41 protein-coding genes (2 of these 41 cut by a window edge) are annotated in these 57,671 nt (G+C 73.8%); 15 read left to right on the forward strand and 26 right to left on the reverse strand.

From position 1 onward, the window contains the following. Window positions 1-654 carry the 5' portion of a bifunctional methylenetetrahydrofolate dehydrogenase/methenyltetrahydrofolate cyclohydrolase gene (locus tag PZB77_RS11420; RefSeq protein ID WP_275492470.1) on the reverse strand. It extends 225 nt beyond the left edge of the window, so 654 of the gene's 879 nt are visible here — the first part of the coding sequence; its start codon is at window positions 652-654; the stop codon falls past the left edge of the window. A 239-nt stretch (window positions 655-893) separates the two neighbouring features. Here PZB77_RS11420 and PZB77_RS11425 point away from each other — a divergent pair, with 239 nt between their 5' ends. Further along, entirely contained in the window at window positions 894-1,484 is a 591-nt protein-coding gene (locus PZB77_RS11425) for a proline-rich domain-containing protein (protein WP_275492471.1), read from the forward strand. A gap of 145 nt (window positions 1,485-1,629) precedes the next feature. Here the strand turns inward: PZB77_RS11425 and PZB77_RS11430 are convergent, their stop codons facing one another. The 3 genes from PZB77_RS11430 to purN all read right to left on the reverse strand — a co-directional run bounded on the left by PZB77_RS11430 (window position 1,630) and on the right by purN (window position 5,659). Continuing rightward, window positions 1,630-3,177 (reverse strand): DUF2079 domain-containing protein, encoded by a 1,548-nt coding sequence (locus tag PZB77_RS11430; protein WP_275492472.1) that lies wholly within the window; start codon window positions 3,175-3,177, stop codon window positions 1,630-1,632. Between the two features lie 270 nt (window positions 3,178-3,447). Next, complete coding sequence (purH, locus tag PZB77_RS11435; RefSeq protein ID WP_275492474.1) at window positions 3,448-5,001, reverse strand: bifunctional phosphoribosylaminoimidazolecarboxamide formyltransferase/IMP cyclohydrolase; 1,554 nt, start codon at window positions 4,999-5,001, stop codon at window positions 3,448-3,450. Continuing rightward, entirely contained in the window at window positions 4,988-5,659 is a 672-nt protein-coding gene (gene purN / locus PZB77_RS11440; RefSeq protein ID WP_275492475.1) for a phosphoribosylglycinamide formyltransferase, read from the reverse strand. Before purN ends, purH begins: the two co-directional genes overlap by 14 nt. A gap of 255 nt (window positions 5,660-5,914) precedes the next feature. Between purN and PZB77_RS11445 the strand changes: the two genes are divergently transcribed. The 3 genes from PZB77_RS11445 to PZB77_RS11455 all read left to right on the forward strand — a co-directional run bounded on the left by PZB77_RS11445 (window position 5,915) and on the right by PZB77_RS11455 (window position 9,182). After that, window positions 5,915-6,958, forward strand: a complete 1,044-nt coding sequence (locus PZB77_RS11445) for a hypothetical protein (protein WP_275492476.1) — start codon at window positions 5,915-5,917, stop codon at window positions 6,956-6,958. A 192-nt stretch (window positions 6,959-7,150) separates the two neighbouring features. Beyond that, on the forward strand, window positions 7,151-7,588 hold the full coding sequence (locus PZB77_RS11450) for a GNAT family N-acetyltransferase (protein ID WP_275492477.1): 438 nt from the start codon (window positions 7,151-7,153) through the stop codon (window positions 7,586-7,588). A gap of 580 nt (window positions 7,589-8,168) precedes the next feature. Next, entirely contained in the window at window positions 8,169-9,182 is a 1,014-nt protein-coding gene (locus PZB77_RS11455; protein ID WP_275492478.1) for a glycoside hydrolase family 11 protein, read from the forward strand. A gap of 102 nt (window positions 9,183-9,284) precedes the next feature. On the opposite strand, the gene PZB77_RS11460 is transcribed toward PZB77_RS11455, so the two are convergent. Next, window positions 9,285-11,204, reverse strand: coding sequence for a DUF6350 family protein (locus PZB77_RS11460; protein ID WP_275492479.1), 1,920 nt, complete (start codon window positions 11,202-11,204; stop codon window positions 9,285-9,287). A 113-nt stretch (window positions 11,205-11,317) separates the two neighbouring features. Here PZB77_RS11460 and PZB77_RS11465 point away from each other — a divergent pair, with 113 nt between their 5' ends. Further along, window positions 11,318-12,802: a transcriptional regulator gene (locus PZB77_RS11465; protein ID WP_275492481.1), complete on the forward strand. Its 1,485-nt coding sequence runs from the start codon at window positions 11,318-11,320 to the stop codon at window positions 12,800-12,802. 142 nt (window positions 12,803-12,944) lie between these two features. Here PZB77_RS11465 and sucD read toward each other — a convergent pair whose 3' ends face one another. From sucD to PZB77_RS11490, 5 genes are all read right to left on the reverse strand, one after another. Then, a complete protein-coding gene (gene sucD, locus PZB77_RS11470; protein WP_266708217.1) occupies window positions 12,945-13,829 on the reverse strand; it encodes a succinate--CoA ligase subunit alpha in 885 nt (294 codons plus the stop codon). A gap of 21 nt (window positions 13,830-13,850) precedes the next feature. Next, the gene (gene sucC, locus PZB77_RS11475) at window positions 13,851-15,032 is read right to left on the reverse strand and encodes an ADP-forming succinate--CoA ligase subunit beta (RefSeq protein ID WP_275492483.1); all 1,182 of its coding nucleotides are present in this window, start codon (window positions 15,030-15,032) and stop codon (window positions 13,851-13,853) included. Between the two features lie 404 nt (window positions 15,033-15,436). Continuing rightward, window positions 15,437-16,567 (reverse strand): VWA domain-containing protein, encoded by a 1,131-nt coding sequence (locus PZB77_RS11480; protein WP_275496019.1) that lies wholly within the window; start codon window positions 16,565-16,567, stop codon window positions 15,437-15,439. Window positions 16,568-16,659: 92 nt separating this feature from the next. Beyond that, a complete protein-coding gene (locus PZB77_RS11485) occupies window positions 16,660-19,161 on the reverse strand; it encodes a DUF5682 family protein (protein ID WP_275492484.1) in 2,502 nt (833 codons plus the stop codon). Continuing rightward, window positions 19,158-20,387, reverse strand: a complete 1,230-nt coding sequence (locus tag PZB77_RS11490) for an AAA family ATPase (protein ID WP_275492485.1) — start codon at window positions 20,385-20,387, stop codon at window positions 19,158-19,160. The genes PZB77_RS11485 and PZB77_RS11490 overlap by 4 nt, the downstream gene beginning before the upstream one ends. A 125-nt stretch (window positions 20,388-20,512) precedes the next feature. On the opposite strand from PZB77_RS11490, the gene PZB77_RS11495 reads away from it, so the two are divergent. Together PZB77_RS11495 and PZB77_RS11500 are read left to right on the forward strand one after the other, a co-directional pair. Further along, a complete protein-coding gene (locus PZB77_RS11495) occupies window positions 20,513-21,544 on the forward strand; it encodes an SWIM zinc finger family protein (RefSeq protein WP_275492486.1) in 1,032 nt (343 codons plus the stop codon). A gap of 133 nt (window positions 21,545-21,677) precedes the next feature. Further along, window positions 21,678-23,516 (forward strand): DUF5691 domain-containing protein, encoded by a 1,839-nt coding sequence (locus tag PZB77_RS11500; protein WP_275492487.1) that lies wholly within the window; start codon window positions 21,678-21,680, stop codon window positions 23,514-23,516. A gap of 274 nt (window positions 23,517-23,790) precedes the next feature. Here PZB77_RS11500 and PZB77_RS11505 read toward each other — a convergent pair whose 3' ends face one another. Continuing rightward, window positions 23,791-24,210: a cobalamin B12-binding domain-containing protein gene (locus PZB77_RS11505; protein WP_275492488.1), complete on the reverse strand. Its 420-nt coding sequence runs from the start codon at window positions 24,208-24,210 to the stop codon at window positions 23,791-23,793. 492 nt (window positions 24,211-24,702) lie between these two features. Between PZB77_RS11505 and PZB77_RS11510 the strand changes: the two genes are divergently transcribed. Further along, window positions 24,703-25,593 (forward strand): alpha/beta fold hydrolase, encoded by an 891-nt coding sequence (locus tag PZB77_RS11510; protein WP_275492489.1) that lies wholly within the window; start codon window positions 24,703-24,705, stop codon window positions 25,591-25,593. A gap of 428 nt (window positions 25,594-26,021) precedes the next feature. After that, window positions 26,022-27,887: a peptidoglycan DD-metalloendopeptidase family protein gene (locus PZB77_RS11515; protein WP_275492490.1), complete on the forward strand. Its 1,866-nt coding sequence runs from the start codon at window positions 26,022-26,024 to the stop codon at window positions 27,885-27,887. A gap of 107 nt (window positions 27,888-27,994) precedes the next feature. Here the strand turns inward: PZB77_RS11515 and PZB77_RS11520 are convergent, their stop codons facing one another. Further along, entirely contained in the window at window positions 27,995-30,523 is a 2,529-nt protein-coding gene (locus tag PZB77_RS11520; RefSeq protein WP_275492491.1) for an ATP-dependent DNA helicase, read from the reverse strand. A 273-nt stretch (window positions 30,524-30,796) separates the two neighbouring features. Here PZB77_RS11520 and PZB77_RS11525 point away from each other — a divergent pair, with 273 nt between their 5' ends. Next, a complete protein-coding gene (locus tag PZB77_RS11525; protein WP_275492492.1) occupies window positions 30,797-31,984 on the forward strand; it encodes an NlpC/P60 family protein in 1,188 nt (395 codons plus the stop codon). A 63-nt stretch (window positions 31,985-32,047) separates the two neighbouring features. On the opposite strand, the gene PZB77_RS11530 is transcribed toward PZB77_RS11525, so the two are convergent. Continuing rightward, window positions 32,048-32,401, reverse strand: coding sequence for a hypothetical protein (locus PZB77_RS11530; protein WP_275492493.1), 354 nt, complete (start codon window positions 32,399-32,401; stop codon window positions 32,048-32,050). 406 nt (window positions 32,402-32,807) lie between these two features. Here PZB77_RS11530 and PZB77_RS11535 point away from each other — a divergent pair, with 406 nt between their 5' ends. After that, window positions 32,808-33,917, forward strand: a complete 1,110-nt coding sequence (locus PZB77_RS11535) for a C40 family peptidase (RefSeq protein WP_275492494.1) — start codon at window positions 32,808-32,810, stop codon at window positions 33,915-33,917. Window positions 33,918-33,987: 70 nt separating this feature from the next. Here the strand turns inward: PZB77_RS11535 and PZB77_RS11540 are convergent, their stop codons facing one another. Then, window positions 33,988-34,686 (reverse strand): response regulator transcription factor, encoded by a 699-nt coding sequence (locus PZB77_RS11540; protein WP_275492495.1) that lies wholly within the window; start codon window positions 34,684-34,686, stop codon window positions 33,988-33,990. Next, the gene (locus PZB77_RS11545) at window positions 34,683-35,969 is read right to left on the reverse strand and encodes an ATP-binding protein (RefSeq protein WP_275492496.1); all 1,287 of its coding nucleotides are present in this window, start codon (window positions 35,967-35,969) and stop codon (window positions 34,683-34,685) included. Before PZB77_RS11545 ends, PZB77_RS11540 begins: the two co-directional genes overlap by 4 nt. A gap of 121 nt (window positions 35,970-36,090) precedes the next feature. Here PZB77_RS11545 and PZB77_RS11550 point away from each other — a divergent pair, with 121 nt between their 5' ends. After that, window positions 36,091-37,467 (forward strand): PspC domain-containing protein, encoded by a 1,377-nt coding sequence (locus PZB77_RS11550; RefSeq protein WP_275492497.1) that lies wholly within the window; start codon window positions 36,091-36,093, stop codon window positions 37,465-37,467. After that, window positions 37,454-37,717 carry a hypothetical protein gene (locus tag PZB77_RS11555; RefSeq protein WP_275492498.1) on the forward strand — a complete coding sequence of 88 codons (264 nt, stop codon included), beginning with the start codon at window positions 37,454-37,456 and terminating at the stop codon, window positions 37,715-37,717. The genes PZB77_RS11550 and PZB77_RS11555 overlap by 14 nt, the downstream gene beginning before the upstream one ends. On the opposite strand, the gene PZB77_RS11560 is transcribed toward PZB77_RS11555, so the two are convergent. The 5 genes from PZB77_RS11560 to guaA all read right to left on the reverse strand — a co-directional run bounded on the left by PZB77_RS11560 (window position 37,624) and on the right by guaA (window position 42,224). Beyond that, on the reverse strand, window positions 37,624-38,139 hold the full coding sequence (locus tag PZB77_RS11560; protein WP_275492499.1) for a DoxX family protein: 516 nt from the start codon (window positions 38,137-38,139) through the stop codon (window positions 37,624-37,626). The genes PZB77_RS11555 and PZB77_RS11560 overlap by 94 nt on opposite strands. Window positions 38,140-38,323: 184 nt before the next feature. Beyond that, window positions 38,324-38,704 carry a hypothetical protein gene (locus PZB77_RS11565; RefSeq protein WP_275492500.1) on the reverse strand — a complete coding sequence of 127 codons (381 nt, stop codon included), beginning with the start codon at window positions 38,702-38,704 and terminating at the stop codon, window positions 38,324-38,326. After that, window positions 38,701-38,958 (reverse strand): hypothetical protein, encoded by a 258-nt coding sequence (locus tag PZB77_RS11570; protein WP_275492501.1) that lies wholly within the window; start codon window positions 38,956-38,958, stop codon window positions 38,701-38,703. The genes PZB77_RS11565 and PZB77_RS11570 overlap by 4 nt, the downstream gene beginning before the upstream one ends. Before the next feature lie 199 nt (window positions 38,959-39,157). Next, window positions 39,158-40,426 (reverse strand): hypothetical protein, encoded by a 1,269-nt coding sequence (locus PZB77_RS11575; protein ID WP_275492502.1) that lies wholly within the window; start codon window positions 40,424-40,426, stop codon window positions 39,158-39,160. Window positions 40,427-40,628: 202 nt separating this feature from the next. Beyond that, window positions 40,629-42,224, reverse strand: a complete 1,596-nt coding sequence (gene guaA / locus PZB77_RS11580) for a glutamine-hydrolyzing GMP synthase (RefSeq protein WP_275492503.1) — start codon at window positions 42,222-42,224, stop codon at window positions 40,629-40,631. Window positions 42,225-42,545: 321 nt separating this feature from the next. Between guaA and PZB77_RS11585 the strand changes: the two genes are divergently transcribed. Beyond that, entirely contained in the window at window positions 42,546-42,881 is a 336-nt protein-coding gene (locus tag PZB77_RS11585; protein WP_275492505.1) for a chorismate mutase, read from the forward strand. Between the two features lie 348 nt (window positions 42,882-43,229). On the opposite strand, the gene PZB77_RS11590 is transcribed toward PZB77_RS11585, so the two are convergent. From PZB77_RS11590 to PZB77_RS11615, 6 genes are all read right to left on the reverse strand, one after another. Beyond that, a complete protein-coding gene (locus PZB77_RS11590) occupies window positions 43,230-45,122 on the reverse strand; it encodes a GMC family oxidoreductase (protein ID WP_275492506.1) in 1,893 nt (630 codons plus the stop codon). Window positions 45,123-45,234: 112 nt separating this feature from the next. After that, window positions 45,235-46,872, reverse strand: a complete 1,638-nt coding sequence (locus tag PZB77_RS11595; protein ID WP_275492507.1) for a succinic semialdehyde dehydrogenase — start codon at window positions 46,870-46,872, stop codon at window positions 45,235-45,237. 192 nt (window positions 46,873-47,064) lie between these two features. Then, window positions 47,065-48,903, reverse strand: a complete 1,839-nt coding sequence (locus tag PZB77_RS11600; protein WP_275496020.1) for a protein kinase — start codon at window positions 48,901-48,903, stop codon at window positions 47,065-47,067. A gap of 202 nt (window positions 48,904-49,105) precedes the next feature. Beyond that, window positions 49,106-52,174, reverse strand: coding sequence for a protein kinase (locus PZB77_RS11605; RefSeq protein ID WP_275492508.1), 3,069 nt, complete (start codon window positions 52,172-52,174; stop codon window positions 49,106-49,108). Between the two features lie 235 nt (window positions 52,175-52,409). After that, complete coding sequence (locus PZB77_RS11610) at window positions 52,410-54,383, reverse strand: serine/threonine protein kinase (RefSeq protein WP_275492509.1); 1,974 nt, start codon at window positions 54,381-54,383, stop codon at window positions 52,410-52,412. A gap of 438 nt (window positions 54,384-54,821) precedes the next feature. Beyond that, entirely contained in the window at window positions 54,822-56,528 is a 1,707-nt protein-coding gene (locus tag PZB77_RS11615) for a glycerol-3-phosphate dehydrogenase/oxidase (protein WP_275492510.1), read from the reverse strand. 275 nt (window positions 56,529-56,803) lie between these two features. On the opposite strand from PZB77_RS11615, the gene PZB77_RS11620 reads away from it, so the two are divergent. After that, window positions 56,804-57,671 carry the 5' portion of a nucleotide sugar dehydrogenase gene (locus tag PZB77_RS11620; RefSeq protein WP_275492511.1) on the forward strand. 389 nt of this gene lie beyond the right edge of the window, so only the first 868 of its 1,257 coding nucleotides appear in the window; the start codon lies at window positions 56,804-56,806; its stop codon lies off the right edge, out of view.

Genomic DNA, 57,671 nt, shown 5'->3' on the forward strand with positions numbered 1-57,671 from the left:
CTTGATGATGTGCGGCACCCCGGCGGCGGCGACGATGATGTCGGCCTCCCTGAGGTGGGCGGAGAGGTCGCGGGTGCCGGTGTGGCACTGGGTGACCGTGGCGTTCTCGGACTTACGGGTCAGCAGCAGCGGGATCGAGCGGCCGATCGTCACACCGCGGCCGACGACCACGACGTGCGCGCCGTTGATCTCCACGCCGTGGTGGCGGAGGAGCTCGACGACGCCCTGCGGGGTGCAGGGCAGCGGGCCGGTCTCGTTGAGGACGAGGCGGCCGAGGCTCATCGGGTGGAGCCCGTCGGCGTCCTTGGCCGGATCCATCAGCTCCAGCACCCGGTTGGTGTCGATGCCCTTCGGGAGCGGGAGCTGCACGATGTAACCGGTGCACTCCGGGTTGGCGTTGAGCTCGCGGACGACGTCCTCGATCTCCTCCTGGGTGGCGGTGTCGGGGAGTTCGCGCTGGAGGGAGGCGATGCCGACCTGGGCACAGTCGCGGTGCTTGCCGTTGACGTACCACCGGCTCCCCGGGTCGTCCCCGACGAGGAGGGTTCCCAGGCCGGGCGTGACGCCCCGCTCCTTGAGAGCCGCCACGCGGACGGTCAGTTCGGACTTGATCGCGGCTGCGGTGGCCTTGCCATCGAGAATCTGGGCAGTCATGCCCCCATCCTCGCGGATGAACGCACCCGGGTACCAATTCGGGTCCGGTGGGCGGACGCGGAAGATTGCACTTGCACAACTACTACGCCGATCGGGTGGACAGGAACCGGCCATCGGCACGACGATGAAGCGCGCAGCAACGCGGACAGTGCCGGGGGGAACGAACCGTTCATTTGCGCAGCGAATTCCTCCGCGCGGGCCGCGCCGTCCCCGCACCATCGCAACGGAGGAACCTCGCCATGAGCTTCGGCGAACCCAACAGCCCCTACGGCACACCGCCGTCCGGCGGTCAGCAGCCGGGATACGGCTACCCCCAGGCCCCGCAGGGTGTCCCCCAGCAGGGGTACGGCTACCCGCAGGCCCCGTACGGCCAGGGTGACTTCAACGGCGCACCGAGCGTGATGCCGGGCGGGGTGAAGGCCTCCCGCGTCCTGCTCTACGTCATGGGCGGACTCAGCCTGATCGGCGCGGTCATCTTCGCCATCGGCGCCGCCGCCGTCAGCGCCGCCAAGAACGACGCCTCCCTCGAGGAGGACGTGCAGTTCCAGCAGCTCGCCGACTACTCGGGCGGCGTGCTGTGGGCCCTCACCGCCTTCGCCGTGCTGTGGGGCGTGTTCGCCATCGTCCTCGCGGTGAAGTTCGGCAGCGGCGGCAACGGCCTGCGCATCACCACGATCGTCTTCGCCGTGGTGACGGCGATCCTCGGCATCTACCCGTTCCTCGGGGTCGGCCTCGTCTACACGGTGCTCGCCATCCTGGTCACCGTCTTCGTGGCCAACGCCGACGGCAGAGCCTGGTTCAACCGCCGGACGCAGCCGCAGCAGTACTGAGGCCGTGGGGTGGTGCCCGGCCGGTTCCGGTACGGTCCGGCCCGCCCCGCGCCCGCTTCGCACGAAGGCCGTGCGCCACGATCCGTGGCGCACGGCCTTCGTCGTGCCGGGGGTCCACGCCCCCGGCCGGGGACACCGGCCCCGGTCAGCCCGTCGTCGGCGGGATCCGTTCCACCACGACGTAGCTCCCGGTGCGGAGCTTGAGGCGGTAGGTGGCCTCCGGGTGGAGCTGCGTCGCGTACACCGCCGGGTCCTGGATCGACCGGGCCCAGTCGGCGTCCATGCTGAAGGCGACGATGTCCGGGGCGGTCCCGGGCGCTCCGCCGATCCAGTAGACCGTCCGGTCGGCGGTGAGGTGGGCCATCAGCGCGATGTCGGTCTCGACGCGGGCGCCCACCGGAATCGCCTCCATCGCCTCGCGTGCCGCGTACGTCCGGGCGTCGGCACGGTAGGTCTCCGGGCGCAGGAGTTCGCGCAGCGGCAGGTGCTGGGTCATCGCGAAGGCGATGCCCACGGTCACCGGCACGGCGACGTGGGCGAAGGAGACGAGCCAGGGCCTCCGTGACGTACGGCTGCGGCGGATGCCGTCCGCCATGGCGAGGAAGACCATCGGCATGAGGACGGCGCTGTAGTGCCAGACCATGCCCCAGTGGTTCTCGTCCTGGGAGAGCAGCCGCCAGCCGAGAGTGGGCAGGACGAGCAGCACCAGCGGTGAGCGCAACGCCATGAAGGCGGTGATGCCGAAGAGGAAGACCAGCATCTCGATCTTGACCGGCGAGCCGAACGCGCCGAGCGCCGCGTCGAGGGTGGAGACGTGCTGCCGGCCGTCGGTGTCGATCTTCTTCCAGTAGTCGTAGCCGCCCGCGCTGCTGGCCGCCGGTATGAGGACGAAGACGGTGAGCACGAAGGCGCAGCAGCCGGTCACGGCGAGCAGCGTGCCCCGGAACCGCTGTCCGAGGACGAAGAGGACCAGCCCGACGGCGGCCACCGTGAGGCCGAGGTCCTCCTTGACCAGGACCAGCGGCAGGGCCCAGAGGACGGCGGCCGACCAGCGTTCGGTGAGCAGCGCCCGGCAGACCAGGGCGATCAGCGGGACGGCGAGGGCGATCTCGTGGAAGTCGGCCTTCACCGCCTCCTGAATTCCCCAGGAGAGGCCGTACGCGACCGTGACCCAGGGCCCGTACCGGCCGCCGAGGACCTGCTGGACGGTGCGTCCCACGAGGACGGCGGAGAGCGCGAACAGGGCGGCCTGGGCGAAGAGCAGGGCGACGGCGGACGGCCAGATCCAGTAGAGCGGGACGAGCAGCGCCACCGCCGGGGAGAAGTGGTCACCGAGGATCAGGTAGCCGGGGCCCTTGATGTCGACGACCGGGGCGTGGAAGCCGGCGTACGCCCGTACCTCCTGCTCGAAGATGCCGAGGTCCCAGGAGGGCGAGTCGAAGCGGGCGTACTGGAAGGAGGCGTAGAGGAAGTACACGGCGCAGAGGGCCGCACCGATGATCAGGTACGGGCGCAGCGGGATCCGGTCGGGGCGCGCCGCGGAGCCGGTCTCCCCGGCCGGTGCGGGCTCCGCCTGCGCGGGCTCCGCCTGCGCGGTCCCCTCCGAAGGCGGGCGCGCCGTCTCCTGGGCCGGGACGGGACTGCCTGAGCGGCTTCGCGCCCCGTCGTCCGGGCCGAGCGCGGTTTTCCCCATCCGCAATGGATTCACCCACCGGTTCGCATCGAGTCGTGCACGCCGATCGGACAGCCCCGTGGGCGCGCGGCCGGCCACGCGCACCCCTTCGGACGAGCGATCCATTAGAACAGAGAGGCGATCTGCGGGGTACGCCTCGTGCCGGGGCCGTCCGTCCGGGGCCGTTCGTCCGGAGCCGGCGCCGGGGGCGAGGACCGGGCCGGTACGCGCACGGCCCGCCGGGAAGTCCCGGCGGGCCGTGCGGTGGTCGTGCCGACGACCGGGTGGGACTCAGTGGAAGAAGTGGCGCGTACCGGTGAAGTACATGGTCACGCCGGCCTTCTTCGCGGCCTCGATCACCAGCTCGTCGCGGACCGATCCGCCCGGCTGGGCCACGGCCTTGATCCCCGCGGCGGTCAGGATCTCCAGCCCGTCGGGGAAGGGGAAGAAGGCGTCGGAGGCGGCGTACGCGCCCCGCGCCCGCTCGGCTCCCGCGCGCTCGACGGCGAGCTTGGCCGAGTCGACGCGGTTGACCTGGCCCATGCCGACGCCGACCGAGGCGCCGTCCTTGGCGAGCAGGATCGCGTTGGACTTGACCGCGCGGCTCGCCTTCCACGCGAAGGCGAGGTCCTTCAGCTCGTCGGCGGAGAGCGCCTCACCGGTGGCGAGGGTCCAGTTGGCCGGGTCGTCGCCGTCGGCCTGGAGCCGGTCGGTGACCTGGAGCAGCGCGCCGCCGTCGATCGGCTTGACCTCGACCGGGGCGGTCGGGGCGCCCTCGCAGCGCAGCACGCGGAGGTTCTTCTTGCGGGCGAGCACCTCGACCGCGCCGTCCTCGTACGCCGGGGCGACGATGACCTCGGTGAAGATCTCCGCGACCTGCTCGGCCATCGCGACGGTCACCGGGCGGTTGACGGCGATGACGCCGCCGAAGGCGGAGAGCGGGTCGCAGGCGTGCGCCTTGCGGTGCGCCTCGGCGACGTCGTCGGCGATGGCGATGCCGCACGGGTTGGCGTGCTTGATGATCGCGACGCACGGCTCGGCGTGGTCGTACGCGGCCCGGCGCGCGGCGTCGGTGTCCGTGTAGTTGTTGTAGGACATCTCCTTGCCGTGCAGCTGCTCCGCCTCGGCGAGGCCGCCGGTACCGGAGGTGTAGAGGGCCGCCGGCTGGTGCGGGTTCTCGCCGTAGCGCAGCACGTTGGTGCGCTCGTAGGTCGAACCGAAGAAGTCGGGGAAGCCCGAGTCGTCGGCGGCGGCGTAGTCGGCGGCGAACCAGGAGGCCACGGCCACGTCGTAGGCGGCGGTGTGCTGGAAGGCCTCGGCGGCGAACCGCTTGCGGGCGGTCAGGTCGAAGCCGCCGTCCTTGACCGCGGCGAGGACGTCGGCGTACCGCTCGGGGCTGGTGACGACGGCCACGGACGGGTGGTTCTTGGCCGCGGCGCGGACCATGGACGGGCCGCCGATGTCGATCTGCTCGACGCACTCGTCGGCGGATGCGCCGGAGGCGACGGTCTCCTTGAACGGGTACAGGTTGACGACCACCAGGTCGAAGGGGTCCACGCCCAGCTCGGCGAGCTGCTCGCGGTGGGTGTCCAGGCGCAGGTCGGCGAGGATGCCGGCGTGCACGCGCGGGTGGAGCGTCTTCACGCGGCCGTCGAGGCACTCGGGGAAGCCGGTGAGCTCCTCGACCTTGGTGACCGGGACGCCGGCGGCGGCGATCTTTCCGGCGGTGGAGCCGGTGGAGACGAGCTCGACGCCCGCCTCGTGCAGACCGCGGGCGAGGTCTTCCAGCCCCGTCTTGTCGTAGACACTGACCAGGGCGCGGCGGATGGGCTTAAGCACCGACATGACCGAGATGAACCTTTCGTCCCTCAATGCGATGGCCGTCACGGGCGATCCGCCCCACGGCCTCGACGAGCAGCTTGCGCTCGACTTCCTTGATGCGTTCGTGGAGAGCGGCTTCGCCCTCCGGGGTGTCCTCTTCGGTCACCTCGACCACGCCCTGCGCGATGATCGGACCGGTGTCGACGCCGTCGTCGACGAAGTGGACGGTGCACCCCGTGACCTTCACGCCGTACGCGAGTGCGTCACGCACTCCGTGGGCGCCGGGGAAGCTGGGGAGCAGGGCGGGGTGGGTGTTGACGAACCGGCCGCCGAAGGCGGCGAGGAACTCCTTGCCCACGATCTTCATGAAGCCGGCGGAGACGACGAGATCCGGCCGGTGCGCGGAGACGGCGGCGGCCAGCGCGGCGTCCCACTCCTCGCGGGTGGCGTGGTCCTTCACCTTGCAGACGAAGGTGGGGATGCCGGCCCGCTCGGCCCGCTCCAGACCGACGATGCCCTCCCGGTCGGCGCCGACCGCGACGACCCGGGCCCCGTACCCCCCGGGATCGCCGTCGATGGCGTCGAGCAGGGCCTGGAGGTTGGTGCCGGAACCGGAGACCAGCACGACCAGTCGGGCCGGATCGGCGGTACGGGCCGGATCGGCTGAGGTGGGCGAGGCCACGGCTGGGCCCTTTCTCGCGTGGTGACGCGCCTGCGATGTGCGGGCGGAGCTCGGGGAGCTTCGGAACTCTTTGTGCGGTCCTACGAAAGGGGACCGCCCTGCGGTACGGGGGACCCTACGAACGAACCGGCCGTCGGCAACGATACCGGCACACCCGGCGGCCCCCACGGGACGGGGGCGGGGCCGGGAGGTAGCGTCAGGGGACGCGAACCGTCCGACGGGCGGAAACGACGAGATGGGGAAGACGTTCACCACATGCCGGACCGACGCCGCCGCACCGATTCCCGCGCTTTCCAGCCCTCGCACCTCCCGCACCTCCCGCGCCTCTCCGCGCTGACCGCACGGTCGGCCTACTCGCCGGCCTCACCGTCGCCCGCGTCGCCGGATTCACCGCTGAGCTGGGGTGCTCCGGCGATGCCCACGGCCCTGCTGCGGGAGCAGCAGCCCTCCCCGCGGGGAGGCTCGGACACCTCGGGTTCGCCGGGCGCGTCCGGGGGACAGGGCGCTCCCGACCCGGCCGAGGGCCCGCCCGCCGCGCCGTCCGACGACAACCCCTTCGCGGCGCCTCCGCAGGGCCGGCCCGACCAGCCGTGGCGGCCCCGCCACCCGCAGGGCCAGGACGGTCGAACCGGCCAGGACCCCCAGGGCGGGGGCGACGGAACGGGCGGCGGCCCCCCCGACAGCCGTCCGGTCTGGGGCAGTCAGTGGAGCGACCGGCAGCCCGGCCGCGAGGGCGGCGACTTCGGCCGCCGGCCCGGCGCCTCCGGCGGCCCGGAACGGCCCGGGGGCGGCCGGGGCTCCATGCGGTGGGACCCCACCGACCCCGCCCAGCGCCGCGCCCGCTACGCGGTGCTCAGCGGCATGTGGGCCTTCTTCTTCGTCCTCTTCGGCTTCCCCGAGATCGCCCTGCTGCTCGGCGCTCTCGGCACGTACTGGGCGATCAGTTCGCTGCGCGCCGACCCGAAGCCGCCGGTCCCGGCCGACGGTGCGGCGGCATCCGCCGCTACGGCGGCCCCGACCGCCGCCGGCGCCCCGGAGCCGGGCAGCGCTCCGGCCGGTCGGCCCGTACCCGGTCCCGTACCGCCGGGCTCCGCCGGCAAGCCGCAGACCACGGCGGCGGTCAGCGGTCTGGTGACCGCGCTGCTGGCGCTGGTCATGGTCGCCGGGACGTTCACCGTGGAGTTGGTCTACCGCGACTACTACACCTGCGTGGACGACGCCCTGACCCGTTCCAGCGCGCTGGCCTGCAACGACCTCCTTCCGGACCCCCTCGAACCGCTCTTCGGCGTCAAGCACTGACCCGGCTTCGGCACGGAAACCGGCCCGGCTCCCGACGAGGGGCCGGGCCGGTGGCGCGAGGGGCGAGATCCGGCCACCGCGCGCTCGCGAGGAGCCGCGCCGCCGCAGCACCCCTCCCGCCCGCCCCTCCGCCCGGTCGGAGAACCTCCCCCGGCCCGGCGTCGGGAGGGCGCGCGGTGAGACACTCCGCCGGTGACGACCACACCCGACTCCGCCCCGACCCTGACCGTCGGAGGCCGTGACGCCGAACTCGCCCTCCGGCTGACCGAAGGCCTGGTCGCCTTCAACGACGCGCACACCGCCGGGGCCGAACGCGGCACCCTCTCGGTCAAGGTCACGGACGACGACGGCGCCCTCGTCGGCGGGCTGGACGCGTGGACCTGGGGAGGGCTCCTCGGCATCGAGATGCTGTGGATCCGGGAAGAGAGCCGCAGGGCGGGGTGGGGCAAAACGATCCTGCGGGCCGCCGAGGACGAGGCGCGGCGTCGCGGCTGCGACCGCGCCACGGTCTCCTCCTTCACCTTCCAGGCCCCGGCCTTCTACCAGCGCCACGGGTACGTCGAGACCGGCCGGACCCTGGGCATTCCGGGCGGCCACGCGGACGTCCACCTCTTCAAGCCGTTGACCTGATCCGACCCACTGCCACCTCTCCGCACCCACCCGGTCCACCGGCTTCCGCCCGTCCCGTCCGAGGTCATGTCCGCGCGTCCCGGGTCCCGTCCGCGCGTCCGGGGCCGGCTTGGGATCCACTCGACGGAGCACCGCCGCACACCACCTGTCGGCCTTTCGCGCCTTTCGCGCTGCCGAAACTTTTTCGATATGTTTCGCATTCCTCGCCCTCCCTCCCAGCGGATATCCGGGCCTTATCCCCTCGCCTCTTCCCGGTCGGAAGAGAGAACTCAGTCCGACCTGGACTGATACCACTCCGGGCTTACTCCCCATCGGAAAAGTTTTTCGCGTGACATGTCGAAACCATTGACACCCAAGAGCGCCGAATCAACACTGGCGTCGCTGACCGGCCTCACAGGCCGTTGATGCGAGGCACCCGCACGACTCACCCGTCCCGGCCCTGGGCCGCGCCAGGAACGTTCCACCCCGCCGCGTCGCCCCCTACCCCGACACGGCTCACTTTCTGACGCGTTCATGACATTCGTGGGACGGGGCGATCTCCCGCCACCTGGCTCCCGGCCAGTCCGCACAAGGAGGAAGCATGTACACGACGGAAGGCACCACCCGTTCGAGGAGGCGCGGCCCCGGCCGCTTCCGGCTCCTCGGCCGAGCTCTCGCGCTGGCCGCGGCGGTGACCGCGCTGATCCTGCCCGGCACCGCCAACGCCGACACGACGGTGACCACGAACCAGACCGGCACCAACAACGGCTATTACTACTCGTACTGGTCCGACGGTGGCGGATCGGTCTCCATGAACCTCGGGTCCGGCGGGAACTACAGCACCTCGTGGAGCAACGTCGGCAACTTCGTCGCCGGTAAGGGCTGGAGCACCGGCGGGCGCCGGAGCGTGAACTATTCGGGCACCTTCAACCCGTCCGGAAATGCCTACCTCGCCCTTTACGGGTGGACCACGAACCCGCTCGTCGAGTACTACGTCGTCGACAACTGGGGCACCTACCGGCCCACCGGCACCTTCAAGGGCACGGTCACCAGCGATGGCGGTACGTACGACATCTACGAGACGACGCGGACCAACGCCCCGTCGATCGAGGGGACCAAGACCTTCAAGCAGTACTGGAGTGTCCGGCAGTCGAAGAAGACCGGCGGCACCATCACGACCGGCAACCACTTCGACGCCTGGGCGGGCAAGGGCATGAACCTGGGGGCGTTCAACTACATGGTGCTCGCCACCGAGGGGTACCAGAGCAGCGGCAACTCCAACATCACCCTCGACTCCACCGGCGGCGGCGGTGGCACCGGCGGGGGTGGCACCGGCGGGGGCGGTACCGGCGGATGCACCGCGACGCTCTCCGCAGGGGACAAGTGGAGTGACCGCTACAACCTCAACGTCGCGGTGACCGGCTCCAGCAACTGGACCGTGACCATGAACGTCCCCTCGCCCGAGAAGGTCCTCTCCACCTGGAACATCGGTGCCAGCTATCCGAGCGCCCAGCAGCTGGTGGCCAAACCGAACGGCAGCGGCAACAACTTCGGCGTGACGATTCAGGCCAACGGCGCCTGGACCTGGCCCACCGTCTCCTGCAGCGCCAGCTGACCCGTACGGCCACGGCGCCGCCCCCGTGATCGAACGATCGCGGCACCCCCCCGGTGCCACCCGCTCGGCGTGGGGGGACGGGGGCGCGACGGCGCGGCAACCTCAGGTTGCCGCGCCGTCCGTCGTCGGCCCGGAGCCCTCGTTCGTCGGCCGACCGGAGGGCTCCGGCCGGTACGGAGGGTCGTACGGCTCCGACTCCGGCTCCGGCTGCGGTTCCGGCCTCCGCTCGGTCGGACCGGCCGTGTGTGCGGCGTGCTCCGGGTCCGCGGAGTGGTCCGGGTCCGCCACACGTTCCGGGTCCGCGCGATCCAGGTCGGGGGCGGGCGTCGGGCCGGGTTCCGGGATCACCCGCTCCGCCGGAGCGACGGGGGCGACGGGGGCGACACGAACAGTCGGAGCGGCCGGAGCGACGGGCACGGTCGGTGTCGCCGGTCCGGCGTCCGGCGCCTCGGTCTTCCGGCGCGGGAGACGCGGCTTCCACCAGGCCCGCCCGGCTCCGGCAAGGGCCGCGTCCGTGGGCGGCGCAGCCGCGACCTCCTCGGCCGTGGTGCCCCCGGCCGGCGGCGCGAGGAGCATTCCGGGGAACGGGTCGGACCGCCACGCACCGAACGCCTGCACCGGCCGTGCCGCCGCCCCGGCCGCCGTACCCGTACGTCCGCGGTGTCCCGCGAAACCCACCACCGGCACCGCGTCCGGGGTCTCCGAGCGCCAGCCCCACGCCCGTTCCCGCAGCCGCCAGATCCGCATCAGCAGCGCGAGCGGCACACCGAGCACCGCGGTCCAGATCACGGCGGCGGCTCCGGTCGTCCACCACACGGGTCCGAACTCGGCCAGGGCCCGGGTGCCCATCGGGCCGCCCGAGAGTGCCGCGAGGGCTGCCGTGCCCGCACCGCAGCAGACTGCCGCGAGCCCGGTGACCAGGGCGGTCTCCCCCGCGTTCCACGCCTCCTCGCGTGCTCCGTCGCGTGGGGCCGCTCTCCGTACGGTGAACCAGGCGACCGCGACGGCCGCCATCAGCGGGACCGCACCGGCCAACCCGTCGACGGCCGTTCCGGGACCCGGGTCCGGCAGGGCGGCGAGCAGGGGGAACCGGGGCAGCGCGGGATCTCCGTGGAAACCGAGGGGAGCGACCGTGGCCCCCGTACCGAGCGAGAACCCGGGCCCGAGTCCGTACGAGGCCGCCCACACCGCCGCGTTCGGTACCAGCGCCAGCGCGAGGAGCAGCACTGCGATCTGGCCGGACAGGTCGTCGGAGAGCGCCAGGAACGATTTTGCGGTCAGCGCCCGGTGCCGTACGAGCCCCACGGCGACGAGCAGCGCACCGCCGCCGAGCAGCACCGCGATGCCCGCCGCCGCCGACCGGGTCGCCGCTTCGGCCCGGTCGCGGAAGAGGGTTCTGGCCACCGCTTCCTGGACCCGCAGCGGTGCCCAGGACGGAGTGGCGCCCATCGGGCGGCCGGACGCCGTCCACACCCCGGCGGCCGCGGCGCCTGCCACGACCGCCACGAGCGGAAACGCCAGGGTGGCCGAATCACCGGTGTCCACGCGCAACGGCCCGGAGCGCACGGAGGCCACCGCACCGGCGATCACCAGCAGGTAACCCGTCACCACCGCACAGCACACGGCGGAAGCCGACGGGGGCCGGTCCTCCACGGCGTCCACCAGATCCGTCGCGTCGAGGGCGTCGCGGGCGGCCCGGTGCAGGAGCCAGACGGGGAGCGCGGTCAGCAGCAGCGGGACGGTCGCCACCGGCGCGGGGACCCCGCTGAGGGTGTCCGTCCGGAGGAGCTCCGCACCGTGCGAGAGCAGCCAGAGGGCGGCTGCCGTGCGCACCGACAGGCCGGGGCCGTCGTCGGAGTACGGCGAGCTGATCCAGAGGCCCAGCACGACGACGGTGAGGGCGGCGAGACCGAGGCCGGCCGCGATCGCTCCGCGCAGGAGTGCGGAGGCCAGGGCGGCGGCCCTGCCGCGTCCGGAGGACAACATCGGGCTGCGATCGGTCACTTGGGTCACGCCCGCCATGCTGCCAACGACACGCGCTGAATCCGTGTAACGGGCGAACGGGCGCCGTGTCGCCCAATATACGTTTATGTACTTTTTCACCCGGTGCAGTGGCAGTGCTACGGGAGACACCCGTGACGGAGCGTGAGATCAGCACCGCCGACGCCCCGCTGCCCGCTCCCAAGGAGCGGCGCAGACTGCGCGAGGCGAAGTCACTGAGCGAGGAGCAGGTGGCCTCGGTGGTCGGGGTCACCCCGGCCACCGTCCGGTCCTGGGAGTCCGGGCGGACCGACCCCCGGGGGCGCAAGCGCGCGGTGTACGCCCGGCTCCTCGGGTGCGCGGACCGCCGGGACGCGGGCCCGCCGTACTCCTCGAAGGCCCGGGCCCGCCCGCCGGACGGCCCTCCGGGACCGGCACCCGAGCGCGGCGCGCCGCCCGCGCACCGTCCGGCGGACCCGGCGCCCACCGCGAGCCCGGCCGCGTCCACCGCGAGTTCCTCCGGGTCCGGGCCCGTGTCCGTCACTTCCTCCGGCGTTTCCTCCGGCACGGCTCCCGCGCCGGCACCGGGCCCCGCGTCCGCCGAGGCCGCCGCGCCGCCTCCCTCCCCCGCAGACACCGGGAGCACCTCCATGCCGCCGCCCGAGCCCGACCCCGTGACCGCCCCGTCCGACTCCGTTCCGGTCCCGGACGACGCCGGCCCCGCCCCGGACGACTCTGTCCTCCCCCCGGACGACGCCGGCCCCGCCCCGGACGACGCCGTTCCGGGGTGGGCGCCGCCCGCGCCCGAGATTCTTCCGGGACAGACCCCGGAGGCGGCTTTCGACTCGCTCTACCACCGGGCCGCACCCGGACTGGTGGGTCAGGCCTTCCTTTTGACGGGCCGTCGGGCCCTGTCCCGGGAGTCCGTGGAGCGCGCGTTCCACGCGGCGTGGGAGCGGTGGCCCGAAGTCGCCGTGGACCGGGACCCGGCGGGCTGGGTACGGGCCGCCGCGCACGAGTACGCCCTCTCGCCCTGGCACCGCGTGCGCCGTGTCCACCGCCACCCGGACGCGCCGCCCGCCGACCCGGAGCGGCGGGCGCTGCTGGAGGCGCTCCTCGCGCTGCCGCCCTCCTCCCGGCGCACGCTGGTGCTCTACGACAGCGTCGGGCTCGACCTCCCGGAGACGGCGGCCGAGACGGAGGCGAGCACTCCGGCCGCCGCCGGCCGGCTGATGAACGCCCATGCGGCGCTCGCCGAGCGGCTGCCGGAGCTGGCCGCGGCCCCGTCGTACCCGGAGCTCTCCGCCCTGCTGCGGGAGCGGCTCGCCGCGTTCGCCACCGACGAACCGCCGCCGGTCCTGCCCGCCCCCGGGGCCGTGCGTGGAGGGAGCGAGCGCAAGGCCCAGCTGTGGACCCGGGCGGCCATCGTGTTCGCCGCCCTGCTCATCGGCGCGACCGCCTTCACCCTGCACACCGCGCCGACCCGCTACGAGGAGCCCCTCTCCCCCGCCTCACGCGTCGGGGGCGTACCGCCGCGCGGTGGCCCGCCGCACCTGACCGAACAGGACCTGGACCTGCTGGCGTCGTTGCGTCAGCAACTCGTCGACGGCCCGGAACGCCTCGTCCCGCAGGTGCGCTGACGGTCGCTCTCCCCGGCCGCCACGACGGAAAACGGCGCGGGCCCGCACCCCCGGTGAGGGGTACGGGCCCGCGCCGTCGCGTCGCGTGCACCCGGCGCGCGGCGGCGGTGCCGCCGCGGACCGCGGTCCACGCCGCGGAAGATCAGGCGCCGAGGATCTCGCGCGCCAGCTTGGCGGTCTCGGTCGGCGTCTTGCCGACCTTCACGCCGGCGGCCTCCAGGGCCTCCTTCTTCGCGGCAGCCGTGCCGGAGGAGCCGGAGACGATGGCGCCGGCGTGGCCCATGGTCTTGCCCTCGGGCGCGGTGAAGCCGGCGACGTAGCCGACGACCGGCTTCGTGACGTTCTTCGCGATGAAGTCGGCGGCACGCTCCTCGGCGTCGCCACCGATCTCACCGATCATGACGATCAGGTCGGTCTCGGGGTCCGCCTCGAACGCCGCGAGGGCGTCGATGTGGGTCGTGCCGATGACCGGGTCGCCACCGATGCCGACGGCGGAGGAGAAGCCGATGTCGCGGAGCTCGTACATCATCTGGTAGGTCAGCGTGCCGGACTTGGACACGAGACCGATGCGGCCGGGCTTGGTGATGTCGCCCGGGATGATGCCGGCGTTGGACTGGCCGGGGGTGATCAGACCCGGGCAGTTCGGGCCGATGATCCGGGTCTTGTTGCCCTTCGAGCCCGCGTACGCCCAGAAGGCGGCGGAGTCGTGGACGGCGATGCCCTCGGTGATGACGACGGCGAGGGGGATCTCGGCGTCGATCGCCTCGACGACGGCGGCCTTCGCGAACGCCGGCGGCACGAAGAGGACGGACACGTCGGCGCCCGTCTTCTCCATCGCCTCGGCGACGGAGCCGAAGACCGGGACCTCGGTGCCGTCGAAGTCGACGGTCGTGCCGGCCTTGCGCGGGTTCACGCCACCGACGATGTTGGTGCCGTCGGCCAGCATGAGCTTGGTGTGCTTCATGCCCGTGGCGCCGGTCATCCCCTGGACGATGACCTTGCTGTCCTTGGTGAGGAAGATTGCCATGGTGTTGGAGTCCCTCGTCCCTTACTTCGCAGCCGCGGCGAGCTCGGCGGCCTTGTCGGCCGCGCCGTCCATGGTGTCCACGCGCTGGACCAGCGGGTGGTTGGCATCGGAAAGGATCTTGCGACCCAGCTCCGCGTTGTTGCCGTCGAGGCGCACGACGAGCGGCTTCTCGACCTTCTCGCCCTTGGTCTCCAGCAGCGCGAGCGCCTGGACGATGCCGTTGGCGACCTCGTCGCACGCGGTGATGCCACCGAAGACGTTGACGAAGACGGACTTGACGTCCGGGTCGCCGAGGATGATCTCGAGGCCGTTCGCCATGACCTCGGCGGAGGCGCCGCCACCGATGTCGAGGAAGTTGGCGGGCTTCACGTTGCCGTGGTTCTCACCGGCGTACGCGACGACGTCCAGGGTCGACATGACCAGACCGGCACCGTTACCGATGATGCCGACCTCGCCCTCGAGCTTGACGTAGTTGAGGTTCTTGGCCTTCGCGGCGGCTTCGAGGGGGTTGGCGGCGGCCTTGTCCTCGAGCGCCTCGTGGCCGGGCTGGCGGAAGTCGGCGTTCTCGTCGAGCGAGACCTTGCCGTCCAGGGCCAGGATGCGGCCGTCCTTGGTCTTCACCAGCGGGTTGACCTCGACGAGGAGCGCGTCCTCGGCGACGAAGGTGTCCCAGAGGGTCACCAGGGCCTCGGCGACACCCTCGGCCACGTCGGCCGGGAACTTCGCCTGGGCCACGATCTCGCGGGCCTTGGCGATGTCGACACCGTCGACGGCGTTGACCGGGACCTTCGCGAGGGCCTCGGGGGTCTTCTCCGCGACCTCCTCGATGTCCATGCCACCCTGCACCGAGGCCATGGCCAGGAAGGTGCGGTTGGTGCGGTCGAGGAGGTACGAGACGTAGTACTCCGCCTCGATCTCCGGGGAGAGCTCGGCGATCATCACGTTGTGGACCGTGTGGCCCTTGATGTCCATGCCGAGGATGTCGGTGGCCCGGGCCACGGCCTCTTCGGGCGTGGCGGCGAGCTTGACGCCGCCGGCCTTGCCGCGGCCGCCGACCTTCACCTGGGCCTTGACGACAGACTTGCCGCCCAGCCGCTCGGTCGCCTCGCGGGCTGCCTCAGGCGTGTCGATGACTTCACCGGCCAGCACCGGTACACCGTGCTTGGCGAAGAGGTCCCTCGCCTGGTACTCGAACAGGTCCACGCGCGTCCGTCCCTTTTAGTGGTCTCGCGGTTGGTTTGATGCGTGGGCGTGCCGCGAGGGGCAAACGTGACTGCGCTGTCACCAAGGAATGCGTACACGGTGTCCGGTACGCGGCATGTCCATCCGGCAGGTTATCCCCGCGCTCCGCCGGACCATAAATCCCTGATCACGGACGAGCGGTGATTACAGTCACAGATCCCCCTGGTGAACGGGGCGCGGGGGACGAATCACCGCTGCTCCGGGCCGGAGCCACGCTGGTCAGCGCGGGTGCGGACGCGGTGGGGCGAGCGATGCCGGTGCGGACGGCGGGGGAGTCTCCGGGGCAGTGAGAGATGGACCACCCGCCCGGGCCGGGGCGGGGCGGGGCGGACGCCCCGTGCCCGCCCGCCGGGCTCCTCGCCCGCTCACCCCTCCGGAACGGGCAGGGGGCGTTTCTCCAGGGCGGCCGCCATCACCTCCGGGAAGAGGTCCGGCGTGCAGGCGAACGCGGGAACCCCGAGGGCGGCCAGGGCCGCCGCGTGGTCACGGTCGTACGCGGGGGCTCCCTCGTCCGAGAGCGCGAGCAGCGCCACGAACTCCACTCCGGACTCCTTCATCGCCGCGACCCGCCGGACCATCCGGTCGCGTATCCCTCCTTCGTAGAGGTCGCTGATGAGGACGACGACGGTGTCGGCGGGGCGGGTGAGGCGCGACTGGCAGTAGGCGAGGGCCCGGTCGATGTCCGTACCACCGCCGAGCCGGGTGCCGAAGAGGACGTCGACGGGGTCGTCGATCTGGTCGGTGAGGTCCACGACGGCGGTGTCGAACACGATCAGCCGGGTGTCGAGGGAACGCATCGAGGCGAGGACCGCCCCGAAGACGGCCGCGTGGACGACGGAGGCGGCCATCGAACCCGACTGGTCGACGCAGAGCACGACCTCCTTGCGGACCGCCCGGCCCGAGCGGGCGTACCCGACGAGCCGCTCCGGCACGACGGTGCCGGCGCCCTCGTCGCCGGGGAGCGGGACGTGGTTCCGGAGGTTGGCGCGGACGGTGCGGTTCCAGTCGATGTCGCGGGGGCGCGGCCGGCCGGTGCGCGCGGACCGGTCGAGGGCTCCGGCGAGCGTCGTGCGGGTCCGGTTCGCCAGCCGCCTCTCCAGGTCGTCGACGACCTTGCGCACCACCGCCCGGGCCGACTCCCGGGTCGTCTCGGGCATCGCCCCGCCGAGCTGGAGGAGGGTGCCGACGAGGTGCACGTCGGCTTCGACCGCGTCCAGCATCTCCGGTTCGAGCAGGAGGGCCGCGAGGCCGAGCCGCTCGATCGCGTCCCGCTGCATCACCTGGACCACCGGGCCGGGGAAGTAGGTACGGATGTCGCCGAGCCACCGGGCGGCGGCGGGTGCGGACGCGCCGAGTCCCGCCGCGCGCTCGCCGGGTGCCCGCCCGCCCGGACTCCGCGCGCCGCCGTAGAGCGCGGTGAGCGTACGGTCCATCGCCGCGTCCCGGCCCTGGGGGGTGTGGCCGGTGGACTCCGTGCTGTCGGAACCCAGCACCAGCCGCCACCGCCGTAGCCGCTCGTCACCGGACGCCTCCGCGAGGGCGGGGTGCGGTGCCTCTGTGCCGGTCCCGGGCCGGGGGACGGAGTCGGTCACGACCGCTCAACTCCTCTGCGCAAACTATGGTGTTCGGGTCCGGAGAGGTCCTGGGCAGGGTGGCCCGGCACGCGTTCGGCGCCGAGGACGAGCCGCAGCACCGGGAGTACGGCGTCGGCGCGGGCACCGTCCAGCTCCGGGCCGAAACCGGGCGGCGCCGCTTCGGTGCCGGGTCCGTGTCTCCGGCCGCCGGCGGCCGGCCCCCGGCGGGCCAGCTCCCCGAGCGTGCGGCGCACACCCGGTTCGCAGGCGGAGAACGTACGGCGCAGCAGGGGGAGCACGTCGGTGAAGGTGTCACCGGGTACGCCGGTCAGCCACCCGTCCACGAGCGCGAGGAGCCGCTCGTCGTGCACGAGCAGCATCCCGCCGCCCGAGGCTCCCTGGAGGAAGCCGTCGATCCACGCGGCGGCGTCCGGGGGCGGGACACCCGGTGAGAGCGCGAGGCCCATGAGCCGGGCCGCCTCGGCGTCCCCGATCCCGCCCTCGTCGAGCAGCAGCCGGGTGGCGCGTCCCCGCACGACCCCCGCGACCGTGTCCCGCGAGGACAGCTTCCGCAGCACCGCCGCCCAGCGGGCCCGCAGCCCGGGCGGGACCGGCGGCACGCCGGGGTCCGGGGCGGGGTCGGGGTCACCGGTAGGGGCGGGGTCCGGGTCGGGGGCCGGTCGGTGGCTCGGGGCCGGGTGCGGGTCCCCGGGCGCCACCGTGGGCGCGGGCATCGGTGGGTCCGGGGCAGTGAGGAGTGCGACGGCGCCGTGCACCTCGTCCACCGCGCGGCGCATCGCCTCGGCGCTGTCGGCGTCCAGGCCGGTGCAGGCGGCCGGCAGCCCGACGCAGATCCGTGTCGCCAGCCCGGCGGCGACCTCGCCGAGGGCCGAGGTGTCCGTGGCGCGCACGTCGCCGTACCGCAGCGACCGGGCCAGCGCGGGCAGGGCCTCGGCGAGACGGCCCACGTCCGCGTCGAGCGCGGCGCGGTCCGCGAGGGCCCGCATCACCACGGGCAGGGCGCCGGGCAGGCCGGCGAGGAGGCACCGCTCGGCGAGGGCGGTCACCTCGGTGAGGGTGGTCGCCGCCCGAGCCTCCGCCTCGGCCTTCGCGGTGGCGGCGGTGAGCACGGTGGTGCCCCAGGTACCGGCCTCCGCGATCCGCACCGAGAGTTCCGGCTCCCACCGCAGCCGCCAGGTCTCGCGGAAGGTGCCGGTGCTCCCCCGGCCCGTCACCGGCTCCCCCCACTCCACGGCGAGCAGCCGCAGCCGGTGCAGGAGCAGGCTTCTCGCCGCGTCCGTGTCCTCGCGCAGATCGAGGTCCAGCTCCCGGTCCGGCGGATCGGGCTTCAGGCGCAGGGTGCGCTGCTGCCGGGTCAGGTCCCGCTGGAGCGGTACGGCCGGTGCGCCGTCGGGGACTTCGCCGAGCGCCCCTCCGACCACCAGTGCGTCGTGGACGAGCGCGAGGGGCAGGTCGGCCCCGTCGCACATGACGGCCCGGACCGCGTCGGTGGCCTCGGCGAGCCCGGCGAGCGGCCGCCCGCGCAGGGCGGCGAGGGTCTCGGCGAGGCGTACCGCCTCGATGACGTGGGCCGGGGAGACGGGTCGGTCGGCGTCGCGCAGCACCCCCGCGACCTTCGTCATCCACCGCTCGACGGGGCGGTCCTGGGCCTGGAAGAGGTGGGCGTACCAGCCGGGTGCCTCGATGCCGGCGCCGTACCCGCTGTGCCGGGCCAGCCGTCGGTGGGTCCAGGGCACCCAGGTCACACCGGTACGCACCTTGGGGAGCCCCTTCACCAGCGCACGGTCGGCGGTGAGGGTCGTCCGCGCGGCGAGCGCGGGCACGTGCCAGGCCCCGCAGACGACGGCCACCCCGTCGCCGAACTCCTTGCGCGCGGACCGGAGCTGGAGGCGCATGAAGGCCTCGCGGACGGCGTCCCGCGGATCGCCGGCGTCGCCGTACGTCTCGCGCAGGGCCGTCATCGCCTCGGCGAGCACGGTGAACGGGGCGACCGGGTCGGCGCCGGGCGCCGGGGTCCGGTGTTCGACCACGTCCTCCCACCAGCGCTCGGGGTCGTCGTCACCGGCGGCTTCGGCCAGCACTCCGAGGGGGTCGAGCGGGGCGGGGCCGGCGTCGTCCCGTTCCTCGTCGGCCCTCTCTCCCCGGGCCGCCGCCGCGAGGGCGAGGGAGTGGGCGGCGGGCAGGTCGACGAAACGGACCGCCGCACCGTGCGCGAGCGCCCAGCGGATCGCGACCCACTCCGGCGAGAACTCCGCCATCGGCCAGAACGACGCCAGCCCCGGATCGTCCTCGGCGTGCGCGAGGAGCGCCACCGGGGGACGCATCCCCGGATCGGCGGCGAGCGCCAGCAACCCGTCCCCCTCCGGGGGGCCTTCGACCAGCACGGCGCGCGGCCGCACCGCCTCCAGCGCGGCGCGCACGGCCCGCGCCGAGCCGGGGCCGTGGTGCCGCACCCCCAGCAGCAGCGGTCCGGCGGCCGCGACCGGCGGGGTCACGGCGCGACCTCGCGGCAGGCGCGGTAGAAGTCCTTCCAGCCGTCCCGTTCGCGGACGACGGTCTCCAGGTACTCCTGCCAGACGGCGCGGTCGGCCACCGGGTCCCGGACGACGGCACCGAGGATCCCGGCGGCCACGTCCCCGGGACGCAGGGTGCCGTCGCCGAAGTGCGCGGCGAGGGAGAGGCCGTGGGTGACGACGGAGATCGCCTCGGCGGTCGAGAGCGTCCCCGAGGGGGACTTGACCCGGTTCCGCCCGTCGGTGGTGACACCGTCGCGGAGTTCACGGAAGACGGTGACGACGCGCCGTATCTCGGTCAGCCCCTCGGGGGCGGCCGGCAGGTCCAGGGAACGGCCGAGCTGGTCGACCCGCCGCGCCACGATGTCCACCTCCTCCTCGGCGGTCGCCGGGAGCGGCAGGACGACGGTGTTGAAGCGGCGGCGCAGCGCGCTCGACAGCTCGTTGACGCCCCGGTCGCGGTCGTTGGCGGTGGCGATGACGTTGAAGCCGCGCACCGCTTGGACCTCCTGGCCGAGCTCGGGGACGGGGAGGGTTTTCTCCGAGAGGATCGTGATGAGCGCGTCCTGGACGTCGGCCGGGATGCGGGTCAGCTCCTCCACCCGGGCGGTCAGCCCTTCCGCCATGGCGCGCATCAGCGGGCTGGGCACCAGGGCGGCCCGGCTCGGGCCCCGGGTGAGCAACTGTGCGTAGTTCCAGCCGTAGCGGATCGCTTCCTCGGGCGTGCCCGCGGTGCCCTGGACGAGGAGGGTCGAGTCCCCGCTGACGGCCGCCGCGAGGTGCTCGGAGACCCACGTCTTGGCGGTGCCGGGGACCCCGAGGAGCAGCAGGGCGCGGTCGGTGGCGAGGGTGGTCACGGCGACCTCGACGAGCCGGCGCGGACCCACGTACTTGGGGGTGATCACCGTGCCGTCCGGGAGGGTCCCGCCGAGGAGGTAGGTGGCGACGGCCCACGGCGAGAGGCGCCAACGGGCGGGCCGGGGGCGGTCGTCGGCGGCGGCGAGCGCCTTGAGCTCGTCGGCGAACGCGTCCTCGGCGTGCGGCCGGATCACCGGCGCACCGGCGTCCGTCCCGGTGCCGTCCGGCTCCTCCCGGCCGCGAGCACCGCCGCCCGCCGGCCGGCCGGCCGGCCGGTGGCCGGGCCCCGCGCCGTCGTCCGGCGCGCGCCCGGTGGTCGCGGCGTCCCCGGCTCGTTCGTACCCGCTCATGGTCCCCCTCCAGATCGCTCGGTCCGATGGTCACCACCGTGCACCACGCCACTGACAATCGGTTCCTCACTCACCGTCACCGCAGGTCAGCCCGATTGTCAGTGGGGAGTCCTAACGTCGTTGCCATGTCGCCGTCTCATGAGGGAGAGCCCGTGCGCACCGCCGCTCCGGCGGAGCGCCCCCCTGCCGGCCCGGCCGATGCCGGGGCGGCGCACCAGCGTGCCGAGCGCAGGGCCGCACGGATCACCGGTGGTGCGCGGGAGTTGGAGGAGCGCCTCGCCGATCTCCTGCGCGGTGGTCTCGCGGCGGCCGGCCCGGCCGGACGCGAGCGGTGGGAGGAGACCGCCGCCCGGATGGTCGACGCCCAGGCCCCCGGACTCGCTTCACGCGTCCGCGAGTTGGGCGCCCTGCCCGCGTCGGGTGCCGGGTGGCCGGTGCGGATGCTGGAGGAGTGCGGGTTGCTGCACCTGCTCGACACGGCGTGGCTGAACCGCGACCGCCTCCCCGCACCGCTCCGGGCGGCGGTCCGGACCCGGGTGGGGCTGCCCTCCGCTCCGGACGGCCCGTCGGTGCGCGACCGCTGGCAGGTGCTCGCCCAGTACGACACCCCGGACGGCAAGCTCGTCACCCGCCGGATCTGGCTCCACGGAGTGGAGACGGGCCGCACGGCGGTGCTGCTCTCCTACGGTGCGGCCGGCCGCGCCCCGGAGCTCTCCCTCCCCGTGGACACGGTCCTGGAAGCGGAGGTGTCGCCGCATCCGGGCGCGGGCGGCCGGGCCGAGCTGGGCCGGGTCTTCGGCGCTCCGGAGCCCGCCCGCACCCCACCGCCGGGAGTCACCCCCGCCGAAGCGCTCGACGCGTTCGGCCGGGCGCTGGGCGAGGACCCCTGGCTGGAGCGGCATCCGGTGGTGCTGGGCGCGGCGATACCCGTGCCCTCCGCCGGGGGCTGGCAGCTCGCCGACGAGGAGGGCCGGACCGCACTCCCGGTCGCGGGCGATCCGCGCTCCCGGCCCGGACTCTGGCGCCTGGCGGCACTCTCCGGTGGCTTCCCGGTCACGGTCTTCGGTGAGCTCGGGCCGCGCGGCTTCGCCCCGTTGGCGGCCTGGTCCGCCGGTCGGGGCGACCACGACCCTGGCGAGTCCGTCGCGCTGGCCTGATCCCGTCGCACCCGGCACCCTCGCGCCGGCCTGGTCCCGTCGCACCCGGCACCGTCACGCCGGCCCCGCCGGAGCCCCTTCACCGCGTCGTCCCGACCCGCATCCCGTTCGTCCCGACTGCCGGAGGTGAACCATGACCGCCACGAACCCGCCCGTGCCGGGCCCCCGTCGTCCCCACCGCCCCGACGCACCGGCCCGTACCGAAGAAGCTCCGCGTACGGCAACGCCGGCCCGGACCGACGCTCCGGACCGCATCGGGGCTCCGGACCGCATCGGGGCTCCGGCCCTCGCCGGCGAAGCCCCCACCACCGGAGCCCTCGCCGCCGAAGTCGCCGTCTCCGAGGCCTCCGCCGACCCGCGGCCGGCCCCGGGGGCCGAGGGGTGGGCGGAGCTGGTCACCCGTGCTCTCCTCGGCACGGACCGCCGCCCCGCGCACTCCCCGGACGGCACGCACGGCGGACCGGCCGCCCTGCTGGACGCGGCGGCGGTCCACACGGTGCGCCGACGGGCGGGGCTGCTCCCGGCAGCCGCCGGGGCGCTCCCGGACCCGGCGGCCGAGGATCCCCGGCCGGCGCCGCCCCCGGCGGCACGCCGCAGACTCGCGCAGCTCCTGGCGGACCGGGCCGGCGGCTCCGGGAACGGCCGGCGCGGTACGGCCCCCGACCTGACGGAGCTGATTCCGCAGTGGCTGGCCGCCGCGAACGGGCACGGCTACCGCGCTCCCGCGACGCTGCTCCCGCCCCTCCTCGACGCGGCGAGGGCGCGCACCGACCTGCGTCCGCACGCGCTGGCCTTCGCCGGGCCGCGGGGACGCTGGCTGGCCGGGCTCAACCCGGACTGGCGGTTCGCCCTGCGCGACGGCATACCGGAGGCGGCCCTGCGGGAGAGCCCCGGCGGAGCCGGCACGGACGCGGTGCGCGCGCTGTGGGAGGAAGGGCTGTTCGCGGAGCGGGTCGCGCTGCTCCGTGCCGTACGGCTCCGCGACCCGGACGCGGGCCGCGCCCTGCTCGCCGGCACCTGGTCCGACGAGCGGGCCGAGGACCGTCTGATGTTCCTGGACACGCTGCGGGCCGGGCTCTCCGGGGCGGACGAGAACTTCCTCGAGGAGGCGCTCGGGGACCGCAGCCGCAATGTCCGCGCCACCGCAGCCGAACTCCTCTCCATGCTGCCGGACACGGCGCTGGGCCGGCGGACGGCCGCCCGCGCGGCCTCCTGCATCGGTCTGGACCGCAGGTCGGGTGGCCCGTCGCTGCTGATCGAGGCCCCGCACGAGTGCGACGCGGCGATGCAACGGGACGGGGTGGTCGCGGTGCCTCCCGCCGGGAGGGGCGAACGCTCGTGGTGGTTCGGGCAGTTGGTCGAGGCGACTCCGCTGTCCACCTGGACGGCGAAGCTCGGCGGACGCACCGCGCGCGACATCGTGGGGCTGCCGGTGGCCGACGACTGGGCCGCCGACCTGCACGCCGCCTGGTGCCGTGCGGCCGTACGCCAACGGGACGAGGAGTGGGCGCGGGCGCTGCTCGGCGTTCCCACCGCGCCCTCCACGGACGCCACCGGGACCGATTCGCCCGCCGAGCGGTCGAAGCTGCTCGCGACCCTTCCCCGGGAGGAACGCGCCCGGTGGGCGGCCGGTTTCATCGCGGCGCACGGTCTGTCCGACGCGTTCCAGCTGCTGGGCGTGTGCGCGGTGCCCTGGGCGGCGCCACTCGGCCGCGCGGTCGTCGACGCGCTCGACATCGCCCGGGAAGCGGGCAGTTATCCCTGGAGCTTCAGCGGGGTCATGGGCCTGGCGGAGCGCTGTCTCGATCCCGCCGAGGCCGATCGGCTGGAGGTCCTCACCGCCGCGGTGGACGAGCGCGAGGACGCTCCGCCGGGAGCGGGCGGCTACTGGTCGGAGGCCTTCCAGCGCCTGGTGTCCACCCTCCGGCTGCGAGCCGCCATGGAGGCCGAACTGACAGCGGGACCGCCCTGAGGGGCCGGCCGGCCGTGCGAGGGTCCGTGCGACCCCCCTGGGGGCCCGTCCGGCCGTGCGACCCCGCACGGCCGGAAGAGACACGGCCGATGAGCCCGTACGGCCGGAAAGCCGCGCCGTCGGGACGACGGAAGCCGGGCGCTCGTCCCTCGCCTCCACACCCTGTCCCCGTCCCCCGCCCCGTCCCAGCGACGCCCGTCCCAGCGACGCAGCGGCCGCCCCGTCCCAGCGACGCAGCGACGGAGGAATCAGCCGCCCGACGTCGCCACCGCCGTCACGCGTCCGCGTCGGCGGGGCGGCGGACGTGGGCGTTGACCCACGCGACGATCGAGGTGGTGGTGGCGCCCGGAGTGAAGATTTCGGCCACTCCGAGTTCCTTGAGCGGTGGGATGTCTTCCTCCGGGATGATCCCGCCGCCGAAGACCTTGATGTCCTCGGCTTCCCGCTCCTTCAGCAACTCGATCACCTTGGCGAAGAGCGTGTTGTGGGCGCCGGAGAGGATCGAGAGGCCGATGGCGTCGGCGTCCTCCTGGATCGCGGTGTCCACGATCTGCTCGGGGGTCTGGTGGAGACCGGTGTAGATGACCTCCATACCCGCGTCCCGCAGCGCCCTCGCGATCACCTTGGCGCCCCGGTCATGGCCGTCGAGCCCCGGCTTGGCCACCACCACGCGCATCGGACCGGTCACACCCATCACTGCCTCCACCTGGTTCTCCGTGCTGTCTCCCGCGCCCGACGCCCCGCGGACGTGAACGAACGTTATCCACCGCATCCTTCCTGGCCCGTCCCGTTTCGTGAAGGACGTGAGGGGGGAAATCTCCTTGTGGGACATGTTCGCCATACGGCCGCCCCTTACCGAGAGGCGCACATCCGCCACCGGGGACGGTCGTGAGGGGAGCCGCCAGAGGTCGCCGCACACCCGCGCCGTCAGCCGCACGGCGCGGAGGTGCGGCCCCGCGGCCGCCCGCTCTCCCGGCCGTCCGTCCAGGACAGCCGGGGGCCGGGCGGCAGGCGGGCCGGGGATCCCGGCCTCCGAGGGTCTGTTCCGGGCGAGGAGATCCGCCCGGTGTCCGCCCCTCGCACGCGTAGGCCGTCACCCGACGGACCGCTCGTGACCTCGGCACGGCGCCCCCTGAGGGCGCGCGGGACCGAAGCCGTTCGCGCGTGCCGGTGCAGGAGGTCGGTCATGCATGTGATGTCTCCGCTCACCCTGCTCCCGCGCCTGCCACGTCTGCTGCGCCTTCCCTCGCCGGACGGCTTGTGCGCCTCGTCCGCGCTGCTCAGAGCCACCGCGCTGGATCTGGCGATCCTCGCCGGGCACGTGCTCTTCTACCCGACGGGGCTCACCCCGGAACGCCGGCGCGACGTCCCCGGCGCCGACCAGGAGCTCGGCACGGATGTCCTGCCGCGCGGAGTGACCGCGCTGCCCACCGCCCCGGAGGACGACCGGCCGCCGGTCGTCCTGCTGCACGGCTTCATCGACAACCGCTCCGTCTTCGTGCTGCTCCGCCGCTCCCTCGCCCGGCACGGCAGACGCCATCTGGAGTCGCTCAACTACTCACCGCTGACCTGTGACATCCGCTCGGCCGCCGAACTGCTGGGTCGCCACGTCGAGGAGATCTGCGCCCGCACCGGTCATCCGCGGGTGGACATCGTCGGCCACAGCCTGGGCGGCCTGATCGCGCGGTACTACGTCCAGCGCCTCGGCGGCGACCACCGGGTCCGCGTCCTGGTCACCCTCGGCACCCCGCACAACGGCACCTCGGTCGCCTCCCTGGCGAGCGCCCATCCGATCGTGCGGCAGATGCGGACCGGTTCCGCCCTCATCGACGAACTGCGCACCCCGGCGCCGGGGTGCCGGACGCACTTCGTCTCCTTCTGGAGCGAACTGGACCGGGTGATGGTCCCCGTACGCACCGCGTGCATCGACCACCCGGATCTCGACGCCGAGAACGTACGGGTCACGGGGATCGGCCACCTCGCCCTCCCCGTGCACCCGGCCGTCGCCGCCCGCATCCGCCAGGAACTCGACCGCTCGGGCGGGCTCCCGCTCGCGGGCGGTGCGACCGTGGCCTGAGGGGACGAGGCCCCGGGCCGGGCGGGCTCCTGCGCATCGGATCACCGTGTGCGAGGTGCGTCAGGTGTGTCCCGTCGCGCCGCGAAGTGTTCGCGGGCCCTTCGCCGTTCCCGCCGCGGGGACCCACACGGGATACCGGGTCCCGCTTCTCCCCCGCCTCGCACCCGATCCCCCTCTCTCGACGGCCGACTTGACTACGCTCCGTCAACAGGCAGGGCGCAAAAGAGAACAAGATCTTCGAACGCAACGCCAACACCGGGTCTTCACTGCGTCGAAAGGCGCTCGAATGCCCGATTTCGCGGAGACCAAACCCTTCTGATGATTGTGGCCGTCACACACCGCCAGGTACAGTCGCGGCCACTGCTTCCCCCGGGGCTCACCCCACTGAACTCCGGACTGGTCCTGCTGCCGAGGCGAGAGAGAAGTTGGTGAACGACCAGCACACCCACGCCGGGTACGCCGGATACGACGCGTCACAGACTGGCAGCTACCCTGCCGATCCGCTCTTCGGGACGCTCCCCGCAGAGCAGGGCGTCGTCCCCGGTCCCGGATACGCCGTCGGTTGCCCGGCGGGCCCCGCGGCCGCCCTCCACGACACGGCCACCCACCACGACGCGTACGCCGGTCAGCACACCCCCTACGCCGCCGACTCCTCCTGGGAGAACGGCGCCCACGGCGGAGCGGGCGCGCACCCCGGCTCGTACGACCCCTACGGGGCAGAGTCCCGGGGGGCGCAGCAGCCCGCGTACGACACGACCACCGGAGGCTGGCCGGCCATCCCCCCGGACGGGACCGGACAGTGGGACTCCAGCGCCTGGCAGCAGGCGGCGACCCACACCACGACCGGACAGTGGGGCTTCACCGACACCGGTGCCTTCCCCACCACCACCTTCGAGTCGGCCCTGTACGAGACGGGCGCGTACCCGTCCGCCACGCCGGCCGGCGCGTACGAGGCGCAGGCGCCGCACCACGGGGCCACCGCCTACGCCACCGGCGCCTACGAGACCGGCACGTACGACACCAGCGCGTACGACACCGGCACCGGTGCTCACGACAGCGGATCCCACGCCACCGGCGCCTACGATTCCCAGGCCTTCGCCCCGGGCGGATCCGGCTACGACAGCGGCTACGACACCCCCGCCTCCGGCGTCCGGGCCTACGCGCCCACCGCCTTCGCCACCGGTGCGTACGACAGCGGCGCCTACGACGCGACCGCCTGGAACACCGCGCCGGACCCCGGCGCCACGCCCGGGACGGAGGCGTACCCCCAGGAACACACGTCCTACGCCTCCGACGGGCAGCACCCCGAACACCGGGCGCCCGAACACCCGCCGCACGAGGACCTGGTGGCCGAGGAGCGGCGGCCCGCGCCGGACGACGAGGCGTTCGTCCAGGACGAGCGGCCCGCACGCCCCGGCGTCCGAGAGGCCGCGCAGGACCCCGCCCCCGAGCCCGAGGACCTGTCCGGTCAACCGGACACCTGGCCCGACCCGTACCACCCCGAGGTCCGTACCGATGGACGGCCCGAGGGCCGGCCCGCCCACCGGAACCGTGCCCGGCGCCGTTCGCCCGCCAAGCGGACCGCCCTGCTGACCATCGCGGTTCCTTCCGCCTGCGTGATGGGCGTCGCGGGCATCGCGGCCGCATCGGTCGGCGGGCTCGGCGGCGGCGAGGAGACCAAGGACGACACGACGACGATGGCCGCCGCCGACACGGCCACCGTCAAGGTGCTCGCCTCCAACTCCAAGCTGGACACGCAGCTCGCGGGGGTCAACGCCGCCGGTGCGGACTTCCGCGACCGGGCGAGCCGTACGCAGGAGCGCATCGACCTCAAGGAGCGGCAGGCAACCGAGAAGAAGAAGCGCGAGGAGGAGGCCGCCCGCAAGGAGGCCGCCCGCCCGAAGTACCTGCTGCCGGTCGCGCAGCACGGTCTGAGCGCGTACTTCGGACAGGCCGGGGTCAACTGGATGTCCGTGCACACCGGCATCGACTTCCCCGTGCAGTACGGGACACAGGTGATGGCCGCGACCGACGGCACAGTGCGCACCCAGTGGAACAGCGCCTACGGCAACATGGCGATCGTGACGACGGAGGACGGCACCGAGACCTGGTACTGCCACCTGAGCAGTACCCGGATCCGCTCGGGCCCGGTGAAGGCCGGCGACGTCATCGCGTACTCCGGCAACTCGGGCAATTCCACCGGCCCGCACCTGCACTTCGAGGTGCGGCCCGGCGGTGGCTCCGCGATCAACCCGCTGGCCTGGCTGCAGAGCCACGGGCTCGACCCGCAGTGAGCACGGGGTAGGTACGGTCGCTCGACCGACGCACGGAGGGCCGGGTCGCGAAGACCCGGCCCTCCGTGCGTCGGCGCGTCGGTCCGCCGCATCCAGGACGAGAGGGACTACAGCTTCTCGACGGGGGCGTACCGCAGCAGCAGCTTCTTGGGCCGTTCGTCGCCGAAGTCGACGGTGGCCTTGGCCTGGTCGCCGAAGCCGTCGACGGCGGTCACCGTGCCCAGGCCGAACTGGTCGTGCGTGACACGGTCCCCGACCACGAGCGTGACCACCGGCTTCTCGCCGGCACGCCGGGTCGCGAATCCGGAGGGGCCGGAGCGGGAGCGGGAGGAGGAGAGCGACGAGGTGATCCCCGAGGTGGGTCCGGCCGAGGCCGCCATCGGCCCCTTCCGCTTCCACTCCAGGTGCTGGTCCGGGATCTCCTCCAGGAACCGCGACGCCGGGTTGTACGAGGGCTGGCCCCAGGCGCTCCGCATGGAGGCGCGGGTGAGGTAGAGGCGCTCGCGGGCGCGGGTGATCCCGACGTACGCGAGGCGGCGCTCCTCCTCCAGCTCCTTCACCTGGCCGAGCGCCCGCATGTGCGGGAAGACGCCGTCCTCCATGCCGGTGAGGAAGACGACGGGGAACTCCAGGCCCTTGGCGGTGTGGAGCGTCATCAGCGTGATGACGCCGGAGCCGTCCTCGTCCTCGTCGGGGATCTGGTCGGAGTCGGCGACCAGGGCGACCCGCTCCAGGAACTCGGCGAGCGTCCCGGAGATGCCCGCGACGTCGGCGTCCACACCGGCGTCGAGGCCGGGACCGGCAGCGGAGGCCGCCCCGGCTCCCTCGCCCGCCGCCTCGTCCGGAGCCACCGCACGGCCCTGCTCCTGCTCGAACTCCAGCGCCACGGCGGCGAGTTCCTGGAGGTTCTCGATGCGGGTCTCGTCCTGCGGGTCGGTGGACGCCTGGAGCTCGGCGAGGTACCCGGTGCGCTCCATGACGGCTTCCAGCACGACCGCGGGGCCGGCCCCCGACTCGACGACGGTGCGCAGCTCCTCCATCAGCGTGTTGAACCGCTTCACCGCGTTCGTCGAGCGGGCCGCCATGCCGTACGCCTCGTCGACCCGGCGGAGCGCCTGCGCGAAGGAGATCTTCTCGCGCTGCGAGAGCGCGTCGATCATCGCTTCCGCACGGTCGCCGATGCCGCGCTTGGGCACGTTGAGGATGCGGCGCAGCGGGACGGTGTCCTCGGGGTTGGCGAGCACCCGGAGGTAGGCCAGGATGTCCCGGACCTCCTTGCGCTCGTAGAAGCGGACGCCGCCGACGACCTTGTAGGGCAGGCCGACGCGGATGAAGATCTCTTCGAAGACGCGGGACTGCGCGTTGGTGCGGTAGAAGACCGCGACGTCGCCGGCTTTGGCGTCGCCCGCGTCGGTGAGCCGGTCGATCTCGTCGGCGACGAACTGCGCCTCGTCGTGCTCGGTGTCGGCGACGTACCCGGTGATCCGGGTGCCGGTGCCGGCGTTGGTCCAGAGGTTCTTGGGGCGGCGGCTCTCGTTGCGCTCGATGACGGCGTTGGCGGCCGAGAGGATCGTCTGCGTGGAGCGGTAGTTCTGCTCCAGCAGGATCGTGGTGGCGTCCGGGTAGTCCTCCTCGAACTGGAGGATGTTGCGGATCGTCGCGCCCCGGAAGGCGTAGATCGACTGGTCGGCGTCGCCGACGACGCACAGCTCACCGGGCGCCTCCGGCCCGTCGGCCGGGCCGACCAGCTCGCGCACGAGGGTGTACTGCGCGTGGTTGGTGTCCTGGTACTCGTCGACCAGGATGTGCCGGAAGCGGCGGCGGTAGTGCTCGGCGACGTCGGGGAACGCCTGGAGCAGGTGGACCGTCGTCATGATGATGTCGTCGAAGTCGAGGGCGTTGGCCTCGCGCAGCCGCGCCTGGTAGAGCGCGTACGCCTGGGCCAGGGTCTTCTCGAAGCCGTCGGCGGCCTGCCCGGCGAAGGTCTCCTCGTCGATGAGCTCGTTCTTGAGGTTGGAGACCTTGGCGGTGAAGGACTTCGGCGGGTAGCGCTTGGGGTCGAGGTCGAGATCGCGGCAGACCAGCGCCATCAGCCGCTTGGAGTCGGCCGCGTCGTAGATCGAGAACGACGAGGTGAAGCCGAGCCGCTTCGACTCGCGGCGCAGGATGCGTACGCACGCGCTGTGGAAGGTCATGACCCACATGGCGTGGGCGCGGGGACCGACGAGCTGCTCGACCCGCTCCTTCATCTCCCCGGCGGCCTTGTTGGTGAAGGTGATCGCCAGGATCTGCCCGGGGTGCGTACCGCGCTCGGCGAGGAGGTGGGCGATGCGGTGGGTGAGCACCCGGGTCTTGCCGGAGCCGGCGCCCGCGACGATGAGCAGTGGCGACCCGGCGTGCACGACGGCGGCGCGCTGCTCGGTGTTGAGACCGTCGAGCAGTGCGGCGGAGTCGAGGACCGGGCGCGGAGCGCCGTCACGGTAGTAGCCGTCCCGGGGCGGCGGGGGCGCGTCGAAGATGCCCGCGAAGAGGCCCTCGGGCTCCTCCTCGGACGCGTGGTCCTCGGGCGGCGGCGGGGGCGTCTCCTCCGCGGGCTGGAGGCCGGTCAGGAAACTGTCGTCAAAGAGGCTGCTCATCGCTTGTCGAGTTTAGAGGGCTCCACCGACACTCCGGGCAGCCTTGGCACAACCGCCGGCCGTACGGTCACCGGGCGTCAGGAGCCGTGCGCGGCGCGCGAGGGAAACGTCCCCCCGCCGCACCCCTGCGACCAAGGTCACGAAAATGTATCGGGCATATCGCTCACCGCCCTTCCCAGCCGCCCCGCCGCTTGGCTACCGTGCTCAGCCGGGCGACCCGCAACCCCGGACAGGTCGAACGACGCAGGTCTGGCAGGCGGTCCACGGAAGGAGATGCCTCTCTTGGCATCGCATCGCAAACCGCGCACCCCGGTGCGCATCCCGTCTTCGGCCGTGGGCTTCACCACGGTGGCACTGGCCTCGGTGACGCTGCTCTCCACGCAGAGCGCGACGGCCGCCCCCTCGGCGCCCAAGCCGAGCATCGAGGACGTGCAGAAGAGGGTCGACACCCTTTACCGCGAGGCGGGTTCGGCCACGCAGGAGTACAACCGGGCGAAGGACGCCACGGCCGAGCAGCAGGACCGGATGGACACCCTGCTGGAGGAGGCGGCCCAGCGGGCGGACAAGGTCAACGAGGCCCGCCGCGCGCTCGGCAACTATGCGGCGGCCCAGTACCGCACCGGCGGTCTGGCGTCCTCGATGACGTTCTTCCTGGCGGACGACCCGCAGTCGTACTTCGACCAGGACCAGCTGATGAAGCGGCGGAGCAGCCAGCAGCAGAAGGCGGTCGACGACTTCCGTACGCAGCAGCTGGCGGCGGCCGAGAAGCGCACCGAGGCGATGGAGAGCCTCCGGACGCTGACCGCGTCCCAGGCCGATCTGCGCAGCAGCAAGCAGGACGTGCAGGACAAGCTCTCCGAGGCGCGCACGCTGCTCTCCGAGCTGACCGCCCAGGAGAAGGCGCGCCTCGCGGAGCTGGAGCGGAAGAAGGAAGCCGAGGCCCGGAAGAAGGCGGAGAAGCTCGCCGCCGAGCAGGCCGCCGCGAAGGAGGCGGCCGACGAGGCGGCCGCCGATGCCGCCACTGCTGCCGCCGCCGCGGTCTCCACCCGGACGCCGGCGGACACCACCGCCACCGGCTCGACGCCGGCCCCGGCCCCGGCCCCGACGGCGTCCGGCAAGGGCGCCCAGGCCCTGGCGTTCGCCGAGTCCCAGATCGGCAAGCCGTACGTCTGGGGGGCCACCGGCCCCGCGTCGTACGACTGCTCCGGGCTGACCCAGGCCGCCTGGCGGGAGGCGGGCGTCGACCTGCCGCGGACCACCTGGGACCAGGTGAACGTCGGCACGGCGGTCGCGACGGCGGACCTCCGGCCCGGGGACCTGGTCTTCTTCTACGACGACATCAGCCACGTCGGCATCTACAAGGGTGACGGGATGATGGTCCACGCGCCGAAGCCGGGTGCGTACGTCCGCGAGGAGTCGATCTTCTACATGCCGATCTACGGCAGCGTCCGCCCGGGCTGACCGGAGGGTTCGCCCGTGCCCTCCCGGGCACCGGCCGGATCAGGTCCAGAGGGTGGCGGGGGATCAGGTCCAGAGGGTGGCGATGAAGATGTTGGCGACGGTCAGTCCGCCCACGGCCGCGAAGGCGCCCTTGGACACCTTCTCCTCGTCCCGCTTGAGGTAGACGAGGGCGAGGATCACGACGAGGACCAGCAGCTTGACGCCGATCTTGACGTTGTTCACCGGGTTGTCGTCGGCCTGGTGGAAGCCGACGAGGGCGACACCGGTGACCAGCATGGTGAGCGCGCCGTGCAGCATCGCGGGGACGAACCGGGCGGTTCCGGCGCCCATCGCCTTCATCTGCGTCAGGAAGCCGCCCAGCAGGGAGGCGATACCGATGATGTGCAGGGCGACGAAGACGTGGATGAGTACAGACATGTCCGCAGCCTAACGACGGCGGTGGCACCCCTTCGCCGTCAGGTGGGGCTTACCCGGCTCAGGCGGGCCTGCCTTGCCCGGCCGGCCCGGCCGACCCGCGCACCTGACGCGCTTCTCCGAAGCTGCACGGATGTGACCGCTTCACCCCCGCCGAGCTGGTCGGGAGAGGTGGACGAAACGTCACCGGGGGTCATTTCCGATCATGGCGCCTTCCGGCGGTTCTCCGGGGTTAGCGTCCCTCCCAGGTGACCGGCCCGCCTTGCCGCCCCGTGACGGGGTGGCACCGGTCGCCTGGCCGGAAGATTCCGGTGGTGCCCGCCCTCCCCCGTGCGGCGCGCGCCGCCGGGGTCCGACGGGCCCGCCGGTATCCCCCGGGCGGGCAGTCGACAGAAAGGATGCAGCCCTCGTGGCCGCGCACCGCAAAGCCGCTCACCGCAAACCCGGGCAGCGCCTGTTCAGCGGCGCCGCCGCCCGCTCCGCCGCCGCCCTGGCACTCGCCGGAGCGGCCACCGCGACCGCCGCGACCGGCTCCGCCCAGGCCGAGCCCCGGCGGACGGCGGCGCAGGTGAAGGCCGAGGTGGACCAGCTCTACCGGGACGCCGAGGCCGCCACCGAGCGGTACAACGGGGCCAGGGAGAAGGCCACCGCCGCCGCCCGGTCCGTGGACGCGCTCCGCGACGAGGCGGCCCGCCGCACCGAGCAGCTCAACACCTCACGCGCCGCCCTGGGTTCGCTCGCCGCCGCGCAGTACCGCGCCGGGGGCCTGGATCCCGCGCTCCAGCTGGCGCTCTCCTCCGACCCCGACGAGTACCTGGAGCGCTCCTCGTACGTGGAGCTGGCGGGCGACCGCCAGGCGGGGGCCCTCAGCGGCATCCAGCGCCGGATCAACGGGATCAGCCAAATCCGGGCCCGCGCCGAGGGCGAGTCCGCCGTACTCGCCGCCCGCGAGGCCGAACTGGCGCGGCACAAGAAGGAGATCACCTCCAGCCTCGCCGATGCCCGGCGCCTGCTGCAGACGCTCACCGCCGCCGAACGCGCCCGTTACGAGGCGGCCCAGCGAGCCGACGAGGCGGTCCCGGCCACCGGCGCCTCCGCCACCGGCTCGCCCTCCGCCACGGCGTCCGGCGCGTCCGCCACTCCGTCCGCCGGCGCCCCGTCCGCCCCGAACGGCCGCGCCGCGCAGGCGGTCGCCTTCGCGTACGGGGCGCTCGGCAAGCCGTACGTCTGGGGGGCCACCGGCCCGTCCGCGTTCGACTGCTCCGGCCTCACCCAGGCCGCCTGGAGGGCCGCAGGCGTCTCGCTGCCGCGCACCACCTACACCCAGATCAACGCCGGGCAGCGGGTCTCCCGCGCTCGGCTCGCCCCCGGCGACCTGGTGTTCTTCTACTCCGGGATCAGCCACGTCGGCCTGTACGTCGGCGACGGCAAGATGATCCACGCCCCGCGCCCGGGTGCCCCGGTACGCGTCGCCCCGATCGACGAGATGCCGTTCGCGGGGGCGACCCGGGTGGCGTGAGAACGACGTGCCCCGGGCGGTGACACCGGCCAGCCGTGACGGGCCGGTCCGGTCCCGGGGCGTACGCCCGTCAGACCAGGCGGCGGGCGGTCGCCCAGCGGGTCAGCTCGTGACGGTTCGACAGCTGGAGCTTGCGCAGCACCGCCGAGACGTGCGACTCCACCGTCTTCACCGAGATGAAGAGCTGCTTGGCGATCTCCTTGTACGCGTACCCCCGGGCGATCAGCCGCAGCACCTCGCGCTCGCGCTGGGTGAGCCGGTCCAGGTCCTCGTCGACCGGCGGGGCGTCGGTGGAGGCGAAGGCGTCCAGCACGAAGCCGGCCAGCCGGGGCGAGAAGACGGCGTCGCCCTCCTGGACCCGGAAGACGGAGTTCACGAGGTCGGCGCCGGTGATCGTCTTGGTGACGTAGCCGCGGGCGCCGCCCCGGATGACCCCGATGACGTCCTCGGCCGCGTCGGAGACGGAGAGGGCGAGGAAGCGGACCGGGTTCTCGGCGGCCGACATCAGCGGGGCGCAGCGGCGCAGCACCTCGACCCCGCCGCCGCCGGGAAGGTGGACGTCGAGGAGGACGACCTCGGGGCGCGTGGCCGTGATGACGGTGACCGCCTGGTCGACGTCGGCGGCCTCGCCGACGACCTCCACGCCGGTCTCCTCGGTGCGGCCGATCTCTGCCTGGACCCCCGTGCGGAACATCCGGTGGTCGTCGACGAGGACGACCCGTACCCGGCGTTCGGGTCCCTGGGTCGTCGTCTCGGTGTTCTCGGTCATTCGCCCGCCCTCTCCATCTCCAGCTCGACTTCCGTGCCGCCGCCGGGCACCGACCGGAGCCGGGCCGTACCGCCGTTGCGCCGCATCCGGCCGATGATCGATTCTCGTACGCCCATGCGGTCCTCGGGAACCGCGTCCAGGTCGAATCCGGGGCCCCGGTCGCGTACGGAGACGAAGACCGTCCGGCCCTCGACCTCCGCGTAGACCTGGACCGCGCCGCCCTCGCCACCGTACTTGGCGGCGTTCACCATCGCCTCGCGCGCGGCCTGGAGCTGGGCGGTGAGCTTCTCGTCCAGCGGGCAGTCGCCGACGACGACCACCTCCAGCGGTACGCCGTGCTTGTCCTCGACCTCGGCGGCGGCGCGCTTCACCGCCTCCGCGAGGGTGGCCGGTTCGTCGTCGGTGTCCTTGCCGGTGCCGCCGGGGTCGTACAGCCAGTTGCGCAGCTCGCGCTCCTGGGCCCGGGCCAGTCTGCGGACCTCGCCGGCGTCCTCGGCGTTGCGCTGGATCAGGGTGAGGGTGTGCAGCACGGAGTCGTGGACGTGGGCCGCGACCTCGGCGCGTTCCTGGGCGCGGATGCGCATCAGGCGTTCCTCGGAGAGGTCCTGCGTCATGCGGACGAGGTACGGGCCGGCGAGCAGCGCGATGCCGGTGAGGACCGCGATGGCGGCGGTGAGGACGTTGCCGAGCTGGGCGGCCGAACCGCGCACCACCATGAACGCGGCGAGCCCGAGGCCGACGAGCGCGACTCCGGCGAGGCCGCGCGCGAGGTGCAGCATGCCCCGGCGGCGGCCCACCTCCATCCACTGCGCGCGGCGGGCGTTGTCGGCCTGCCGCCACACCAGGACGGAGCCGGCGCCGATGAGGAGGATCGGCCAGATGTAGCGGTCGGCGCCGCTGCCCATGTTCACGTTGGCGACGAAGATCAGGGCCCCGACGAAGAGTGCGACGAGCGCGAAGACCTGTCCCGCGTCGGGCTTGCGCAGCCGGCGGCTGCCGTCGGGAGCCGTCTCGAAGAGGGAGTGCGCGGTCGCGACGCCGCCGACGCCGAGGGGGACGACGATCCAGAACACCGCGTAGAGCAGGGCGCCGAGACCGTCCGCGAGGAAGAGCCCGAGGAAGACGATCCGTACCCAGGCGACCGGCAGTCCGAGGTGACCGGCGAGGCCGCGCGCGACACCGCCCAGCATCCGCCCTTCGGCGCTGCGGTACAGCTTGCGCACCGGTGGCTCCTCCGGGTCGGTGACCGGTGCACCGGCGGCTCGGGACGTGGCGGTTGGCATGGACCGATCGTCACACGTCCGGGTGGGGCGGGGCATCAGGGCCGTCCCCTACTCCCATATCAGGGAACGACCAGGGTCGCCGGGGGTGCCGCGGGCGCCCGCGGGTCGTCACCATGGAGCCATGACCCCTTCCACCGCCGCCGCGCCCCCCGGCGAAGCTCCCCCGGGCGCGCAGAGACCGCAGCTGAGGCGGAGTCCCCGGCAGAAGGTGGTGGCGGGGGTGTGCGGCGGGCTCGGCCGGTACTTCGACGTCGATCCGGTCATCTTCCGCGTCGTGCTCGGGGTACTCGCCGTCGCGGGCGGCACCGGTCTGATCCTCTACGGCTTCGCGTGGCTGCTGCTCCCGGTGGAGGGCGAGGAGGAGAACGAGGTCCGCAGGCTGCTCTCCGGCCGGGTCGAGGGCGCCTCGCTGGTGGCGCTCCTCCTCGCGCTGGTCGGCTGCGGGCTCTTCCTCGCGATGATCGGCAACAGCGGGGTGCTGGCGTTCGCCGCGCTGCTGGTACTGGCCGTCGCCGGGTTCGGAGTGTGGACGCGGCACGGCCGGCCGGCCGCGCCGGAGGGGGCGCCGGGCGCGGCCGACGGGGGCGCGGCTCCGCCCGCACCGGGTACGGCCCCGACCGCGCCGCCCTCCGGTCTCGGCACGGTGCCGCCCGAGGTCAAGGCGCCCCCCACGCCGTCCGGCCCGTCCTGGTGGCGCGACCCGATCGTCAAGGACGGCACCACGGGGCCGATGGGCGAGGGGTACCTCTGGGGCCCGGCGGACGCGCTGCCCGACCGGGACGACCGGCAGGCGGGCGCGGGCCGGGGGCGCGACGGGACCTTCGCACCGCGCGGCGCCACCGGGGCGAGGGAGCGGCGGGACCGGCCGCACGCCTTCGGCGGGCTGGTGCGGTTCCTCGCCGTCCTCGCCGGGGTGGCCGCCGCATGGCCGGGATGGCACACCCGCCCGCTGGGCGAGAGCCTGCAGATCGGGGCCGTCGCGGCCCTCGCGGTCCTCGGGCTGGGGCTGCTGATCTCGTCGTTCCTCGGCCGGACCGGTTTCGGGACGCTGGTGTTCGCACTGATCGTCACCGGGGTGCTCGCGGCGGCCTCCGTACTCCCCCGGGACATCGGGACGGCGTGGGCGCGGGCCCAGTGGCGCCCCACCACACCCGCCGCCCTCCAGCCGTCCTACGACATCGGCGCCGGCTCCGCCCGGCTCGACCTGTCCGGACTGGCGGTCCCGCCCGCGGCCACCCTGTCCACCCGGGTGGAGGCGGGGGCGGGTCGCGTGGTGGTCGTCGTACCCCGGGACGCCACGGTCCGGGTCCGGGCCGAGGTGGGGCTCGGGGACGTGACCCTGCCGGGGGACCCGGCCGGGCAGGACATCGACATCGCCCCGGACCGGCAGGCCACCCGCACCCTCGCGCCCCCGAAGGGCGCGGATCCGGCCGGCACGATCGAGCTGCGCCTGGAAGTCGGACTCGGACAGGTGGAGGTCACCCGTGCTGCTTCATGAGTTCCAGCCCGGCCGGGCGGTGACGGGCCTGACCATGCTGGCCCTGTCGGGCGGTTACGCGGCCGACTGGACCGGCGCCTGGCACGCGCCCCGGATCTTCTTCGTGGCGGTGCTGGGCGGCGGTCTCGTTCTCGCCGCGGCGGCCGCGGCGGTCGCCTACATGCTCCGGCGCCGGCGCGGCGGCAGGAGCGTGTCCAGCGAGAAGGGGCCCGACCCGGCGAGCAGCAGCGGCAGCCAGGCCATGAGGTAGACGAGGTCGTTGCCGTAGTAGTACGGGGTGGCCTGCCAGCTCACGGTCAGCCAGAGGCTCAGCGAGATCAGCGCGCCGCCGAGGGCGGCGATGCGGCCCCAGAGGCCGAGCAGGGTGCCGATGCCCACGGCGAGTTCGCCGAGCGCGAGGGCGTACCCGAAGCCGACCGGGCTGTGCAGCGCCAGATCGACGAGCCAGGGAGCACCGGCGGAGTCGCGGATCCCGCGCATCTGCTCACCGAGCGAACCGGCGCCGTTCGCGGACAGGAAGGCGCTGTCCGTCAGCTTGTCGAGCCCGGCGTAGATGAAGGTCACCCCGAGGAAGACGCGCAGCGGCAGCAGCGCGTACTGGCGCGCCTGCTCCCGCAGCCCCCTGGCCTCGCCGGGGACGCGTCCGTAACCGTTGTTTCCGTAGCCCTGCATGCACTGCCCCATCTTCCGTGGTCCCGTCAAGAGACCATACGTAAGAACACCCGTACGGGGTGGCTTGGGGCTGAGCATTTCCGCCGCTCGGGCTTGTTCAGCAGTCGGTGGGCCGGGAGGTCCGGGCCGCCGCGGCCGGCCTCCTCCGCCACCGGCGGCCGCGCGCTCGTACGTACGGCGGGATTCAGGACCTGAGGTCCAGGACGCGGACCGGCTCACCCGCCCACCGGGCAGGTGCCGTGGTCGCGATGATCGCCCCGTCCGGGCGGTCCGGTGTCGGCTGCGCCGTGTGACGGCTGTGAGCGGCGGCCCACGTCTCCTCCCGGGCCACGGCGAGCGCGGCGGCGAGGTCAAGGTCGAGGACCGTGATGCCGGGGAGCGAGGCGAGGTGTTCGGCGGTGCCGGGCCGGGCCCGGTCGGCTTCGACGAGCGCGCACGCCGGAACGTAGAGGAACCAGCCCGACTCGGCGTGCGCCCGGTGGATCAGGCGGGAAGCGAGGACGTTGCCCTGACCGGCCGCCGCCATCGCCGTGTCGTCCAGGACGATGTGCACGGGGTCGCTCACCGGCCGGTCACCCGCGCCAGACGCCGGTCGAGCTCGAGGTCCAGGTCGTCCTGCTCGGACGGCGTCGGGGCGTACCCGCTCCACTCCTTCAGCGCCGCCCTGGCCTGCTCCGCCCGCTCGGCCCGCTCCGCCGGCGTCAGCAGTGTTTCCGCCAGCCGCGCCAGGTACGCGCGCAGCGACAGACCCTCCGCCGCCGCGATCGCGGCCAGCCGGTCCTTGGCTTCCTCGGAGATACGGACATTGGCATCGGACATCGTCGTGCTCCTTCCCACCCACCTAGGGTACGGGTACGTACCCGTACCCCTACTTCTGCGGCATCCGGCCAGCCGCTGTGGGGCGGGCCCTGGGCGCCGTGCGGCGGGTGGGTGATGGGGCGCCGTGCGATCCGTGACCCGGGGTGCGGCCGGCAGCGTTCCTGGCCTGCGGGGCTGCGGGTGGGGAAAGCGTTCCGGCTCAGTCCGTCACGTCGATCCGGCAGCTGTTGGTCTCCACGCCGGCGGCCGTCACCACCTGGACGTCGACCGAGCCCGGCTCGACCTCCACCGGGACGGGCACGGTGAGGACGGTGTCGGTCGGGTTGGCGAAGCCGCCGGTGACCGGGATCAGCGGCACGTGGACGTGGACCGTCCCTATCCGGACGACGAGCCGGGCCAGTTCGCCGGGGCCGCCCGAGCCGGGGGGTACGAAGCCCGCGCCGCGGATCTCGATGTCGTCACCGGTACGGACGGGGGCGTCCAGGTCGCCGGCCTCGCGGGCCCGGACGACGGAGTGGACCACCGGCCGGCCGCCCTCCGCGTACTTCCCCGCGAAGTAGGTCGCCGCCGAGACCGCCACCAGCAGCGCGAGTCCCCACGGCAGGTCCGGGAGCTGCTCGGGCCTGCGGGCGAGGCGGACCGCCGCGAAGAGCACGGCGACGCCGCTCACCAGCACGTACTGCACGTCCGTGAAACTGCCGCGCCCGGAGTCGTCGGTCAGCAGGTCGGCGGCGCGCGGCCGGTCGGCCCGCAGCTTCTGGAGCCGCCGCTCCAGGACGCGTACGGAGACGACCCTGCGGACCACGACGGCGACCGCGCACACCAGCGCCAGCACCGTCAGCACTCCCGCCGAGCGCATCAGGTCCAGCCCTTCGACGAGCGCGTCGCGCTCGCCGTGGTCGGAGGCGCCGGCGAGCTGGAGGGAGAGGACGAGGACGGCGAAGACGGCGAGCAGCACCCAGACGGCGGCGACGGTCCGCGAGGTGGAGAGCCGGTTGTCCTCGCCGATGAGCGGGGCGAGCAGACCGCCGCGCGCCCGGTGGTACGAGGCGGCGACGGCGAGCAGCGCCGCGGTCACCGCTCCGGCGATCAGCCCGGCGGTCCGGGCGGTGGACCAGCCGGCCCCCACGGCGGTGGCCGTCTCCCCGAGGACGAGCACGACGAGGGCGCCCGCGAGGACCACCAGGGTCCGCTGCCGTACCTGGTGGAGCCAGGCGTCCCCGGCCTCCCGGCCGCGGTCGGCGACCGCCCGGGCGGAACCGGTGAGCTCGTCGGAGACCCACTGCCGGGAGGCCGAGGGCGACTGGGCCACCCCGGCGGGCAACCCCTTGCCGGCGGCGAACGCGTCCCGTTGTGCGAGGAAGGCGGCGACCGCGCGCCGGTGTCCCTCGTGTGCTCCGTGCGGGCAGTCGCCGCACGTACAGCCCCCGCCGTGCGCCCTGCCGGGCCTCGCCTCGTCCAACGCCACGACGTACGCCGCCCTTTCCCGCCCCGGTGGAACCAACTCACCCACGATGTCCCTGGATTGTGCCGTACCGGACGCCGCTCGGCCGCATCGGGTTTGCCGGGTGACCGATCCGGGCAACGGCGATCGTGCCGGGGAGGTCCGGACGCGGCGATGCCGCCGCTCCCACGGGGGGTGCGGCGGCATCGTCAGGGACCCGGGAGGACTACTCCCACTCGATGGTCCCCGGCGGCTTGCTCGTCACGTCGAGGACGACGCGGTTGACGTCGGCGACCTCGTTGGTGATGCGGGTGGAGATCTTCGCCAGCGTCTCGTACGGCAGGCGCGACCAGTCGGCCGTCATGGCGTCCTCGGAGGAGACCGGGCGCAGCACGATCGGGTGGCCGTAGGTGCGGCCGTCGCCCTGGACGCCGACCGAGCGGACGTCGGCGAGGAGGACCACCGGGCACTGCCAGATCTCGCGGTCGAGACCGGCCGCCGTCAGCTCCTCGCGGGCGATGGCGTCGGCCTCGCGCAGGAGGTCGAGGCGCTCCTTGGTGACGTCGCCGACGATGCGGATGCCGAGGCCGGGGCCGGGGAACGGCTGGCGCTGGACGATCTCCTCCGGCAGGCCGAGCTCCTGCCCGACCATCCGGACCTCGTCCTTGAAGAGCTGGCGCAGCGGCTCGATGAGCTCGAACTCGATGTCGTCGGGGAGACCGCCGACGTTGTGGTGGGACTTGATGTTGGCGGTGCCGGTGCCGCCGCCGGACTCGACGACGTCCGGGTAGAGGGTGCCCTGCACGAGGAAGGCGACCTGCTCGCCGTCGGCAGCGCCCTCGGCGACGATCTCGGCCTGCGCCTGCTCGAAGACGCGGATGAACTCGCGGCCGATGATCTTGCGCTTCTGCTCCGGGTCGGAGACTCCGGCGAGCGCGTCGAGGAAGCGCTTCTCGGCGTCGACGACCTTCAGCTGGACGCCGGTGGCGGCCACGAAGTCCTTCTCGACCTGCTCGGTCTCGCCCTTGCGCATCAGACCGTGGTCGACGTAGACGCAGGTCAGCTGCGAGCCGATGGCCTTCTGCACGAGGGCCGCGGCAACCGCGGAGTCCACGCCGCCGGAGAGGCCGCAGATGGCGCGCTTGGTGCCGACCTGCTCGCGGATGAGTGCGACCTGCTCGTCGACGACGTTGGTCGTCGTCCAGGTCGGCTCGATGCCGGCGCCCCGGTAGAGGAAGTGCTCCAGGACCTGCTGCCCGTGGGTCGAGTGCATGACCTCGGGGTGGTACTGGACGCCGTAGAGCTTCTTCTCGTCGTTCTCGAAGGCGGCGACGGGGACGACGTCGGTGGACGCGGTCACGGTGAAGCCCTCGGGGGCGGCGGAGCAGGCGTCACCGTGCGACATCCACACGGCCTGCTCGTCGGGCGTGCCCTCGAAGAGGGTGGAGCCCGACTTGCTGACGGTCAGCGGGGTGCGGCCGTACTCGCGGGCGCCGTTGTCGTCGACGGTGCCGCCGAGCGTGGTCGCCATCAGCTGGAAGCCGTAACACATGCCGAAGACCGGCACCCCGGCCTCGAACAGCGAACGGTCGATCGAGGGCGCCCCCTCCGCGTACACCGAGGACGGACCGCCGGACAGGATGATCGCGCGCGGGTTCTTGGCCAGCATCTCGGCCACCGGCATGGTGGACGGCACGATCTCGCTGTAGACCCGGGCCTCGCGGACGCGGCGGGCGATGAGCTGGGCGTACTGCGCGCCGAAGTCGACGACGAGAACCACGTCGGTGGTCATGTCGGGGGCGGCGGGGGGTGCTGCTGGCACGAGGCGGCCTTCCGGCGGTGAGAGGGGTCGGTCCTTCCATGCTACCGGCCTCGTCGAAGAGCCTTCCTCCTCCCGTTCCCGCCGCCGTCTCACCATCCGGGCTCCCGTGCGGGTGCGGCACGGGGCGGGTCCATACTGGCTGCCATGCGTCAGCACACGATCTCCGTCTTTACCTATGGCACCCGGCCCGCCGGGTGTCATGGTCGTGCTGCTTGAGCAACTGACGAGCACCCTTCCGGACGCCCCGGGCCGACAGGCCCGGGGCGTCTTGGCGTTCGGGGGCCGTCGGCCGGGGCCCGTACCCCGATCAGGAGTCCGACCATGACCCTCACCACCACCCCGGCCACCACCCCCACCGCGAAGACGACGGCCATGAAGACCGCGACCGAGGCGACCGGCGCGCGCACCGAGGAGGCCGCCGAGCTGATCGGGGGCGCCCGCGAGCGGATCGACGCCCTGGACGACCGGATCATCGGTCTCGTGCAGGAGCGGATGGCGGTGTCCGCGGTCATCCAGGAGGCGCGGATCACCTCAGGGGGCCGCCGGGTGAACCTCTCCCGCGAGATGGAGGTGCTCGGCCGCTTCCGCGACGCGCTCGGGAAGCCCGGCACCCCGCTCGCGATGACGCTGCTGGAACTCTGCCGCGGCCGGGTGTGACCCCGGCGCGGTGCCGGGGTGCGGAGCGCGCCCGCGCGGCCGCACCCCGTTCGGGCCCGGTCTCACCCGTACGGAGGGTGACCGGGCCGGGGCGGCCCTCGCCGTCCGGGGTGTCCGCGCCGGCCGGGGGCGGCATCGGCAGGACGGCGCGGGGCCCCGTCGGGACGTGTGACGTGTCCCGGGTGCGTCGTGGGACCGCGTTCCGGCGTTGGTGACCGGCCGGCGAGGGACAGCAGCCCGGTCACCCCGAGGGGGGCCGGCTCCGGGCACGCCCGGGGCCGGCCCCCACCCGCTTCCACGCCCACGGCTCCGGGCCCCGGCCTCTCGGAGAAGCCGGGACCCCGTTGCTCAGACCTTCGGCGGTACGGCCGGGATGCCCAGGAACGGCAGCCGCAGCGCGCCGAACGCCTCCTGGGGGACCACCGGGGCGGCCGGCTTCACCGCCGCCAGCCGCTCGTACGCCGCACCCTGGGCGGGTCGCGGGTCCGGCTCCCCCTTGTTGGGCCAGAAGGACATGGCCCGCTCGGCCTGTGCGGTGATCGTCAGCGACGGGTTGACGCCGAGGTTGGCGGAGACCGCCGAACCGTCGACGACCGAGATGCCGGGGTGGCCGTGCAGCCGGTGGTACGGGTCGATGACGCCCTCGCCCGCGCTCGCCCCGATCGGGCAGCCGCCGAGGAAGTGGGCGGTGAGCGGGGTGCCCATCAGCTCGCCGATGTTGGAGCCGGCGAATCCGTTGATCTCCGCCGCGAGCAGCGAGGCGGCCCGGGTGGCTTCCGCGATCTGCGTCGGGTTCGGGGCGCCGTGGCCCTGCCGGGCGGTGAGCAGGCCCTTGCCGAGGCCGCTCGGCTTGCGGTAGGCGGTCAGCGAGTTGTCGAGCGACTGCATGACGAGCCCGATGATGGTCCGCTCCGACCACTTGCGGTTGGAGAGCGAGCGGACCGCGAGCGCCGGGTGCTTGACGACGCTGCCGAACCAGGCCAGGACCCGCCGCCGGGCGTACGGCACCTGGAGGATGGTGAGGCCACCCATGGCGTTGGAGCCCTTGCCGTAGCGGACGGGCTCGATGTGGGTGCTGGCGTCCGGGTGGATCGACGAGGTGATGGCGACGCCCTTGGTGAAGTCGGGCTTCGTGCCGTGCCGTCGGCGGTAGCGCCGGTCGCTGGTCTGCGCCCCGACCAGCCCCTCGGAGTTGGTACGGGTCAGTTCGCCGAGGCGGTCCGAGAGCCGGGGCAGCCGCCCCTCGTCCTTCATCCGGTGCAGCAGGGTCTGGGTGCCGTACGTGCCCGCCGCGACCACCACGTGACGGGCCCGGAGCGTCCGGGGCTTCGCCCTGCGGCGGTGGGTGGGGACGATCTCGACGCGGTGGCCGCCTCCCGGTGAGGCCGGGTCCTCGGTGACGGAGACCACGGTGGTCATGGGGTGGACGACCGCACCGGCCTTCTCGGCGAGGTGGAGGTAGTTCTCGGTGAGGGTGTTCTTCGCTCCGTGGCGGCAGCCGGTCATGCAGGCGCCGCACTCGGTGCAGGCCTTGCGGTCGGGCCCGGCGCCGCCGAAGTACGGGTCGGCGACCGTGCCGCCGGGCTCCGCCTTCGCGGTGCCGTCGGCGTCCCGGCCGTCGCCGAAGAACACCCCGACCGGCGCCAGGTGGAAGGTGTCGCCGACGCCCATCGCCTCGGCGGCCGCCTTGAGGTGCTGGTCGGAGGGGGTGATCGTCGGGTTGAGCCGGACCCCGAGCATGCGGGTCGCCTGGTCGTAGTAGGGCCGCAGCTCCTCCTGCCAGTCGGTGATGCCGGCCCACTGGCGGTCCTCGAAGAAGGCCGCGGGCGGGACGTACAGCGTGTTCGCGTAGTTCAGCGAGCCGCCGCCGACGCCGGCGCCGGCCAGCACCATGACCTTGCCGAGGAGGTGCACCCGCTGGATGCCGTAGAGGCCGAGGGCGGGGGCCCAGAGGTAGTTCTTCAGGTCCCAGGAGGTCTTGGGGAGCGTCTGGGGGGTGAAGCGGCGGCCCGCCTCCAGGACACCGACCCGGTACCCCTTCTCGGTCAGCCGGAGCGCCGAGACCGCGCCGCCGAAGCCCGAGCCGACGACCAGCACGTCGTAGTCGAAGGCGGTGTCGTCGGTGACCGGCGCATCGGCGACCGGCTCACCGGCGGCCGTCCCGCCGGTGACCGGCGCACCGGTGACCGGCGCACCGGTGACCGGGAGGTCCCGGTTCGGGGCATGGCTGTCCTCGGGCATGGCTCTCCTCGTTCTCGTCGCTGCGTCGTTCCCGCCGCCCGCGCCCTCGCGGTGCCGCGCGGCGCGGGCGGCGGTCGGGACCTGCTGGTCGTCGTGGACGGCGGCGCGCGGGTCAGCGCAGCCGGAACGCCTTCATCACCTTCAGGCTGCTGCTCATGAACGCCGCGTACTTCTCGTCGTCCATGCCGAACGACGGGGCGAGCGGGATGAGCCGCTGCTGGGCGACGGTCTGGGCCTCGGTGTATTTGAGGATGCCCTCGGAGCCGTGGCGGCGGCCGAGACCTGAGTCCTTCATGCCGCCCATCGGGGACTGCACGCTGCCGTAGGCGGGGGCGTACCCCTCGTTGATGTTGACGGTGCCGGTGCGCAGCCGGGCGGCGACCTGGTGGCCGCGACGGCCGTCCTTGGTCCAGACGCTCGCGTTGAGACCGTACGGGGTGGCGTTGGCGAGCTCCACCGCCTCGTCCTCGTCGCGGAAGCGGTAGACCGAGACGACCGGGCCGAAGGTCTCCTGGGTGCAGACCTCCATCGGCGCCTCGACGCCGTCGAGGATGGTCGGCTCGTAGAAGAGCGGGCCGATGTCGGGGCGCGCCCGGCCGCCCGCGACGAGGGTGGCGCCCTTGGCGACGGCCTCGTCCACGTGCCGGACGACGGCCTCCAGCTGGCGTTCCCCGGCGAGCGAACCCATGTCGGCGCCGTAGGTGAGGGAGCCGCCGAGCCGCATCGCCCTGGTGCGGGCGGCGAACCGGGCCAGGAAGTCGTCGGCGACGGACTCGTGGACGTAGAGCCGTTCGATGGAGATGCAGAGCTGCCCGGCGGAGGAGAAGCAGGCGCGGACGGCGCCGGCGGCGGCCTTCTCGACGTCCGCGTCGGCGAGCACCAGCATGGCGTTCTTGCCGCCGAGCTCCAGCGAGACGCCGACGAGCCGGGCCGCCGCGCCTTGTGCGACCTCCCGGCCGGTGCGGGTGGAGCCGGTGAAGGAGACGTAGTCGGCGCGCTGCACGACCTCCGGGCCGACGACCGGTCCCTCGCCGAGCACCACCTGGAAGACCTCGGCGGGGAGGCCGGCCTCGATCAGCAGGTCACGGGCCCAGAGCGCGGTCAGCGCGGTCTCGGTGTCGGGCTTCATCACCACGGCGTTGCCGGCGACGAAGGCGGGCAGCGCGTCGCCGACGGAGAGCTCCAGCGGGTAGTTCCAGGGGGCGATCTGGCCGATGACCCCGCGCGGCTGGCGCAGTTCGGTGACCTTGGTGAGGGTCGGTACGACCCCGGTGTGCCGCTTCGGGCGCAGGTAGGCGGGGGCCTTGCGCCCGTAGTGGCGGGAGGCGACGGCGACCGCCAGCACCTCCTCGTGGGCGTGCAGCCGGGCCTTGCCGGTCTCCAGCTGGATGAGGTCGAGCACCTCGGCCTGGCGCTGGAGGACGAGGTCGTGGAAGCGGAGCAGGACGGCGGCCCGGGTGCGTACCGGGGTGGCGGCCCAGACGGGCTGGGCGGCGCGGGCCCGTTCGAAGGCGGTAGCCACGTCCTCGGGGGTGGACTCCGGCAGGTCGGCCAGCTTCTCGCCGGTCAGCGGGGTGTGGTTGGCGGTCCGTCCGGATCCGACGACTCCGCGGACCAGCCGGGCGACCAGGTCGGGGGTGACCACGTCGGCCGCCGTGCGCGCGCCCGCGGGGGCCGCCGCGACCGGATTGGTGCCCGCCGCCGCCCGCGCTCCGGCCGCCTGTGTTTCCGTTGCCTGCGAGTCCGTCATGAGGCCGAGGGTAAGTGCACCGGCGGCCTTTGGGTACCCGTGGGTAACGGCCTTTTCACACTCCTCCCATGCAGCCAGTGATCGCTGGCGACATAACCGCTGATCAGCTCCGTTCCGGATGCGAAAGCGAAAATCCGGGGCGGGGGCCCTGTCGGCGCGCAGCCCCCGCGCCCGCCGTGGGCCGCTCCCGTCTCACTCGTCGCCGGAGGGCGGGGTCCAGCTCCTGAGCATCGTGTCGAAGAGATCCCGGGTGTTCTCCCAGTCGTCCACCGGCGCGGTCAGGTAGAGCGCGTACTCCGGGCCTCCGGTGCCGCCGAAGTACATCTGGTCGATCCCCCGCCGCTCCCCCGGATGGTCCTTCGTCTCCGTCCAGGTGAAGTCCCAGAGTGAGCCGGAGTGGTCGCGGAAGGTGTTCTGCTCCAGGGAGACGCGCGCGTACCCGGGGAGCCGGTCCTCGAGGTTCTTCTCCATGGCGAGCATGTGGGCGTACGGGGTGTCGAAGTCGGGTTCCCCGTCGACGCTGATGCGGATGCGGTGTCCGCCCCCGTCCGGGGTGTAGTCGATCTGGGTGCCCTCGGTCCGGCGCTCCCAGCCCTCCGGCACGGCGAGACTGAAGCCGGCCGGGTCGTCCACCCGCTTCCACCCCGGTGGTGTCACGGCGTCCACCGAACCGGTGCCCCCGGACGACGCGGCGACGTCGCTCGGGTCGTCGCTCGGGTCGGTGGAGGGGCCGTCGGACGGGCCGGCGGTGGACCCCCGCGCGGTGACGGTGGGCGTGGGCGGTCCGGCCTCGTCGTCGGCGCGGTTCACGTACCGCACGGCACCGAGTCCGGCTCCGGCGCCGAGCACCACCGCCACCACCACGGCCACCAGAGTGCGGCGCCGCCGCGACCGGCTCCCCGGGCCCGCGCCCGGGCCGGTGGGGGGCCGGGGCGCTCCGAACGCACCGGTGCCGGCCGGTGGCGCGGCCACGCCGTACCCGGGCGCGGGGGCGCCGGACACGGGGGCGGGCGAGGAGTACGCGGGCGTGGCGGACGTCTGCCCGGACGGCCCCGGCGGGGTGGGCGCACTCTGTGCCGCCGGTCCCGGCTGCCGCGTGGTCGGCGCGGTCCGGTCCCGCTGCCCGGACGGCCCTTCCCGATCCGTCCGCGCGTACGGCGCGCCCGGTCCGGGCGGCGTCCCACCCGGGTAGGGCCGCGTGTCCACGTACACCTGCGCGGTGCGCGGCTCGCGGCCCGTCAGCACGCTCCGCAGCATCCGCTCGGTCTCGGCGGCCGAGGGCCGCCCGGCCGGGTCCTTGCGGAGCAGGGCGGCGATCACCGGCCCGAGGGTCCCGGCCGTCGCGGGCATCGACGGTTCGTCCGAGACGATCGCCTGCATGGTCACGAGGGGGGACGACCGGCGGAAGGGGGACCGGCCGTCGATCGCCGCGTACAGCGTGGCGCCCAGCGACCAGAGGTCCGACGCCGGCCCGGGGTCGTGGCCCTGCACCCGCTCCGGCGCCAGGTAGTCGATGGAGCCAATGAGTTCGCCAGTCCGGGTGATCGTCGAGTCGCCCTCGATGGCGGCGATGCCGAAGTCGGTGAGGAGGACCTGTCCGTTGCGGGCGAGCAGCACGTTGCCGGGCTTGACGTCCCGGTGCAGCACCCCCGCCGCGTGCGCGGCACCGAGCGCGCCCAGCACACCGAGGCCGATCCGCGCCGCTTCGTGCGGGGTGACCTCACCGTTCTCCTTGGCGGAGTCGGCGAGCGACGGGCCGTCGACGTACTGCATGACGATCCACGGCCGGTCGTCGTGGTCGAGGACGTCGTGGACGGTGACGACGCCGGGGTGGCTGATCCGCGCGGCGGCCCGCGCCTCCTTGCGGGTGCGCGCGTGCAGCACCGCCCGGTCGGCCTCGGCGACGTACAGGCCCGCGGTCAACTCCTTGACGGCGACCGTGCGGTGGAGCACCTCGTCCTCCGCCCGCCACACCTTGCCCATGCCGCCCCGGCCCAGCACGTCCACCAGGCGGTACCGCCCCGCGAGCACCAGGCCGGCCGCCGTCGCCGCGACCCTTCCGGTGCGCCTGCCGTCGCCGCTGCCGCTGTTCGATGAGTGATCCACGTCTCGTCCCCGCCCCGTTCCTCGGGTGCCAGGTTACGGAGGGCCCCGGAGCCGGGGAACCTCGCACCGCCTCACGAGACCGCACTGTGATGCCCCGGAGGGCGTCGTACCGGAACATTCCGGACCGTCAGGAGGTGACCTTGTACGAGGAGATGACCTGTTGGTAGATCGAGGTGACCTGGTCGCGCTCGTTGACGGGGCCGATGACCTGGATGATGTGGTAGCGGCCGTCGACGACCATCGCGAGGTTGCGGACGTACACCTCACGGCCGTTTACGTCCTGCCAGGTGTACTGCCCCTCGGCCATGGCCTGCCGACCGACGTCGACCCGGCGGAGCCCGGTCGCCGTCGACCAGGAGGAGTCGCGGAAGGGCTGCAACTCGGCCTCCCTGTCCCGCTGGTACGCCAGCGGGTCGGCGCCGTTGGCCCGCACGGTGTCCCGGCCCGGCACGATCAGCAGGCTGAACCCGTCGCTGCCGTAGCGGACCTGCCGGTCCGCGTTGGCGGGGCTGCGCTGCCAGTCCTTCAACACGCCCACCTCGAACCCCTCCGGGTCCTTGCGGAGCGTGTACCCCGGCGGGAGCGCGACGGCGGAGCGGCTCGTCTGCGGATCCTGGGTGCCGGGCGCCGACGAGGCCGCGTCGGAGGCGGACGGGGAGGGCTTCTCCGCCGGCGGCGCGGAGCCCGAGGGCGCCGCCGAGCCGGTGGCCGCCGGGGTGGGCGCGGCGCCCGTGCGGGTGGCGTCCTCGTTCTTCGGCAGGAACGCGACCGCGTAGACCACGGCCCCGGCCAGCGCCAGCAGGATGAGCAGGAGGAGCAGCCTGCCGAGGCGGCGCGGCGGCCTGCCGCCCTTGTCGCGCAGCACCTTGGGCTCGCGCGGCTCCCGGGGCGGACGTCGCTCCTGGGGCTCCGGAGGCTGGTGGTACGCCTGTGGCCGGGGCGGCTCGCGGTAGGCCCGCTCGTCCGGCTCCGGGTGGGCGCGCAGCCCCAGGGACTCCAGCCCGCCCTCCTCCTGGAGGCCCGGGCCGCCCTGCCGGCCCTGGCGGTGCCGGCCCTGGGACGCGGAGCGGAAACGGCCCCTGCGCCTGCGGACGAGTTCGCCCTTGCGGCGGACGATGGGCAGCTTGCCGGCGTCGGCGGCGGGCAGCGGGACGACGTCCGCTCCGGCCTCGGGCTCCGGCGCGGAGCGGACGAGGGAGCGCAGCCAGCCCCGCAGCTCCTCGAAGTCGGGCCGCTCGGCGGGGTCCTGGCGCAGCAGGGACTCCACGACGGGGCGCAGCGCCCCGCACTCCTCCGCGAAGGCGGGCGGTTCCCCGCACACCATCTGGACCAGCTCGGCGGCGTTCTCCTCCGGGTAGGGGGCGTGCCCCTGGACCGCGCGGTAGAGCAGGGCGCCGAGCGCCCAGAGGTCGGTGGCGGGGCCGATGGGCGGGGCGAGCTGCCAGTTCTCGTGGACCGGTCCGGCCTGCTCCGGCGCCCACCGCTCGGTGACGGCACCGACGACGGCGATCCGGGCCTGCCGGGCGCGCTCGGCGGCGAGCGGGGTGGCCGGCCCCCGGTACACGGGCCCCTGGTCGCCGGAGGCGACGACGGAGTCCCAGCCCCCGGCCGGGACGCGCTCGACATCGGCCCGGGTCCGTGCGGCGGGCGACGACTCGCGGTGGGCGTCCGCCCGCAGGGCGTCGGCACCGGAACCGCCCGCGGACACGGGGCGGCCCGAGTGGCCGTCCTCCCAGGACCCCGCGAGGTGGACGCGGCGGCCCGGCGCGGCCGGGCCCGGGTCCTGCGGGTCGTCGTCGTCCTCGTCGTCCTCGTCGTCGTAGCGGTCGGGGTAGAGGTCCGCGGACGAGCGGCCCCACCCACTGGGCAGCGGCGGCAGCGCTCCGGCGGCGGGGCGCGGCGGAACATGCGGCTCCGGCTCCTCGGCCGCCCGCTGCTCCTCCTCGGCCGCCCGCTCCTCTTCGGCCAGGCGCTGCTCCTCCTCGGCCCGGCGGCGTTCCTCGGCGCGCAGCTGCTCCTCGGTGACGCGGGCCGTTGCCGCCCGGGTACCCGCCCGGTAGGCCGCTATCGCGCCGGCCCGGGCGGCCCGCAACTGGGCGGAGGACCCCGCGCCGGGCTCGGCGGGCGGCAGCGCGGCGCCTGCGGGCGCGGCGGACTCCGGGGGCAGGTGGCGCGGGACCGCGGGGGCGGCCGGACGGGGCACCAGCTCCTGCCCCCCGCCCTCCGGGCGCGGGAACGCCTCCGGCTCGTACCCGGCGGGCCGCGCCGGGGCTCCCTGCGCGTACGGGTCGCGGGCTTCGTGCTCCGGCGCGTACGGGTCGGGTCCGGCGGGCCGCGCCGGGGGGAGCGCGGCGGGGAGGTACCCGCCGCCGTACCCGGCGTCCTCGGCGGCCGGCAGCGCAGGGGGGAGCGGGGCGGGCGGCGCGGTGGCGCGTCCGCCCCGGTCGCCGTGTCCGGGGCCGTCGGGGTCCCGGCCGTCGTCGTCCTCGTCCCCGCCGTCGCCGGTTCCCTCGCCACCGTCGTCGAAGGGCTCGCCGGACGTGTCGCCGAAGCCGTCGTCGCCTTCGTGCCGCTGGAGCGGGATCCCCGGATCGTCCTGGTCGGGCCGGGGCACGGTGACGTACCCGCAGAGGGCCTCCTCGGCGGCGCCCGCCGCGAGGCCGGTCAGCATCACCCGGCCGTCGTCGCAGACCAGCACCGTGCGCACGGTGATGTTGCGGTGGGTCCAGCCGTGCGCGTGCAGCACCCGCAGGGCGGTGAGCACGTCGGAGCCGATCTCGGCGGCGCGGTACGGGTTGAGGGGGCGTTCCGCCAGGAGCGCGGCGAGCGGCCGGGCCGGGACGAGTTCGCTGACGATCCAGAGCGAGCCCGCCTCGGCGAACACGTCGAAGACCTGGTCCAGCCGCGGGTGGTCCGGCACCTGGGCGGCGGTCTGCGCCGCCTCTATCGCCCGGCGGACCGCGGGGTCGGAGGAGCGGCGTACGGCCCGGCCGGAGGCCCTGCGCACCGGCGAGGGGTGTCCGTCGCCGTCGAGCACCTCGGCGTCGACGACCTCGGGCAGCGGGACCTGCCGGACCAGGACCTCCTGGCCGCTGTAGGTGTCGAAGGCCCGCGTCTCGACGAGTTCGTAGGCGTCGGAAGGCGGCAGCGGAAGGCGGTAGCGGTCGGCGAGCACCCGACCCGCGTAGTCATCCACGACGCCTCCCCAGAGCGCACGGTCCCCCGGTCATGAGATCCGCACGACCTGTCGTCCCACGGTCGTTTCCGTACATATGACACGCCCTCACGGCTGCGCACGGTTCTCGCCCTCTTACGATACGTGGCAGGACGCGGCGGTGCGTCCGGGTCGCGCCAACCCGGACGGTCCGGGCCCCCGCGGGCGGGGGCCGACGGCGCGGTGACCGCCCGCCGGAGGCGGTCACCGCGTGGCCTCAGTCCTTCTGCGCGAAGGTGGCGAACGCCGTCTCGCGCAGGGTGCGGCACTCCTTCGCGTCCCACTCGGCGGCCGGGCAGCTCACCATGATCGAGTAACCGTGGGTGGAGTCGGCCCGGAAGCCGCGGTTGAGGACGTGGATCCGCTCACCGTTCTGGGTGCGCTCGAACTCCCAGTCCGCGACGGTCGGATAACCGCGGTAGTCGACCTTCTCGATGCCGATGTGCCGGTAGTCGTTGCTCATGGCCCGCGTCCCCGCGACCGCCGCCGACCAGGCCGCGGCGGCGTCCTTGCCGGGCGAGCTGTTGTAGTCGACCTGGACGCGCGGGAAGTCGCCCTTCGAGGCGTTGTAGACGCCGCCGGAACTGGTGCCGGCTATGTCGGTGCGCCGGTAGGAGGCGGGCATCGCCATGGAGAAGTGGAAGCGGCTGTCGGTGACCTTCGCGTACCCCTGCGGCAGCGCGTCGGGGTCCTCGCTCCGCGGGGGCGCGCTCTTCGACGGCGTGGGGGACGCCGACGGGGTACCGGCCGGGGAGGGGGTTGCGGAGTCCTCGGACTTCCCCTGCCCCTCCGTACCGTCGTCGTCCTTGCCGGAGGCGTCGGCCCCACCGGTGGATGCGGCCGGACTCCCCTGCGTCCCCGCGCCCTTGGTGTCGGAGTCGTCTCCGCCGAGGTTGAGCGCGAGCACCGTGCCGACGACGGCCAGCACCACGACACCGGCGATGATCGCCAGGGTCCGGCGCGGCACCACGTCGGTGAGCGAGGCACGGGGGGACGCACCGGTCCCGCGCGGCGGCACCGGTCCGGACGCCGAGGCCGTGACGACACCGGCGCCGGCCGCCGTACGGCCGGCGGCGGGCCGCTCGCCGGTGGCGGTCGGGCCGGACGGGGCCGCCTCGGCCGGGGTCGCGGCGGACGCACCCGCCGCCCCCGCGGCGGCGGCCTTCGAGTTGCGCACCGAGCGCAGCGCGCCGCGCAGACGGTCGCGGGTGCCCTCGCCGGCCGGGGTGGGCGCCGGCGTCCGCGCGTCGGCCGGGGGCGGGGTGGGCCCGTCCGCGGAGGCCGGCCCCACCCCGGTGGGCAGCGACATGATCCGGGTGGCGTCGGCGGCCGGCTGCTCCGGCGCGTTGACGACGGCGGTGAGCAGGGCCCGCGCACCGGCGTCGTCGAGCCGCTGCTCGGGGTCGCGGGCGAGGAGGCCGTAGATGACGTCCTTCAGCGGCCCGGCGTTCTTCGGCGGGTCGAGCGGTTCGGTCATCACGGCGGTCAGCGTCGCGATGGCCGAGCCCTTGTCGTACGGAGGGCTGCCCTCGACGCTCGCGTAGAGCAGACCGCCGAGCGACCAGAGGTCGGCGGGCGGTCCGGGCTTGTGGCCGCGGGCGCGCTCCGGCGAGATGTACGAGGGGGCGCCGACCAGCATCCCGGTGGAGGTCACCGAGGGGTCGCCTTCGACCTGCGCGATGCCGAAGTCGGTGAGGACCACCCGGCCTTCCTGGGACATCAGCACGTTGGACGGCTTCACGTCCCGGTGCAGGATCCCCTCGCGGTGCGCGGAGCGCAGCACGTCGAGGATGGCGAGTCCGACCTCCGCCGCCCGTCGGGGCGTCAGCGTGCCGTCCTCACGGATCACTTCGGCGAGGGACTTGCCCTCGACCAGTTCCATGACGATCCACGGCCGGTCGTCCTCGTCGACCACGTCGTAGACGGTGATGGCGCTGGTGTTGCGGATGCGCGCGATCGCCTTCGCCTCGCGCAGCGTGCGCGTGATCAGCCGTCGCTTCTCGTCCTCGTCGATGGCCGTGGGGAACCGGAGTTCCTTCACCGCGACCGTACGGCCGAGGGTCTCGTCCTCGGCGCGCCAGACGGTACCCATGCCGCCCCGGCCGAGCACCTTCCCGAGCCGGTACCGCCCCGCGAGAAGACGTCCCTCGGTGTCCCGTTGGGGCCCGTTTGCCTGCTCCGCCTCCGACATGCGTCCCCTCTGCGATCAACCCGCCCTGGCAGAGCGTTCATTGTCCCTCACCCCGGGACCGGTTCTGGTGCCGGGTCCGGGCTCGGCCACGACTCGGCCGACGACGGTATGTCCGCGGGCGGCCGGCCGGGCTCCGGCGCCGCCCGGACCGTACTCCGTCCGCTCGGGCGCCGCGACCAGCGAACCACAGATCTCCGGCGCACTCCGCCTCTTCGTCCTCCGGGCCGGGAACCGGCCCGCAGGCGCGCTCCATTGTGCGCTCGGGTGCCCGCTCGTCGCCCTCCCATGCGTCGACGGGCCGACGACCGGAGGCGACGGCCGGGCGACAGGAAGGCGCGCGACGGTGACGGAGACCGGCGGGCGCACGGGAAGGAGGACGCGACACGGCGGAACCGGCCGCCCGGCGCGCGGGTCGGCGCCGGGCCGCGGGACGCCCCGTCAGATCGGCACGATGTCCGGGGCGCCGAGCCGTGCCGCGTCGGCGGTCAGGTCGTCGGGCTGGCGCTGCGACTCCCGTTCGGCCTCGACCCGCTTCTCGTAGTGCTCCACCTCGCGGTCGACCCGGTCGGTGTCCCAGCCCAGCACCGGGGCCATCAGCTCCGCGCAGACACGGGCGCTCAGGGTGCCCCGGTCGAAGGTCTCGATGGAGATCCGGGTCCGCCGGGTGAGCACGTCGTCGAGGTGGCGGGCGCCTTCGTGCGAGGCGGCGTAGACGATCTCGGCGCGAAGGTAGTCGTCGGCCGCGGGCAGCGGTTCGCCCAGCGACGGGTCCTCCCCGATGAGCGCGAGGACCTCCTCCGCCATCGAGCCGTACCGGTTGAGCAGGTGCTCCACCCGCACCACGTGGAGTCCGGTGGCGGCGGCGATCCGGGCGCGGGCGTTCCACAGGGCGCGGTACCCCTCGGCGCCCAGCAGCGGGATGTCCTCCGTGACGCACTCGGCGACCCGCTGGTCGAGCCCGTGCACGGCCTCGTCCACGGCGTCCTTCGCCATCACCCGGTACGTCGTGTACTTGCCGCCCGCGACCACCACCAGGCCGGGCACCGGGTGCGCCACCGTGTGCTCGCGGGAGAGCTTGCTGGTGGCGTCCGACTCGCCGGCCAGCAGCGGGCGCAGCCCGGCGTAGACGCCTTCGACGTCGTCCCTGGTGAGGGGGGTGGAGAGCACGGTGTTGACGTGTTCGAGGAGGTAGTCGATGTCGGCGCTGGAGGCGGCCGGGTGGGCCTTGTCGAGGCTCCAGTCGGTGTCCGTGGTGCCGACGATCCAGTGGCGCCCCCAGGGGATGACGAAGAGGACGGACTTCTCGGTCCGCAGGATCAGGCCGGTCGAGGAGTGGATGCGGTCCTTCGGCACGACGAGGTGGATGCCCTTGGAGGCACGGACGTGGAACTGCCCGCGCTCGGCGATCAGCGCCTGGGTGTCGTCGGTCCACACGCCGGTCGCGTTGACCACCTGCCTGGCCCGGACCTCGTAGCGGCCGCCGGTCTCGACGTCCTCGACGAGGGCGCCGACGACGCGTTCGCCCTCCCGGAGGAATCCGGACACCCGCGCGCGGTTGGCGGCGTGCGCGCCGTAGCTGACCGCGGTACGCACCAGGGTGGCGGTGAAGCGGGCGTCGTCCATCTGGGCGTCGTAGTACTGCAAGGCTCCGACCAGGGCGTCCTTGCGGAGCGCGGGGGCGACGCGCAGGGCGCTGCGGCGGGAGAGGTGGCGGTGGACGGGGAGGCCGCGGCCGTGCCCGGAGGAGAGCGACATCGCGTCGTAGAGCGCCACGCCGGAACCCGCGTACAGCCGCTCCCACCCCTTGTGCTGCAGGGGGTAGAGGAAGGGGACCGGTTTCACCAGATGGGGCGCGAGGCGTTCCAGCAGGAGTCCGCGTTCCTTGAGCGCCTCGCGGACCAGGGCGAAGTCGAGCATCTCCAGGTAGCGCAGGCCGCCGTGGATGAGCTTGCTGGATCGGCTGGAGGTGCCGGAGGCCCAGTCGCGGGCTTCCACCAGGCCGGTGGCGAGGCCGCGGGTGGCGGCGTCCAGTGCCGTGCCGGCACCGACCACGCCGGCCCCGACGACGAGCACGTCCAGTTCGCGCTCGGCCATCGCGGCGAGCGCCTCGGCCCGCTCGGCGGGTCCCAGTGTCGATGTCCTCAACTCTGCCTCCCGGTGGATCGGGGTGGGCGGGTGCCCGGGCGATGCGTCCGGTCACCGTGGGGCCGGGACGGCCGTGCCCACGTCCCGATTCTGTCCGCGTACCGCGACTTCAGCCACCGCCTGTGGACGGCACCCGGGGGACGGGGGACGACAGCGGTCATCCCGTACGACATAAATGCGACATACAGGTCATATTTACGCCTAGTCTGAACTGGCACAGCCCACAGCGGTTGCGCTTCCGGTCCTCATGGTCCTCTGGGAAGGACGACCCCCGCATGCCCGCAGACCTCGCCGTCATCGGACTCGGTCACCTCGGCCTGCCCCTCGCCCGAGCGGCGGTCGCCGCCGGCATCGACACCCTCGGCTACGACACCGATCCCGGCCCGTACGCCGACCTCAGCGCCGGGCGCACCCCGGTCGAGGGCTCCCTCACCGCGTCCGAGGTCCGCCGGATGCTCTCCCGGGGCTTCCGCCCCACCACCAACGCCACCGAACTCGGCCGGGTCCGCACCGCGGTGATCTGCTCCCCCACCCCCCAGCGGAGCGACCGCACCGTCGACCTGACCGCCCTCGGCGACGCGGCCCGCGCCCTGGCGGCCCGGCTGCGCCCGCACACCACGGTGCTGCTGGAGTCGGCCGTACCGCCCGGCACCACCGAGACCTTCCTGCGCGGGCTGCTCGAAGAGGGGTCCGGGCTCCGCGCGGGACGCGACTTCCACCTCGCCTGCTCCCCCGGCCGCCTGGACCCCGGCAACCGCACCCACACCTACGCGAGCACCCCGAAGGTCATCGGCGGTCTCACCCCTGCCTGCACCGAGTCCGCCGCCGCGTTCTACGGCCGGCTGACCGACAAGGTGGTACGGGCCAGGGGCCCGCGCGAGGCGGAGATGACCAAGGTGCTGGAGACAAACTTCCGGCACGTGAACATCGCCCTCGTCAACGAGATGGCGGTGCTCTGCCACGACCTCGGCGTCGACCTCTGGGACGTCATCCGGTGCGCCGAGACCAAGCCCTTCGGCTTCCAGGCGTTCCGCCCCGGCCCCGGCGTCGGCGGCCACGGCGTCGCCCTCGACCCCGGCACCGTCCCGGGCCACACCCCCGCCACCCCGCTTCGCCTGGTCGCCATGGCGCAGGAGATCAACG

This window comes from Streptomyces sp. AM 2-1-1, from assembly GCF_029167645.1.
Classification (GTDB): Bacteria; Actinomycetota; Actinomycetes; order Streptomycetales; family Streptomycetaceae; genus Streptomyces.

Bases quoted from the DNA above. Each gene is read 5' to 3' on its own strand.
- PZB77_RS11425 (WP_275492471.1), top strand. From the start codon at position 894: ATGAGCTTCGGCGAACCCAACAGCCCCTACGGCACACCGCCGTCCGGC.
- PZB77_RS11430 (WP_275492472.1), bottom strand. From the start codon at position 3,177: ATGGGGAAAACCGCGCTCGGCCCGGACGACGGGGCGCGAAGCCGCTCA.
- purH (WP_275492474.1), bottom strand. From the start codon at position 5,001: ATGTCGGTGCTTAAGCCCATCCGCCGCGCCCTGGTCAGTGTCTACGAC.
- PZB77_RS11445 (WP_275492476.1), top strand. From the start codon at position 5,915: ATGCCGGACCGACGCCGCCGCACCGATTCCCGCGCTTTCCAGCCCTCG.
- PZB77_RS11455 (WP_275492478.1), top strand. From the start codon at position 8,169: ATGTACACGACGGAAGGCACCACCCGTTCGAGGAGGCGCGGCCCCGGC.
- PZB77_RS11460 (WP_275492479.1), bottom strand. From the start codon at position 11,204: ATGGCGGGCGTGACCCAAGTGACCGATCGCAGCCCGATGTTGTCCTCC.
- sucD (WP_266708217.1), bottom strand. From the start codon at position 13,829: ATGGCAATCTTCCTCACCAAGGACAGCAAGGTCATCGTCCAGGGGATG.
- PZB77_RS11490 (WP_275492485.1), bottom strand. From the start codon at position 20,387: ATGAGCGGGTACGAACGAGCCGGGGACGCCGCGACCACCGGGCGCGCG.
- PZB77_RS11495 (WP_275492486.1), top strand. From the start codon at position 20,513: ATGTCGCCGTCTCATGAGGGAGAGCCCGTGCGCACCGCCGCTCCGGCG.
- PZB77_RS11500 (WP_275492487.1), top strand. From the start codon at position 21,678: ATGACCGCCACGAACCCGCCCGTGCCGGGCCCCCGTCGTCCCCACCGC.
- PZB77_RS11505 (WP_275492488.1), bottom strand. From the start codon at position 24,210: ATGGGTGTGACCGGTCCGATGCGCGTGGTGGTGGCCAAGCCGGGGCTC.
- PZB77_RS11510 (WP_275492489.1), top strand. From the start codon at position 24,703: ATGCATGTGATGTCTCCGCTCACCCTGCTCCCGCGCCTGCCACGTCTG.
- PZB77_RS11520 (WP_275492491.1), bottom strand. From the start codon at position 30,523: ATGAGCAGCCTCTTTGACGACAGTTTCCTGACCGGCCTCCAGCCCGCG.
- PZB77_RS11525 (WP_275492492.1), top strand. From the start codon at position 30,797: ATGCCTCTCTTGGCATCGCATCGCAAACCGCGCACCCCGGTGCGCATC.
- PZB77_RS11530 (WP_275492493.1), bottom strand. From the start codon at position 32,401: ATGTCTGTACTCATCCACGTCTTCGTCGCCCTGCACATCATCGGTATC.
- PZB77_RS11540 (WP_275492495.1), bottom strand. From the start codon at position 34,686: ATGACCGAGAACACCGAGACGACGACCCAGGGACCCGAACGCCGGGTA.
- PZB77_RS11545 (WP_275492496.1), bottom strand. From the start codon at position 35,969: ATGCCAACCGCCACGTCCCGAGCCGCCGGTGCACCGGTCACCGACCCG.
- PZB77_RS11550 (WP_275492497.1), top strand. From the start codon at position 36,091: ATGACCCCTTCCACCGCCGCCGCGCCCCCCGGCGAAGCTCCCCCGGGC.
- PZB77_RS11560 (WP_275492499.1), bottom strand. From the start codon at position 38,139: ATGCAGGGCTACGGAAACAACGGTTACGGACGCGTCCCCGGCGAGGCC.
- PZB77_RS11570 (WP_275492501.1), bottom strand. From the start codon at position 38,958: ATGTCCGATGCCAATGTCCGTATCTCCGAGGAAGCCAAGGACCGGCTG.
- PZB77_RS11585 (WP_275492505.1), top strand. From the start codon at position 42,546: ATGACCCTCACCACCACCCCGGCCACCACCCCCACCGCGAAGACGACG.
- PZB77_RS11590 (WP_275492506.1), bottom strand. From the start codon at position 45,122: ATGCCCGAGGACAGCCATGCCCCGAACCGGGACCTCCCGGTCACCGGT.
- PZB77_RS11595 (WP_275492507.1), bottom strand. From the start codon at position 46,872: ATGACGGACTCGCAGGCAACGGAAACACAGGCGGCCGGAGCGCGGGCG.
- PZB77_RS11610 (WP_275492509.1), bottom strand. From the start codon at position 54,383: ATGTCGGAGGCGGAGCAGGCAAACGGGCCCCAACGGGACACCGAGGGA.